Origin of the sequence: Proteus sp. TSJ240517 (assembly GCF_047921575.1) — a bacterium.
GTDB lineage: Bacteria > Pseudomonadota > Gammaproteobacteria > Enterobacterales > Enterobacteriaceae > Proteus.
The window spans coordinates 57,672-115,342 of the sequence record NZ_JBLRMH010000012.1; the positions used below are offsets into that span (position 1 = coordinate 57,672).

Here is a 57,671-nt window from a genome sequence, read left to right on the forward strand (position 1 = left end):
GTGGGTGGAATAAGTCCATTAGGTCAGAAAAAACGCCTACCAACAGTGATTGATGAACAAGCACTCGAATTTGACACTATCTTTGTTTCTGGTGGTAAACGTGGCTTAGATATTGAATTATCAGCAAAAGATTTAGGCACTGTATTAGGTGCTCAATTTGCACTTATTCGTAAAGAGTCATAATCCTTAATGATTTTTTATTTTAAGGCTCATCCTCAAAATAAGAAATTAACGTGATTTAGACCCCAAACAAAAGGCGACATTAGATGTCGCCTTTTGTCTATATAAGCGTTATTGGTAAGATTTATTTTTTGTAAACAATTTCGCCTTTAGGTTCGAAATCATCAGCTTTCAATGGAGAGTGTGATTCGATATAACCTTTTAATACTTCAGCATCAACGAAACCCGTATTTACATAACCTGGGTGTGTATCAATTTTCGGATAACCATCACCACCAATACCGTTAAAGTTCAGTGTCGCCATACGGTAAGATTTTGTTTTATCTAATGGTTTACCTGCAATTTTAACATCGCTAACTTTACAGTCTGCATCTACGGTTAAGCTAACATTGTAGAATTGTGCATAAGCACCAGAGTCTACTTTCATACATGCAACAGCTGATAAATAAGGTTCGACTTCTTCACCTTTAAAATCAACATAAACCAGTTCGTTCGCGAATGGTTGAACTTTCAGAACATCTTTGTAAGTGATATCACCAGACTCAATAGAATCACGAACACCACCACCGCTCATAATGGCAAAGTCTGCATTCGCACGTTCAGCTTGAGCTGATAATAATAGACGTGCCATATTGGTTTGAACAAAGCGAACTTTACTACGATCACCTTCTAATTTACCAACAACCTCACCCACTTTAACATTCAGTTGCTCGCCACCTTTTTCTTGGTAAGGTGTCAGCAGTTTCATCATTTCAGGGTTATGAGGAATTTCTTTAGTGTAGTAAACGAGTTCAGTTGTGCCGTCGTCTTTCTTCACTTTCTGATTTAAGTTGATTGGGATTAATTGGTAATGTTTTAGCGTGAATACACCATTACGGAATTCGAAATCTGCACGACCAACATATTTGCCCCATTCATGAGCCTGAACAATCCATGTACCATTTTGGTTATCTGGTGCACAAGGTGTTCCTGGTACATAATCCGCTTGTTTGTAGTTTTTATTCTCTTGAGACATACAAACAGGATCTTGTGAGTGACCACCCACAATCATATCAAGGTAACCTTTTGGTAACGCACGCGCCATTTCCACATCACCCGGTGCGTTAGAGCCGTGATTACCATCATCATAGTGACCCATATGAGTTGCTGCGATAATAATGTCTGGTTTTTCCGTTGTACGCAGTTCTTCTACAACTTTTTTAGCTTCATCAGACGGTTTGCGGAATTCAGTATCGGGGAAGTTTGCTGGGTTACCAATACGCACAGTATCATCAGTCGTTAAGCCTAATACTGCAATTTTGACACCTTGCTTATCAAAAATGGTGTAAGGCTTGAATAAACGCTCACCCGTACTTTTTTGATAAATATTTGCAGATAAGAATGGGAATGTTGCCCATTTTTCTTGTTGACGTAAAACCTCTAATGGATTATCGAATTCATGGTTACCCAATGCCATTGCATCATAGCCCACAAGATTCATACCTTTAAAATCAGGCTCTGCATCTTGTAAATCAGATTCTGGTACACCCGTATTGATATCACCACCTGATAACAGCAGTACGCTACCGCCTTTTTTAGCCACTTCATCACGAATATTATCAACAACCGTTTTTTGTGCAGCTAAGCCATATTCACCACGATCGTTATGCCAGAAATGACCATGATGATCATTAGTATGTAGAATAGTTATTTCGTAGGTTTTATCCTTTTCCCATGCCTGAGACATCGCAGGCGCCATCGCTAAAGAAACCGTCAATGCGCATGCTGATAATTTAAAAGATAAGCTCATGGTATATCCCCATGTATATTATTTATTGAGAAGGTTCTGCCATGGTTCTACAGTAGAAAAAGAAGACAGAAGTTAAATACTTTTGCTGTATTTTATGACGTAGGTTATATAATTTTTTTATTATTTCATTGATCCAATAGTTTTTTTGAGACATGAATCAAACTCTATTTCTCACAAAAGCACTCAACTCCAAATAGATGTAAACTAGACCAATAAAAATAGAAACAATTTATTAACAAAATAATGTGGCAGGGAATTAAAATGAGCAATGCCGATCCAACACTTCCCATAGAAGAAACTGACGTTTTACAACGAAAAGCCAATAAGCGTAATACGGTTTTTAGTATTTTAACTGCTATCAGTTTTTCACACCTTCTCAATGATATGATCCAATCATTGATATTAGCTATTTACCCTATGTTGCAATCTGAATTTTCTCTCAGCTTTGTGCAAATAGGGATGATAACGTTGACGTATCAAATTACAGCATCCTTGTTACAGCCTTTTATTGGTCTCTATACTGATAAATATCCTAAGCCTTACTCATTACCTATTGGTATGGGTTTTACGCTAACAGGGCTTATTCTTCTCGCCTTTGCTGATACATTCCCAATGTTATTACTCGCAGCAGGATTAGTCGGTACAGGCTCGTCTGTTTTTCATCCTGAATCATCTCGTGTTGCAAGAATGGCATCAGGTGGAAGACACGGGCTGGCACAATCACTATTCCAAGTGGGAGGCAATTTAGGCAGCTCTTTAGGTCCTCTTTTGGCGGCTTTACTGATTGCTCCTTATGGCAAAGGTAATGTCGGTTGGTTCTCTCTTGCTGCATTACTGGCCATTATAGTGCTATTACAAGTTAGCCGTTGGTATAAAATTCAACAAGAAGCTCAGAAAAAACAACCAATGGTGCTAAACAACAAAGCAATATTGCCACGTAAAGCCCTTTTTGGCTCTTTAGCCATTTTACTTATTCTGATTTTTTCTAAGTATTTTTATCTTGCAAGCATCAGTAGCTACTATACTTTCTATTTAATACATAAATTTGGCGTTTCAGTGCAAAATGCACAAATTCACCTCTTTGTTTTCCTCTTTGCTGTTGCCGCTGGCACCATGATTGGTGGCCCCGTAGGCGATAAAATTGGCAGAAAATACGTTATTTGGGGATCTATTCTTGGTGTTGCGCCTTTTACGCTGATACTCCCTTACGCTAGCCTTTATTGGACTGGCGTACTTACTGTATTCATTGGTGTGATTTTGGCTTCAGCATTTTCTGCTATCTTAGTTTATGCTCAAGAGTTAATTCCGGGTAAAACTGGCATGGTTTCAGGGCTTTTCTTCGGACTTGCTTTTGGGATGGGAGGGATTGGTGCTGCGGTCTTAGGATATGTTGCTGATCAGAAAAGTATTGAATATGTCTATCATATTTGTGCTTATCTCCCACTATTAGGTATTTTCACCATTTTTCTTCCTAATATTGGGGTGGATAAAACTGAATAACTTGTAATTATCCCTGTTATCTAAATGAACTAGTAACAGGGTATTTCTTACTTTAAAAGGTAAGACTGATTAAAATAACATAAAAAAGTGCATTTGCATCAAAAAACTCAATCAACTTGCTATTTTTATAAATAATCGATAATTTTTAGCGAATTTATTGCATGAATACGTTAAACTATCAGCCTGCTATATTACTCGCCCCCCGATACATGTAGTTTTATAAAAAGAAGGAGAATTGATGCCGCATTCAACACCCCTCATTACCACCATTGTTGGTGGGTTAGCACTTGCTTACATTTTAGGCATGATCGCTCAACGGCTAAAAATCTCACCTTTAGTAGGATATCTTGCTGCGGGTGTACTCGCTGGTCCATTTACTCCCGGCTTTGTCGCTGATACATCTCTCGCCCCTGAACTCGCTGAAATTGGCGTTATTCTGCTAATGTTTGGTGTAGGTTTACATTTTTCGTTAAAAGATCTGATGGCAGTAAAAGCCATCGCTATTCCGGGTGCTATTGCTCAAATTGCAGTAGCAACACTATTAGGGTTGGGATTATCAGCATTTTTTGGCTGGGGTTTATTTAGTGGCATCGTGTTTGGTTTGTGTCTTTCAACTGCAAGTACCGTCGTTCTTTTACGAGCACTTGAAGAAAGAGGTCTGATTGATAGCCAACGAGGTCAAATTGCCATTGGTTGGTTGATTGTTGAAGACTTAGCAATGGTATTAGCCCTTGTACTACTCCCAGCTATTGCCAATATGCTGGAAAGCAGCGATCAAACCAATGTTTCTCAACTCATGATCAATTTAGGTATCACAATCGGTAAAGTCGTAGCCTTTATCTTAATCATGATGATTGTTGGTCGTAAGCTTATTCCGTGGATCTTAGCTAAAACCGCGGCAACAGGCTCTCGTGAACTCTTTACGCTGAGTGTATTAGCACTCGCTTTAGGTATCGCTTACGCTGCGGTGACTTTATTTGATGCCTCTTTCGCATTAGGTGCTTTCTTTGCGGGTATGGTGCTTAATGAGTCTGAGTTAAGCCACAGAGCCGCACAAGATACCTTGCCATTGCGTGATGCCTTTGCTGTTCTGTTCTTTGTGTCCGTTGGTATGCTGTTTGATCCAATGGTATTAATTGAACATCCTCTTGGTATCTTAGCAACACTGGCTATCATTATTATTGGTAAATCTGTCGCCGCGTTGGTGCTTGTACGAATGTTTGGGCATTCTCGACGAACAGCCTTAACCATTTCTGTCAGTCTTGCTCAAATTGGTGAGTTTGCCTTTATCCTTGCAGGTCTAGGTGTGGCGCTAAACGTTTTAGAGCCAGATGCACGTAATCTTGTTTTAGCTGGTGCTTTAGTCTCGATTATGCTAAACCCAGTTCTGTTCTCTTTATTAGACCGTTATCTGGCAAAAACAGAAACCAAAGAAGAAGTGGAACAGCTACAACAAGAAGAGCTGGAAGAAGAGATGCCTGTCCCTGTTGATATTTGTGGTCACGCCATTATCGTCGGCTATGGACGTGCAGGAAGCATGCTTGCTGAAAAATTATTAGCTCAATCTATTCCATTAGTGATTATCGAAAATAGTCGTAATAAATTTGCTGAGTTAAAAGAGAAAAGTTTAAACACAGTACTGGGTAATGCATCGACTAAAGAGTCACTTGCTTTAGCCCGTATTGATTGCGCTAAATCTTTATTACTGACGATACCGAATGGTTATGAAGCAGCAGATGTCGCTGAAACGGCAAGAAGTATGAACCCTGATTTAAATATCATTGTTCGCGCCCATTTTGACGATATTATCGTGCGAGCTAACTATGATGAAGAAGCTTCTTTTATCCTTGAAAAAGGCGCAAATCACGTCGTTATCGATGAAGATCAAACAGCATCTGCAATGGCGGATATGCTAATTAAAGAAGTTGAATTTGGTTGCGCTATTGATGATACACCTGAAAATGGTCAACAAATCATTGCACCTAGTGCAGCGCAATAATCAAACACAGGTAATCACTTAAATCCATAGAATTTAAGTCAATAAAAAACCTATCAATAAATGTTGATAGGTTTTTTTATTTCACACTGATAAAACAAGACTTAGAAACAATACAAACTTAGCGTTCCCAATAGGCTTCTTCCAAGCTGTCTTCTTTTTCAGGTAAACCGCGCGTCAAGCGTGGAGAATGCTGGCTTAATACTTGATAACTCACTCGGTTAGCATATTTACATACTTGTGCTAATGATGAGTAAGTTAAATAAGTCCGAGGATGCTTACTTGAATTTGGCACATTAATGCGATGATAGCTATTTGCTGTAATATCATGCAGTAATGCTGATAATGCTGCATCACCCGCACCATTGGTATTCATAATTTTTTCAGGGCCACCCATATAAGGTTCAATATGAGAATAGACTTTCTCTGGCTCTTCACAATCTTTACGACGCATTGCTCGACTAAATTCATAACGATTAAATTCAGCAATAGCACCGGGTAATAAAGGATGTGTGGTTTGGCGCTTAAAGCTGTGTTCTGTATAGCCGCCCATATAAAGCCCAGCAGGTCCCGCAGTACAAAGCACTAAATCAACCCATTCTAAAGCAACATCGGAAGCCAACAGAGGATCTGCATGCCCAGTTAATTCAAAAGCTTCATCTTCATTCATGGCGACAACAGAAACGTGCTCTTTTAAGAAATCACGCCACCATTGTGGATCATCTGCAATAACATATTTTGTGCCAAGTGTGAGAACGACCGGCACATCATATTTTTTCGCATACTCAATCGCTTTCATGGTTGCTAGTGGCATCGGTTCACCTGGTTTACAGCGAACTAAGTAAGCCGTTAACACCAATGCGGAGGCCTCTGCAATCACCTCTTCCGGAATGCTTTCAGGTTTAAGTTGATTCATTTGACCGGGGCTAATAGCAAATGTGCGTTCACCATTTTCCGTGATCAGCGTAAAGCAGCGCCCAATGGCACCATCAACACCTTGGAGGTAATTGAGATCAGTACGGCTAGATGTGTTACATAAATAACGATAAGCATAGCTACCAATCTGAATGTTATTACACATAGTACCTAATAACACAGAGCGGTCGTCAGCCAATACAGAGTAGTTATGTAGCGTATTACCAATAGTGCCACCAGCGAATTCGTGTGTTATCAGATTATTGTCTGTTAATTCACGATAAAGTGCCTCTGCGACATCATCTTCAATAACAAGAGAGTGTCCCTGACTCAAGTTATAACGGTTAATAAACTCTTCATCAACTTTCGCTTCAATATCAACCAATGTTTGGTCAATACCCACGATATAAGCGCGAGAGGATTCACTCTCCGTCATATTGATGATGGGTTGTAATAGAGGATCTCGTAAACTAACGGGAAAATAGTGTTTGGATTTTCGTTTGCCAGGGAATTTCATTGTGAACGATGCTACACAGCTAAAAAAGATGCGCAATGTTAACACAATATTATGGGAGAGGCAGTAGGTGTACGTCAGTACACCTACTTATTTAAAGATATTTTTATGCGGTTTTACGACGGCTTCTTACCATATAGCTCAGTAAAACACCCATAACAGACAGAATGAAACCAACAAAAGCGGCACCCACTAAAATCAGAGCACGTTTAGGTGCATCTTTTTTAGTTGGTTCGTAAGGCTTCAACATATATTTGAATGGTACAAATTGAAGCTCGCCTAATTTCACTTTTTCTAACTGTTGAATATTGTATAAACGGTTTTTCAGATCTGTGCTTACTGTTGTTGGATCAGTAATAGCTTCAGTGATTGCCAGTTTACTGCCTAATGCATCAGAACCCATTGCAATAGAGTAATCAGGATCATCTTTAATCTGCGCACCTTCACTTGAAATCGGTTTTTTCACGCCAGCCGCATTAGCAATTTCTAACGCATATTTTAGACGTTGCACATTCACATTACGTGCATTGGCAATACGCTCTAAATCCATTTCATAGGCTTTTTGCGCAAAACTTAATTTACGTTCAATTTGGTCATCAATTTCATCTTTTACTTCCATACGCACTTTGGTGGAAATAAAACGAATATAACCAGAAAGTAAATCATAAGCCTCTTCTGATGTTGGTGCAGTAAAGCTTAGATTAATTTCTCCACTAAACTCATCTTCACTTTTTTTATCATCTGAAGCTTTTAAATTAATGTCTTTGGTGACAATTGATTCAATAAGTCTACGTTGATCCAACGGCGTTGGATTTTCCATTTTAGCCAACAAATTTTTGTAATAATCCGTACTTATTAAATATTCTTCACGTAAAACACGAGAGTTATAGTTATTGATAAACTTTTGATAAACAGATGAACCATTCACACCAGTATCAACATCCACTAAGCTAAGCTCAGTCAATGTTGCTCTTAATTGCTTCATTTCATCAAGCATTGGCTTGGTAATTGCAGCTTGGCTCGTCCATTTTTGTGGTAAAAAACTTGCAACAGTAAAGCCAACGATAGCAAATAATAACGTGATACCAATAATGACAAATTTTGATTTATAAATAACAGAAAATAATTCAAAAAGATCGATTTCATCGTTCTGTTTTAGATAGAAATCGTCAAAATGTCCTTTATCAACTTCTGAAGATTGTGGTTTTGAAAGCTTACTATTCATTTTCCTGCCTAAATTTAGGTAATGCAGTGTCCGTTTATCAGCACTTTTAGTGGTTCACACTAAAATACTTAAAAAATGAGAAAAGATAAGTTTATATATAACTGAAATATGATCAAATTAATATATCATCAAATCCGATAATTTTATTTATCGAATTCAGTAATTATTTTTTACATACCTCTCTGATCATCGCTTCTAGCAAGTCAATATGCTCAGGATCATCATTTAATGCCGGAATGTATTCATACTGTTTGCCACCACCATGAATAAAGAACTCTCGGTTCTGTTCATTAATTTCTTCTAATGTTTCCAAACAATCAGATGAAAATCCTGGGCACACAACCTGTACATGTTCAATCCCTTCACTTCCCAGTTTTTCCATCGTTTTATCCGTATAAGGCGATAGCCAAGGTTCACGGCCAAAACGTGACTGGAATGTCAACATGACTTGTTCTTTAGGATAACCTAGCTTCTCTTCTAATTGCTCTTTTAATTTTTCTGTTGTGAGGCAACACTCATCGTAATAAATATCACCCGTTTTGATAAAACGCTCAGGTATACCGTGGAAAGAGAGAATTAAACGATTGGGTTTGCCATATTGCTGAAAACTTTTCTCAATAGAGGTGACAAGTGCTTTGATATAAAGCGGATGAGTAGGATAACTACGAATAAAGTGAAGAGAGGGCATTGTACGCATGTCTTTAAAAATTCGACTGACACCATCAAATACCGCAGCAGAAGTAGAGCAAGAGTATTGAGGATAAAGTGGTAACAAAATAATGTTCTCAACACCTTGTTGTAATAGTTTTTCAACCCCTTCATTTAGTGATGGATTGCCATAACACATTCCTAACTCTACAGGGATATTAGGTAATCGCTGAGCAACCGCACGTTGTTGCGCTCGACTATAAACTAAAAGTGGCGATCCCTCATCCATCCAAATCTGTTGATACAATTTAGCCACTTTAGGTGAGCGAAACGGTAATATAGCCCCTTGTAATATTGGTTTCCAAATCAAAGGAGAAACATCAACAACACGAGGATCGCTAAGAAATTGTGCCAAATAACGTCGAACAGCCCCCGTTGTCGGCGCATCAGGTGTGCCTAGATTAACCAAAAGAACACCATACTTAGCATCATTCATACTATGACTCCTTAGAGTTATTTTATTAGGATAACCAAAGAGTAGAAGAATAAAGGAAAATAATAGATTGTGCTTGTCAATTTATTGGATCGCGCTTTTTATCTCATCTTCTTATTTTTAAGATAAAAAAAATCCCGGCTCAACCGGGATTAGTCATCACAATGACGAATTAGCCAAGGATACTTTTCAGTTCAGCGTTAATTTCGCTTACTTTTTGTGTACCATCAACTTTGAAGTATTTCGCATTGTTTGCTTTAGCTTCATTTTGGTAATAAGAAACTAATGGTGCAGTTTGAGTATGGTACTCAACTAAACGTTTACGAACAGTTTCTTCTTGGTCATCTTTACGCGTTGTTAATTCTTCACCCGTCACGTCATCACGATTTTCCACTTTAGGTGGATTAAATTTCACATGATAAACACGACCTGATGGTGCGTGAACACGACGACCAATAATACGATCAACAATGATTTCATCCGGTACAGCGAATTCCAGTACGAAATCCACGTTAATACCCGCTTCTTTCATTGCATCAGCTTGTGGAATTGTTCTTGGGAACCCATCCAACAAGAAACCATTACGGCAATCGTCTTGTTTGATGCGCTCTTTAACTAACGCAATAACTAATTCATCAGTCACTAACTGACCATTGTCCATCAGTGCTTTTGCTTTCAGTCCTAGTTCTGTACCTGCACTTACTGCCGCACGTAACATATCACCAGTTGAAATCTGTGGGATACCATAGTTTTCTTTAATGAATTGAGCCTGAGTGCCTTTACCAGCGCCTGGAGCGCCTAGCAGAATGATACGCATCGCGTAAATCCCCTTGCATTTAATTTTTTATATTTAAACTCGAAAACGCATTACCATACCATTTTGTGAGGTCATCGCTCAAGAAATCACGGTAGCGATTGCATTTTATTTTTTATCGAAAAAGAAAAAACCACGCTCTCTTTTCAGATAAACGTGGTTTAAATGTTTGAAAACGAAAACAGTTACGCTTTTTGAACTAAAAGTTGATTCACTAAGCGAATAAACTGGTTTGGATCCTCTAAAGAGCCTCTTTCAGCAAATAGAGCCTGATCCAGCAATAAATTTACCCAATCCGCAAACAACGCTTCATCGGTTAACTCGGCAGTTTGTTTCACTAATGGGTGATTTGGGTTCAGCTCAAAGTTATATTTCACTTCTGGTACTGCTTGTCCTGCTGCTGCAAACAACTTGGCCATTTGTGTTGTCATTTCATCAGCACTGGTTGTCACAATTGCCGGAGTATCTGTTAAACGATGTGTTAATTTCACATCTTTAACTTTATCCCCTAGCAAGGTTTTAATGCGTTCAACAAAAGGTGCTAATTGTTTATCTGTTTCTTCTTGCTCAGCCTGCTTCTCTTCATCAGCAAGTTTATCAAGAGATTCATCTGCTTTACTGACAGACTGGAATGATTTGCCATCAAACTCAGTCAGGTAATTCATCATCCACTCATCAATACGATCAGATAACAGCAGTACTTCGATACCTTTTTTGCGGAACAGCTCTAAATGAGGGCTATTTTTCGCAGCGGCATAGCTATCAGCAGTGATGTAATAGATTTTTTCTTGGCCTTCGACCATACGGTTAACGTAATCTTTCAGTGAAACTGTTTGAGCATCGCTGTCATTATGCGTTGATGCAAAACGCAGTAATTTAGCAATAGTTTCAATGTTAGATGAGTCTTCTGCGGGGCCTTCTTTTAAGACTAAACCAAACTCTTTCCAGAATGCTTGATACTCTTCAGGCTTGTTTTCTGCCAATTTTTGCAACATCTGTAATGCACGCTTAGTTAATGCACTGCGTAAATTACGTGTAACAGAGCTATCTTGTAAAATTTCACGAGAAACGTTTAACGGTAAATCATTAGAATCCACTAACCCACGGATAAAACGTAGGTAATTAGGCATAAACTGCTCAGCTTCATCCATAATAAAGACACGCTGAACATAGAGTTTTAAACCATGGCGTTGTTCACGATTCCATAAATCCCAAGGCGCTTTTGAAGGCACATATAATAAGCTTGTATATTCTTGCTTACCTTCTACACGGTTATGTGCCCAGCTTAATGGATCTGCGAAATCATGAGAGATATGTTTATAAAACTCTTTATACTCTTCATCACTCACTTCAGCTTTGTTTCGAGTCCACAGTGCTTGCGCTTTATTAATTTTTTCCCATGTTACAGTGCCGTCTTCTTCATTTTTCGTTTCAATTTCAACAGGCAGAGAAATATGGTCGGAATATTTACTAATAATGCTACGCAAGCGCCAATCATCTAAATACTCATCTTCACCTTCACGTAAATGAAGCGTAATTTCAGTACCACGATCAGCTTTTTCAATATCAGCAACGGTGTAATCACCTTCACCTTCAGATTCCCAAAAAACACCTTTATCGGCGCTTTCACCAGCAGCCCGAGTGCGTACTGTCACTTTATCTGCAACAATAAACGCAGAATAGAATCCAACACCAAACTGACCAATTAATTGGCTATCTTTAGCTTGATCTTGTCCGATAGATTCTAAGAATGATTTTGTACCTGATTTTGCAATAGTACCGAGATTATCAATGACTTCATCACGAGTCATACCAATACCATTATCACTGATAGTCAGAGTACGAGCTTCTTTATCAGTGGAAATGCGTACATGCAACTCGCCGTTATTTTCATAAAGCGCTGCATCTGATAATGCACGGAAACGCAATTTATCAGCCGCATCTGATGCGTTAGAAATCAATTCGCGAAGGAAAATTTCTTTATTGGAGTAAAGAGAATGGATCATTAATTGAAGAAGTTGTTTAACTTCTGACTGAAATCCTCTTGTTTCCTGACCTTTCATACTCATTTTTACCTCAATTAATCCTAATTTGGCGAAAAAAATCAATATGGATAAAAAGTGGGGATAGTTAAGCAAGTTTCAAGGGTTGAGTAAGAAATTAAGCTAATAAAAGTGATTACGCACCTTATATGATTAAAGTTTGAGCCAAAATAATACTTGTTGGATATTTTTAGTTGTATACTTTATTATACAGCGATATTAACTTGGGTTTATAACTATGAAAGCGTTATTACAGCACTGTTTATTGGGTATTGGCTTACTCTCCCTCTCTTTTTTCTCTTATGCAGATAGACAAATCGTAGACCAAATTGGTCGCACCGTTACCATTCCAGATAAAGTAGAAAGAACGGTAGTTTTACAACATCAAACCCTCAATTTATTAGTTCAGCTTGATGCAACAGATAAAATTGTTGGCGTGATGTCTAATTGGAAGCAACAACTTGGTGATGGATATGCACAATTAGCACCATCGCTAGAGAAAACACCTAAAGTCGGTGATCTCACCAGTTTTGATGCAGAGAGTTTAGTCAAACTGCAACCTCAAGTTGTCTTTGTCACCAATTATGCCCCTAAAGAGATGATTGATAAGATTTCTGCATTGGGTATTCCTGTTGTTGCAATTTCATTGCGTAAAGAGAGTAACGACGATAAATCAAAGCTTAATCCAACATTACAAAACGAAGAACAGGCTTATAACGAAGGGCTAAAAGAAGGTATTTTATTGATTGGTGATATCGTCAATAAATCAGAAAATGCACAAGCATTAGTTAACGATACCTTTAAACAACGTGAGCAGGTTAGCCAGCGCTTACAAGATATTCCTAAATCGCAACGAGTCCGTGCCTATATGGCCAATCCTGATTTAACCACTTATGGCTCAGGAAAATACACGGGACTTATGATGGAACATGCAGGCGCCTTTAATGTTGCCTCATCAACCGTCAAAGGCTATAAACAAGTTTCTTTAGAGCAAGTTATTGCATGGGATCCAGAAGTTATTTTTATTCAAGACAGATACCCTCAAGTTGTTGATGAAATCAAACAAGATGCACGTTGGCAAGTGATTAGTGCGGTTAAAAACAATCGCATTTATTTAATGCCTGAATATGCAAAAGCGTGGGGTTATCCAATGCCAGAAGCCATGGCAATCGGTGAATTGTGGATGGCAAAAAAACTCTATCCTGAAAAATTTAGTGATATCGATATGCAAAAAGCAGCTAATGATTGGTATCAAAAATTCTATCGTACTCAATATCAAGGAAAAGAGTAAGATATAACACCATGATATTTTCCCTTTTTGCAGCAGGTAGCTTAAAAACCACACTACCTGCTTTTATTGAGCATTATAAGCAGAAAACAGGCGAAAAGTGGGCGCTTACATTTGGACCCGCTGGACTTTTGCGTCAACGAATTGAACAAGGGGAAACCTGTCATTTATTTCTTTCTGCTGATGAAAATAATGCTCAACAATTAATCAAGAAAGGCTTTGCACTGCAATATGCCCCTTTTATTGCCAATCAGCTTTGCATTACCGCTCGTCGTAACGGTGTAAATGAAGAAGATAACTGGCTTAGTGTATTATCAAATACCGCATTAAAATTAGCGATATCCACACCAAAAGCAGATCCATCAGGGGATTACAGTTGGCAACTTTTTAATAATATTGCACAAATTAATCCAGAGTTAAGTCAGGCATTAAAAATGCGAGCACTTTCTTTGGTTGGAGGTAAGCATTCACTTACTATCCCTCAAGGTAGAATGGCTGCTCATTACTTAATTACAACACATCAAGCTGATGCCTTTATTGGCTACCAGCACTATCAAGCACAACTCAGTCAATTTCCTGAATTAAAGATATTCGATATTCCAAAGCCTTTTAATGTTACCGCGCACTATTGTGCAACACTTATTCATTCTCAGGCTTATAGTTTATATCAGGAGATATTATCTCCTTATGCTAAAGCGTATTTTATTAAAGCTGGATTTTTACCGCTAAGTTAGGTTCCCTTCTTAGCGGTAAGTAATCTTATGTTACATCGCTATTTTTGGGCGTCATTGACAATGATAGCGTTAGCACCTGCTTTTGCTTCATCTAATGCGTGTTTTATCGTATCAGCGTGAGCAAGTACAACACCTAAACGGCGAGAACCCGCAATTTCAGGCTTGGCGAAAAGGCGAATTTGACGATCCGCCTTCAATGCTTTTTCAATACCAGAATACACAATATTCGTACTATAAAGCTCAGGTAAAATAACCGCTGATGCACAAGGGCCTAATTGGCGAATTCCACCAATGGGATAGCCTAAAAAAGCACGAACATGAAGCGCAAACTCTGATAAATCTTGAGAAATTAGTGTCACCAATCCAGTATCATGAGGGCGAGGTGAGACTTCATTAAAAAATACCTCATCACCTTGAACAAACAACTCAACACCAAATAAACCATAGCCCCCTAAGTTCTCAACCACTTTACTCGCAATATGCTGTGCTTTAGCAAGCGCGATGTCACTCATCTTTTGAGGTTGCCATGATTCACGGTAATCCCCTTTTTCTTGTCGATGACCAATAGGGGCACAAAAATGGGTACCATCAACAGCGTGAATAGTCAGTAACGTGATCTCAAAATCAAACGGGATCATTTTTTCAACGATAACGCGTCCTTTTCCTGCTCTCCCGCCCTCTTGCGAGTAAGTCCAAGCTTGAGCTAAATCGTTTTCATTACGAATAACACTTTGCCCTTTTCCAGATGAACTCATGACAGGTTTTACAATACAAGGGAAGCCTATTTCTAGAGCAGCTTTTTTAAAGCTCACTTCATCATCAACAAATTGATAGTTCGATGTAGGTAAATGCAGTGTTTCCGAGGCTAAACGACGAATACCTTCTCTATCCATAGTTAGCTTTACAGCACGGGCACAAGGAACAACTTTTTGCCCCGCTTGTTCTAATTCAACCAGTAACGTTGTTGCAATAGCCTCAATTTCAGGAACGATAAAATCAGGTCGCTCTTGTTCAATAACTTGCTTTAACGCATCGCTATCCAACATATTTACAACATAATGACGATGAGCAATATGCATAGCTGGAGCATTGATATAGCGATCAACGGCAATCACTTCAATTCCCAAGCGTTGGCATTCTATCGCGACTTCTTTGCCTAATTCACCGGCACCTAATAACATCACTTTTGTTGCACTTGCTGTAAGAGCCGTACCCAGCACTGTCATTTTTTATCCTCACCATTAATAAAAATCACAATCACGCAAACGATTGCCTTTCATATAGCATAGCGGATTTAGCTTGATAGAAAAATAGCCAGACAAAAAAATAATCAGACAGATAAATAAAACAATTACATTGTTTGGCTACGCTTTCCTTTTTGAATTTTTAGATAATTAAGGCGTTTTCGGATAAGTGCTAAGATACAGCATAAAAGTCCTAACCAAATCAGTGAGAAACTCACGCCTTTTACTTCATCAAAAGCTTCGTGGAATAAGAAAACAGCCAGTAAAAATTGAATGGTAGGTTCAATGTATTGCGCTAATCCTATCACGGTTAACGTGGTTCGTTTGACTGCAGCAGTAAAGAATAATAACGGCAAGATAGTCACTGGTGCTGTTAAGATATAATAAAAACGAGTCAAATTATCAGCCGAAGGTAATGCACTTTTATCGGTAACAACCAACCAAATCGTAGCGCCTATTGCTAATGGCATTAACCAAAGAGTTTCCATAAATAAAGACGTGATCACATCAAAACGAATAAACTTACGAATTAATCCATATACAGCAAATGCACCGCCCATCATTATAGCCAATACAGGTAATTCACCGTACATCCACAATTGATAGCCCACACCAGCACAAATTAAAGCAACAGCCCATTTTTCTGCTGAATTAAGCTTTTCTTTAAGAAATATGACTCCTAATAAAATTGAGAAAAGCGGATTAATAAAATACCCCAAGCTCGCTTCTAATACTTGTTGATGTGTTAATGCATAGGTAAATGTACACCAAGAAACGGCCATAGCCATTGAGCTAAATAGACACATAAAAATAGAGCGCTTATCTTGTAAAACAGCGCGCCATCGTGTCCTATTTTTAATAAAGAGTCGTACGAGTAATAAAAGAGGGATAGACCAGATCAAACGCTGAGCCAACATTTCTAACGGCTGCGCTCCCGGTAACAGCCGATAAAACAGAGGAGTAATTCCCCAAAGAATATAAGAAAAAATGGCTAATACCGCGCCCGATTGAGCCCACATTTAATGTTCCATCAATAAAAGTCGATAAGATTTAATATCATACGCTTAAAACCGACAGAACAATATGATCAGCATCGCTGATTGATTGATTAAACATCAGTACAACAGCATAGATGAGATAAAAAAATCTCCACAAATAACCACTCCGAGAAAAGTCGTTATAAATGGAGAATAGGAAAATCCATTAAGGGAAAACCGTGGTAAAAACCACAACCAGAAAAAATGGGTAAGTTGTTAGAAAATCTCCCTAACATGTAAAGGCGGTTGCTGCTGAACAAAATCATGTAATTTTTTACGACTTGGTGCCGCGGCTATTGCCCCCTTTTTAGTGGTGGCTAAAGCGCCACAAGCAGCTGCTTGCGTCACTATTTTTGATAGATATGGTTCATCTTCAGCAAAACCATATTCAGCAAGCGCAGCTAACAAGCCTGACATAAAGGCATCGCCAGCACCGGTTGTATCAATACATTCAACGATAAAGGCACTAAATGCGACTTGGGTATTTGGCGTTAAAACTAAACAACCTTTAGAGCCTTGGGTGATCACTTTTAAACGAGCGGGATAATCTTCTAATTTTTTAAGTGCATTATTCAATGTCACTTCTTGTGTCATCCACGTAAGCTCATCTTCGGATAATTTTAATATGTCTGCTTTATGCGCATAATTATCAATAACTTCGCGCATTTCTTCATGATCACGCCACATTTGAGGTCGTAAATTAATATCAAAACTCAGTAGTGAACCGCTTTCTTTAATATTTTTGATTGCACAATCTAAGGTCGAGCGACAAATGGGATTCACTAATGCTAAAGAGCAAAAATGCAAAATATCTTTTTCAAACGCAGGTAAAGATTTTTCTGTTAAAAATTGATCCGCAGACTCAGCAACTAAAAAAGTAAAATCACGCTCACCATTTTCTTGTAAAGAGACAAGAACAGTACTGGTACGATGAAACTCATCAAATTCCATTGCACGAGTATCAACGCCCAGATCAAACAATGTTTTTTGCATAAAATGGCCGAACGCATCTTCACCTACACGTCCAATAAAACCACTTTGTTGACCAAGCTTAGCAACGCCAGCAGCAACATTGACTGGCGCGCCACCAGCACATGCTTCATATTGCATGTTTTGCAATGGGATCAAGTCAACAACAGCGTCACCTAAAGACCAGACTTTCATAATCTCTCCTGAAGATAAGCAATTATTTTTCTTAACTATATTCTGTTTTTATGACTATTCATAACGAATAAGTAAAGATATTGCTCGTAAATCCACACTGATAACGTTAACATAATGAGATAAGATGATAAAGTCAATCTCATGCATCGTATTTTTTTCACTCTAAATGTTATCGTTAACAACAGGAGTAATAGTGTGATTACATCTGTTCTTTACCCTTCTGTGATCTTAAAAACACACTAATAACTCTAAAATATAATAAGGATAATGATATGAAACACCGCTTAGAACAATCAACAAAAGCCCTAAATACCTTGATTGAAAAACGAGGCAATAAATTTTATCCCCAGTTTCATTTGGCAGCGCCTGCGGGTTGGTTAAATGATCCTAATGGTCTTATTTATCATGATGGTTTATATCACGCCTTTTATCAGCACCATCCTTATTCTCAAGATTGGGGACCAATGCATTGGGGACATGCCACAAGTACCGATATGATCCACTGGCAACATCAACCTATTGCGTTAGCACCAGGAGATGACTACGACAAAAGTGGTTGCTTCTCAGGATCAGCAATTAGCCATGAAGGTAAACTCTATCTTTTCTATACCGGACACAATTGGTTAGCCGCCGAAGGGGATGATAATCAAATCTATGAAGCGCAATGTGTTGCTATCAGTGAAGATGGCATTCATTTTGAGAAAAAAGGGATCGTTTTAGAACCCCCTAAAGGTTATATGCATTTTCGTGATCCTAAAGTCTGGTATCAAGACGGTAAATGGTGGATGGTTGTTGGTGCTCGTGATGAAAAAGATCAAGGACAAGTCCTACTTTTCTCTAGCGAAACCTTATTTGAGGAAGGTCAACAGTGGAACAACGATTACACTGTTTTAGGAAAAACGGATGATAAAAATGTCTATATGTGGGAGTGCCCTGATTTCTTCCCTATTAGCCAAGAAAACGAATTTGCAATCGTCTTCTCACCACAAGGAAAACGAGCCGAAGGCTATCAATATCGCAATCTCTTTCAATCAGGGGCATTAATTGGCCAGTGGTCGCCAAATCAACCTTTTAAACCACAAGGTCACTTTATTGAACTTGATAATGGCCATGACTATTATGCGCCACAATCATTTACGACACCTGATGGTCGTCGTATTTCAATGGGATGGATGGATATGTGGAATTCGCCAATGCCTTCAAAATCTGAATTTTGGTCTGGCTGTTTTACACTCCCTCGTGAAATCACGTTTGATAAATCCAAAAATCGCTTACGCATGATCCCCGTTAAAGAAGTCGAATCATTGCGCCAAGAAAAACAGACTATCCAGCCATTAACACTCAGTAATCAATCTATCGAGCTAATAAATAATACTGCCGCTATCGAACTCGACTTAACGTTATCTTTAGACAGTCATGCTGAAAAATTTGGCTTATGGCTAGGTGAAGGGCTTGAGCTATTTGTTGATAATCAATCACATCGTTTAGTTCTTAACCGCCATTATCCTCAGCACAATATGAGTGGAGCTAGAAGTATTCCATTACCTGAAGGTTGTGAATTGAATTTACGTATTTTTATTGATCGTTCATCAATTGAAGTCTTTGTAAATAAAGGCGAATTCACCTTTAGCAGCCGATATTATGCTCAACAAGATACTCAAACTTTACGTCTTTTTGCCATGAATGGCGATGCAACACTGATTAATGGTCAATATTGGCTGCTAAATAGTATTTACTGATATTGAGAAGGTAAGTAAGACGTGAGTCTTTAAATAGACTCACGTTCAACTAATTGACAAGGTACGTGTACGGTATCTCTATGGTTTCGTTCTTGAATAATATGCAACGTCGCCTCTTTACCTAATTCATAATGAGGCAGTTGTACCGTTGTTAATGGTGGATAAAACAATTCTCCCGTACCAATCATATTATCGTATCCCAAAACAGCCACTTGCTCTGGAATACGTAACCCCATAGAAAGTAAAACTTGGTAAGCGAGAAAAGCGATACGGTCATTACCACAAATGAGAATATCAAAGTCAGCCTTTTGATGAACACAATGCTTTTTCAATATTTCAATCACATCACGGTAGTGTTCATCTCCAAACATCATCGTATATTGTTGTAGATCCGCCAATGGTAGCCCAGCCTCTTGCCAAGCATCTTCAACGGCTTTACGACGAATAGGACCTGCAACAGACTCTTCAGGTATATAAAAGCACAAAGGACGGCGATACCCTTTCTCGATGACTTTTTTCATCCCAAAATACTGTCCATGATAATCATCGGGAATATAAGTTGGAAAAGCGTGCGTTTTATCTAAACAGTTTGCTAACACTAAATTCTTATCGAGCAACTTTTCATGTACGGTGATTTCACGCAACCCCATCGTGGTATAAATAATACCATCTGGACGTTGAGCCAAAAGTTGCCAAATGGCATTTTCATAACAATCTTGTGCAGTCAAATTAACAACAAATGAACTCCAACCAAATTCTCTTGCGGTTTGTTCTATCGATAAAATCATTTCCACAGAAAACGGTGTCGTTGCGGTATCAATTGCCAGAACACCAATTGATGATACTTTTGTTCCTTGACCACGAATTTTTCGTGCAGAATAATCTGGAACATAGTTAAGTTGATCAATCGCATTTTGGACTTGTTTCAGTGTTTCTGGTTTTAATAACTCAGGGTTATTAATCGCTCTTGAGACTGTCATCAAAGAAACGGATGCAAGTCGAGCTACATCTTTCAGTGACGCCATAGCATTGGCTCGGTTGGTTTATTAAAAAGGGTCAGTAGAAATAAAGTGCTATTTTACAAGAAGTAAAGCCAAAAAGCCACAAAGGGAATTGTATTGTAACTAAATGCGACTATTAATTACTTCATAAAAAAACACCTAAATATATTATTTTTTTACTTATTAAGTGAGTTTAATATAGTTAAAATCACTTACGATAAAAAACTTAGTTACAATTAATAATAGTTATCTCATCCTTTCATTATAGAAATAAATTATTCTTATCTATAAAATACAAATATTGAAACAAAACAAAGTTCTGATATTTTATCTATAATATAATACAGAAGTATTAATCATTTTTAATTTGATATATTCTGAATATGGCTCCGTTGCGTGAATGTTACCCTACATAAAAAACTTATAAATTAGTCAAATTTCGTTACTCATTCACTTTTAGTGTAAGAGCAGAGTAAAACCAGGAGCAACATATGGAATCAATAATCCACTTAATCACTTTTGAAGATGACAGTACAAAAGTTCAACTTAAAGCCGTTCTTTCTTCTTTAGCGGCTAATGTGAAAACCTATTCAAATGAGCAGGCTTTCTTGAAATACTATTTTTCATCAACAAAAGGAGCTCATAAAGAGTGCATCATAATTAATACAAAGAGTAGTGCAGCACCATCAATTGCACTGATTAAAGAACTCAACAAATTGAAAAACATCATCCCTGTTATTATTATTTCTGGGGATAGTTCCATTGAGAGTTGTCGTAACGCATTTAAATCAGGGGCTTTCGAATATTTAACTCGCCCTCTAAATGTGAATGAACTTCTTAATATTGTCTCGGAATCTTTCCTACATTATGAAAGTGAAGTTGAGCAATTCCGAACATATATATCTCTAAAAGATAAATTTGGTAAGTTATCTAATAGAGAAAAAGAGGTTATGGAGATGATCCTTGACGGAAATACGAGCAAAGAAGCGGCAGAAAAACTTTCGTTATCGCCTCGTACAGTTGAAGTGCATCGTTCAAATATGTATACGAAATTGAAAATAAGATCACTACCACAATTAGTTCAATAGTATGATTTCTTTAAGAAATATGACTTAAGAGCAAACTGATTTACAATGTGATTTCTATTTATCAATGGGTTGTATTATCTTACTATATAACGATATGACCTGTTTAATTTTCATTATATTTTATTAATGAGAGAAAGCTGTACTTCTAAAAATATTCTATTTTGGATGAATTACACCTAATATGGGAATAATTAATACGCTAGACACCATTCTACGATAGAAAGGGCGGCAACTTATTTTGATGCCACCCTTTCATTAGTGTTCGTTTAATTTCAATTTAAAACATTTGTATATTTTATTTTCATAATCGCTATTATTAATAACTATTATCATTGTTTTTTATTAGTAATAGCAATATAAGAATAAATGAAGTCCTTCATTTGATATAAATCATTTTTTACTTATTATAAAGATGAGTATTCTCATTTCTAATTTCTCATTTCCTTTATTCTTATTTTACGAAGAAAATTATTAATGAGTAAAAAATAATACAAAAGAAATTCCCGTCTCTTTTTTTTATGCCCATTTAAAGACTGGTTATGCGTTTTGATTTTCGATTTAAACAAAAAATTCCTTATAAGAAAATTCTAATCGAAGTGTTTTAATTGTGATTATTTAAACAGTAAAATAAGAAATAATAATAAGTATTTCCTTTTATACTCCCTTTTACTTAAGAAATTTATTCTCTTTATAGTTTAATTAATGTAATACATCATTTACCATTTCTACTTAATAACAATCAAATAAAGAGCATCATTAAATGATCACATTGTGTAAGTATAATGCACTAGCCCTAAATAAGTATTAACACCTAGAAAAACAAATGATTATTAATAATTTATTTATAGTCTTAATAAGAGCAAAAAAAGAAGGAATTAATCTGCATAAAAAAATATAAGATAAACTTATACGTTTATTCTTATTTTCACTTTGAGTAAATGCCCTTATGCTATACCCTCCTAACTCGCTTTTTACAAAGAAAAATGAACACTCAAGATAAAAACCGTCGCCCGATAAAAGCAAGACAAACAAACTGGGCTACAAAGTGCAGCCGCTACTTACAACAAAAAGGGGCAACGCCTAACGGCATTTCCGTGTTTAGTGTCATATTTGCATTACTTGCAGGCTTATCACTCTTTTGTGCCCTCTTCTACACATCTGGACTATTACGCTCAATTTTACTGCTCCTTGGCGCTATCATGATCCAAGGTCGCCTCATTTGTAATTTACTAGATGGTATGGTTGCCGTCGAAGGAGGCATGAAAAGTCCAGTAGGTGCTGTTTATAATGAATTACCAGACAGAATTGCTGATACTTTAATTATTTTGGGTGTCGGTTATGGGCTATCTTCTGACTTTTCTATGGCCATTACGTTGAGCTGGGTGTGCGCTTTTTTTGCAGTAATGACCGCTTATGTTCGTGTATTAGGTGGCGCTTGTGGACTAGATCAACAATTTACAGGCCCCATGGCAAAACAACACCGAATGGCGTTATTAACCTCTGTTGCTGTTATTGCTGCATTTATTCCTAATCTTTGGGGAATATGGCTCTTTTTGATTTCATTATGGATTATTATTTTAGGTTCAATGCTGACCACAATTTTCAGAACCCGTCGAATTTTACGGGATTTAGCACAAGGTGTCTGATTAATGAAAAATGGAAAACTTGCTTTAGATGCAAAAGTGGTATCATCCGTTTTAGTCTCTATTTGTCGATTCCTAACAGGTATTCGCGCTAAACAAACTTCTCCTATTGCAAAAGATATTCCTTGTATTTATTACGCTAACCATTCTAGTCATCTTGATGGCTTAGTTATTTGGTCTTGTCTTTCACCCAATATTCGCCCTTATGTTCATCCCGTTGCCGCTGAAGATTATTGGAACAAAAACCGCTTACGCCGTTATTTATCTCATCGTATCTTTAGAGCTATTCTTATTCCTCGTCATGCCGCCAAAATGAATTTTCCACAAGAGGAAAATTCTTGCGGAGAAAGCGCAGAGCAACTTGCTAATGACGCTGCATCATCAGCACCAAATAAAGCCAATGCACTTGCTCTGATGCAAGAAATTTTAGACCAAGGGGATTCTTTAATTATTTTTCCTGAAGGTACTCGAGGTAATGGCGAATCTATTCAAGATTTTAAAACAGGTCTTTGGCATCTTTCTCGTAAAAATCCGAATGTTCAATTAGTCCCTATTTATCTGGAAAACTTAAACAGAGTTCTTCCCAAAGGCTCTCGCTTAGTTGTTCCTGTTATTTGCAGTGCAATTTTTGGTGCCCCTATTGAAGCCACTCATGAACATGAAAGTAAACAAGAGTTTCTAGTAAGAGCAAAAAGTGCGTTAGAGGAGCTACACAATGGAACGTATTAATAACGAAGTCCTCTGGATCTTTATCGGACTCTTCTCTTTCTTAATTATCGCCAGCATTATTGGTGCTATTTTAGCAGCAGTAAAAGGCCCTACATCCACCATCACCAATCTTAATTCAAGGATCAATGCGTGGTGGGTGATGTGTATTATTGCAGGTGTTGCAATAGGGATTGGAGCAATAGGTTCTGTCGTCCTATTTGCTATTATCTCATGGCTTGCATTACGTGAACTTATTACCTTAACACCCACACATCGTGGCGACCATGAAGCGCTGTTCTGGTGTTTCTTCGTTATATTGCCTATCCAATACATTCTTGTTGGTGTGCAATGGTACAACTTAATGGCAGTATTTATTCCCGTTTACGCCTTTCTATTAATACCAACACGTATGGCACTTTCAGGTGACACTCGCCACTTCTTAGAACGTATGGCAAAAGTGCAATGGAGCGTAATGATAGCAATTTATTGCCTAAGTTATGCACCCGCACTTTTAATGTTGCCAATTGAAGGTTTCGAAGGCCGTAATATCAATTTACTGCTCTTTTTAATGATAGTGGTGCAAGTTTCTGACGTACTTCAATATGTGTTTGGTAAATTATTTGGCAAACATCCTATCGTGCCTAAATTAAGTCCAAATAAAACAGTGGAAGGCTTTTTTGGTGGCATTATCTCTGCCAGCCTTATTGGCATGATGTTGTGGTGGGCAACGCCTTTCTCATGGTGGGCTGCATTTTTACTCTCTTTAGTAATCACATTGGCAGGTTTTGCCGGTGGTTTATGTATGTCTGCAATCAAAAGAGATAGCGGAGTAAAAGATTTTGGCACGATGATCGAAGGTCATGGTGGCATGATGGATAGAATGGATTCGCTCTGTTTTGCAGCCCCTATTTTCTTCCACGTTATTCGCTATTTTTACGTTTAGTTTTACTCTGTTTAATCAAAAGCAAACTAACCTATATAAACTAAAATGCCGATATTAAAACTATCGGCATTTTTATATTCCCTGTTTTACTTATGCTAATTTAATATCATAAATTAACTATCATTATATAAATTAAACATTTGTTTTAATTTTGGATTAAAAGTCAATATATTATATTTTACATATAAATCAAATAATTAAATAAAATTATTGCGCATAAAGAGGTCTGCTTTCTCTACTTTTTTATTTATAGTGATAGCTTAGAAAGCTGCTATCTTTTACCCTAACGCTCCTTTTCTTTCTAGATTATTTATCATTATGATCACTTGGCTACTCCTTGCTTTTTCTTTATTACTTTTGGGTTTTAATCGCACTCTTGCACTTATTACACTTGCATTTACGGCAGTTAGCGCATTTATAACTGGCGTTATTACATGGCAAACTTTGCCCATTATTTTTGGTATTCTGCTATTAGCATTTGCTTATTCACGTTATAAAACACAACCACTGCTACGCGGGTTCATCATTCTTGCACTTATCATCATTGCCAGCGGGTTAGCCTTTCACCTTATTCCTGGTTTTAACAATTTACGTTACCTTTCACACACCGCTATAGGGATAAAAAGCGCCCCTTTTTCATTTTATTTCAATGCTGACAAAGCATTATTACCTTTTATTTTTCTGATCTTTATTCCTACGCTTTTTGTCTGCACTCCATTAAAAGAAGCAAATAAATTACAGTGGGCAATGCTAATTATTGCCATTCCTGCACTGTTATTAATCGCCGTAAAACTAGGGGGATTAGCAATTGAATTGCATTTACCATCGTGGTTACCTGCATTTATTCTCGCGAACCTCTTTTTTGTCTCACTCGCTGAAGAAGCATTATTTAGAGGTGTTATTCAGCAAACATTATCACGCTATCTTCCCCCTTATATTGCACTATTAATAGCAGCCACTATCTTTGGTTTAGCACATTTCGCAGGCGGAGTATTGTTAGTTGTTTTTGCTTCACTCGCGGGGATTATTTATGGGTTAGCTTGGATGTGGAGTGGTCGGCTCTGGGTTTCAACGCTATTTCACTTTGCACTTAATCTGACTCACCTGCTCTTTTTTACTTACCCATTTAAAATAGCCTGATTGATTTTTTTTCTTATCGGCTCGACGGATTTTTTATCCTAACTTTCACCACCTTTTACTGATATCTTAACTTCATCAGTAAAAGGATGTGTGAAACGTGAAAGCACTCACACAAATAGAATACAGATATTCTTATTGCGCCCATTATCCGATGAAATTTTTGTTAGTATGCTTTATCGCTTATCTATAAATAATCAAAACTTCATTCGGTACACAATAACAAGCTCAAAATAATAACATCCATTAATACGATAAGAAGTTGCCTCACTTTACGGTATAGACCTTAGAAAAAATAGGTAAGCTTTGCTCTGTTTTCTTTTTTTTAGTTCAGCATTATCTGCTGAAAATTTGCCTCTTTCGCCATCAGGACAAAAATATGTTAGATCAAGAAATGATCCGCACTTTTATACAGGTCGCCGACTGCCAAAGTTTTACCAAAGCAGCCGATATGCTTCATAAAACATCAGCGGCAATTAGTTACCGTATAAAAACATTAGAAGAAAATATTGGTACCCAACTTTTTAATCGCACCACAAGAACCGTTACACTCACACCGGCAGGCGAATATCTATTAGAAAAATGTCGTCAATGGATTGTATGGCTAGAATCAATGCCTATAGAACTTCAACAAATGAACGCAGGTGTCGAACATCAGGTCAATATTGTGATTAATAATCTTCTTTATGATCGCACCGCTGTTGCCAGTATGTTGGCTTGTCTTCATCAACGTTTTCCTTCTACCCAATTTCATATTACTCGCCAAGTCTATATGGGTGTTTGGGATGCACTTATTAATGAAGATTACCATTTTGCTATCGGTGTTACGGGTAATGAATCCCTTAAGAATAATATTAACATTTGTGCGATGGGCGAAATTCAATGGCAATTTGTTGTCGCGCCGAATCATCCTTTAGCCAATATCAGTGGTGTATTAAGTGATGATCAAATGCGTATGTATTCTGCTGTAAACGTCGAAGATACGTCTCGCCATCTTTCTAAACGTACTGCATGGCGCTTATCGGGTCAGCACGAGATCCGTGTACCTGATTTACACACAAAATTAGCCTGTCATTTAAAAGGCGTGGGAATAGGATTTTTGCCATTAAGTTTATGCAAACCACTTATTGATAGCGGACAGTTAATTGCGAAAGAAGTAAAAAATCGTCGTCATAACTCTCCTCTTTCATTGGCATGGTGTGAAGATAAAAAAGGCGCAGTAGTCAGTTATTTAGTGGAGTTGTTTAAGCAAAATCACCCGAGTGTGCAATCGTTTTACGATCCTTTAAATTAAAAAGGCAAACCGAAGTTTGCCCTTTTACTGTATATTCAGTGACTATCTGAATAGCGTACTATGCTTTTGCTTCTTCATTATTGTTGTTGCTTTCTTTAATAAAGAGGCTTGCCACAATACCGATACAAATCAGAATAGCTGCAAAGTAGAAACCTGAGTCCATGCTACCTGTTTTGTCTGATAGGAAACCAGTTAATGTTGGTGCAAAAACAGAACCCAGCATACCGATACAGTTATAAACACCAAATGATGTACCTAGTGCATGTCGCGGTGAGTTATCAGCAACCACAGCAACAAGTACTGGGTTTGTGCTGATTTTACCGACAATGCCGTAAAGGATCAGCGCGCCAATTAACACAGGCATTGATTCTGACATTGGCACAGCAAGAATAGCGACTAATGACAGCGGTAACATGATCAATAATACAGGTTTACGGCGACCAATTTTATCTGAAACCCAGCTAAAAATAAGTGAACCAGGAATAGCAAACCACGGCATTAATGATGCGATAGTTGAAATTTGTGTCCCAGTAATTCCACGCTCAGTTTCTAAGTAATACGGTAACCACGTTACTAAGACAAAGAAGCCATAGATTGAACAGAAGATGGTGACATACGCAAGGTTGATATTGCGATTACCAAATAAATCTTTAAATGTCAGTTTAACTTTTTGTTTTGGTGCGCCATTTTCTGCCGCAGGTTGTGCTTTTGGCTTATCTTTGATGATCCATAACATAACCAAACCAATAATAATAATTGGCACACCAATGATATAGAACGGAGCACGCCAGCTCATTCCCATCTCACCAACAGAAATACTTGAGATGTAGTAACCAATAGACAAACCAAATGCCATACCACTATTGATAATCGCACTACCTAATGTAATACGATGTTTTGGTATCGCTTCTGAGGATAGACCATACTGAGGGCCATAATAGAAACCTTGGAATATCCCCACCATGACCCATGCAAACATAAAGGTCACGTAAGTTGGCATCATACCCGCAATAATGGTGAATCCACCGAAGAGAACAACACCTGTTACTAATACTTTTTTCTTACCTAAATAGTCACCAATCATGCCTGATGGAATATTTAGTGCAGTATATCCGATAAAGAAAATACTCATGATGGAGCCAAGTTGAGCTTTAGACAGATCAAACTCAGCACCAATATTTACCATTAAAGGGCCAACAATAGCACGGCTACCATACAGCGCAATCCAACCAAAGAAGAAGATAATGGTCAGTTTAACCCAATAAGGGACTTTGCCTTTCTCATTCACTTGTGCATCGTTCATAATGACGCTCCTGAAAGCATTTTTATTAAGACTGATAAATTAAAGTGCCAGACTGACCTTCAATAACTTGTTGAATATTTTGTAATGCACCAATATGAGCTTGTTGCCCTGTTGCATTAACAAAATCACTCACTGCCATGATTTTTGGTCCCATTGCGCCATCAGCGACAGCCATTGGTGCAAGTTCTTCTGGTGTTGCTTCACGAATTGCAGCTTGTTCTGGTGTACCCCAATTTTTATAAATAGCATCTGCCTCTGTTAAAATAACAAAGTGCTCTGCATTTAATTCACGAGAAATTAAAGCCGCCGTTAAATCTTTATCAATAACAGCTTCACTACCAATAAATTCATTATTTGAATTGTTGACTGGAATACCGCCACCGCCACCACAAATAACAATATGACCTTTATCTAATAAAAGTCTTACTGCTTCGATATCAATAATCTTTTTCGGTGTTGGTGATGGCACAACACGACGATAATATTTACCGTCTTGTTTAAATGTCCATTGATACTTCGCAATTAACTCTTCTTTAGCAGCTTCATCATAAATAGGGCCAATAAATTTACTTGGATCGTTAAATGCTTCATCATTAATATCAACGGAAACTCGAGTCATTACCGTTGTAATAGCTTGTTCAGGATGATTTTGATTAATTTTCTGCATCATCATATAACCAATCATACCTTGGCTTTCTGCGACTAAGATATCCAATGGATATGCAGGAACATCTTGATATGCAAGGTTTTGAAGTGCAAGCAATCCAACTTGAGGCCCATTACCGTGTACTAATACAACACGATACTCTTTAGCTAATTTATTAATTGTCTCTGACATCAATTCAATATTTTTATATTGATTTTCAGCAGACAAAACTTCCCCGCGTTGCAATAATGCATTTCCGCCTAAAGCAATAACAATTGTTTTCATAATTATCCGTATCCGAATGTTTATATAAATTCTTTTATTAAAAAATATTAATCAATATGCTGTTGTTGTTTTTTAGTTTGGTAACCAATCCATAAGCCCAGTAATGTATCTGCACCAGAATGATGACCAATAGAGAGTATTTCCAACATATCCTTAAAAATAATCTCTTTATTCTTTATTTTTTTACCTAGTTGAATGAGATAGGTAGAAAATATTCCCTGTGTGGCATATTCCAAATAATGCTTACTGACAATGGTGGTCAATTCAGATAAAGGCGGTGTGTTATTAAAAAAATTATTAAGTTTATTTTCTGGCTCTGCTAAATAATGTGCAAATAGCATCCCCACCAGCATATCATCTGAACTTGGCGTTAATCCGGGGCCTTTTCCTGTAAAAATAGCCCAGTTAACCGCATTGCCTAATAGCTGGTTATGAAATAGCTTAGTTAGTAATCTAATTTCACTGAGTTGCGCGATTTGACGGTAATTTTTCAATGAGCCGTATAACCCCGTTGCAATCGAGGGAGATAACAGAGAAAAAAAACTTTCTAACCAACGTAAATCTAAATTCGCTTTATCTTGTAAGCGCAAATTCTCACTTTGACCTGCGATCAATGTGAGTTTATTTGCGAGTGTCACTTGATGATTTTTAAGACTCATCACAATCGAGGGATGGCACTGTTTGGCAAAATAATCAAAATCATCTTGTTTTAGTAACCATCCCATCGGGCTTAATCCTTTTCCTTCACGATGAAAAGTCATTAAGCGTTGTTGAGGGCAAATGAAATTCAAAGCATGGTCATAAATGCCCACACATTTAATCTCACCTTCAAAGTCAGTGATATGCTGGCTGGTTTGAAGTGCTTGAATTTGCATAATGCCCCCTTTATTGCTGCACTTTGTCGTTAAAAAACGAGATTAAGCGTCGATGCCTAGCTCTTCAGCAAGTGCAACAATTGCTTTTTCAAAGCAACCTAAAGGTGCGCGTACAGTACCAGCACCAATCTGACCAACACCCGGCTCTTTATGTGCAATCCCTGTGTTAATCAGTGGCGTGATCCCAGTTTCAACAACGCGACGAGCATCTAAACCTAAACATGCACCTTGGAAATCCCAAGTTGGAATTTGCAACATCATGTTGCGTGCAAGATAGATCTCAGCCATTTCTTCAGTCACTTCACGCGCCGCATCCATACCACCTGATGCCCCAACAAAGCGTGTTACACCAGGAGCTGCAACCATTGCTGCGCCACCAATACCGAAGGTTTCAGTGATTGCACTATCACCGATATCTGGATTCGCATCTGCTTGACTAAAGCCTGAGAAGAACAGACCTTGTGGTGTATTTACTGGAGCGGTAAACCATTGGTCACCCATTCCGCTGATTTTGATACCAAAGTTGCTGCCATTACGTGTCATTACAGTGACGATAGTACCTTGCTTGATTTGAGCACCCGCATCCATCGCAGCCTTACAGTAAGCCATTGCTAAGTTCAGGAAGAATTGGTCTGTAATGCTCAGGAATTTAGTTACTTTTGTGATTTCAGCTTCTTCGAAATCTAAAGTGCCTAGTACTGGTGCAAGCTGGCGCAGTAACAGTGCAGATGCGGCGATGTTACGTTGGTGGAATTCATCACCCATCGTAATTGCTTGTCCCATAATTGCCGTCAGATCGATACCGTTTTCAAACGTTGCAATCGCTGCTTTTAATACTGGCGCCAAGCTATTTTGCATCCAATGTAAACGCTCTTGCACATCTGGACCGTAAGCACCAAAGCGCATCACTTTACCGATACCTTCGTTCATGTTGCAGTAAGCGTAGTTACCATGAATGTGGTTTTTGATAACCAGCATTGGCATATGAGCAGAAGTAATACCGCCCATTGGGCCTACTGCATTCACGTTATGGCAAGGAATAAACTCAATTTCACCTGCTTCTAACATTGCCAATGCTTGTTCTTCAGTTTCTGCCCAACCTTCAAATAAAGAAGCACCAATACATGCACCGCGAACAGGACCACTCATTTCCCCCCAAGTTACTGGTGGACCTGCGTGAAGTAATTTTTTACCTGTCTCTAAAGCAGGAACAACTTCTTTTGCTAAGCTAACATCACACCAGTGAGGACGGGCTTCACGGATACGTTCGATAACTGCTTCATTCGCTTGTTCGATAGTTGAGTACATATCTGCAATTCCTTATTTCAATTTCTTTAATATTTCAGCCAGTTTTTTATTGCCACCTGCGACAGGTGCCCACTGATAATGAACAACGGGGGTGCCACTTGATTGCAGATCGTCTGCAAAGCTACGTAATCCTGCGTTGATCACAGAGATCCCGTTAAGCAGTGGCGACACTTCAGCATGTGCTTCTGCTGGATGAGGCTGGATTAATTCTTTGGCTAATAAAACGGCTTCTGGCAACGTATCCATCACAATAATGCCCGCTTCTTTTAGCTGTTTTTGCTGTTCGCTACGGTTTTGTGGATCGTCTTCAGTACCCGTGATAGTTGCGATAGTGATCAGTGGATTTGCTTCGCCACGTTTCTCATTCAGTTTTTTGATTTCCTGAATTAACGCGCCAGCTGGATCTTGAGTTGCGCCATAACCAATAACAAAATCAACCAGTAACACGCCCGCTTCAGTTTTATTACTTAGCTCACTGATAAATTTGTTACGTGTAGATGGGTCAATCATTGGGTGTGGTTTACCCTGTGTATAGAAGTCATCACCCATATCGATAATTTTGTGACCATCAGCATCTAGCATCGTGCCTTGTTTATGCTCGTTATCGACTTCAACATTGAGTTTTTCAGATAACAACATGGCGCACTCAGCCGCTAACGTACCACCGGCATAAAGACCAATGATTTTCTTACCTGCTACTTTTGGTAATTCCGCGGCAATATCTTCAACACGAGCTAATTCAGCCGCAATACGTGCAGTTTCATCTAAAGTGCGAGTGAAATAGATATTGTCGTCTTGGAATTTCTCAGGTTTTGTTCCTAAGAATTGAGCCACAATCGGTTTGTTATGGCGTTTCATTTCAGCAATGATTTTTTGGCGAACAGCTGGCGCTGGTGGCTTAGAAACAAAAGCAATAACTCGAGTATTAGGATCAGCAGCCAGCATATTGATAGCTGTTATTGCACTGATGCCACCAATTTGCTCAGTTAAATCACGCCCACCTAAACCAATGGAGTGAGAAATACCTTGGCGCTGTAAAACAATCTGTGAGGTGATTTCTTGAATACCAGTACCTGATGCGCCCACAATACCTATTGAACCTTTAGGTGCAATGTTAGCGAAAGCAAGAGGAGCACCTGCAATATTCGCAGTACCACAGTCAGGCCCCATCACAATCAGACCTTTTGCAGCTGCTTTTTCTTTTAATGCTTTTTCATCTGCGATAGAAACGTTGTCAGAGAACAGCATAACGTTACAGCCATCTTCTAAACCGGTATCAGCTAATTCAGCCGCATATTCCCCCGCAATAGAGATAAGTAACATATTGGCATTCGTGCTTTTTTGTTTAGCGGTACGCCAGCTACGCACTGTCGTTAATTTGTTACCACCTTTTTGACCACTGGCTATCTCTGCCAGTGCTTCCTCTAATGCCGTAGAAATCATATCGATAATGGAAGGATCGTCTGATTCCGCTTTAATCGAAACACAAATGTCATTCGGTGTGGCTTCGTTAAACATGTCGTGCCAGAAACCGGTGACATCGAGAAGAGATTTATTCGCTGGTGTTCCCATCATGACGGAAATTTCTTCCACCTCTGGGGCTTCACTTAATTTTCGGGAAATAATCATCAGGCTTACTGAATCCTGAAAGCTCCCTTTTTTAATAAAAGCATGGATCATTATGATATCCTTAACGCATTTAATATATGTAACAGCACATATCTATTTGCATTTCGTTTTTTTGATAATAAGAAGCCTATTTGCTTAAGTTATTAAGCAATATAAATAAATGTCTGATTTATTAATTTCTAATCTCTGTATATAAACATACTGAAGAAATATCGAAATGTAGAGTGACAGAAGTCACACTTACTTATTGTAAAAAATTTTTATTTAATCGAACGATATTTATTAAATAAATTATGATGAGGAAAGCTTATTAATTTAAGGATAAAACCTAAAACTTCATAGAGGAATTTAACGAATAAGAAACAATCAATGGAATACAAACTTCAAATAAAACAAAGACAACCAATTATCAAGTTACAATTTTATAACATACAACAATAAATAATTATTATCAATAAATAAAAAAGGCTATTTTCCTTTGTTAAATTTTTAAGTTAATCTTTATTTTCAATTGTATTTAATTTTATAAAAAACAAAAAAGCCTTTTATTTAATAAGGCTTTTAAAATAGAAAGAATATTTAATATATAACTTAAGTTACTGCTTAATAGCTTCAACTTGAATTTTTAATGTCATATTATCCGCCATTCCTTCTTTGACTAAAAAGTCTACGCCCCAATCTGAACGTTTAATGGTTGTTTCAAAATCTCCCCCACAAACAGGTGCATTAAATACAGGGCTTTCATAACAATTAAATTTAGTTGCTGTTAAATGAATTGGCAGTGTTTTCCCTTTCATTGTTAATAACCCATCAATAGATGTAGGCTTATTATTAGAAAAATGCCATTGTGTTGAAGAAAACTGAATTGTTGGGTATTTATCTGCATCTAAAATATCGGCACTTTTCACATGATTATCAAATGCCTTTAATCCCGTATTTAATGTTTTAACTGGAATAGAAACATTTATTTTTCCTATATTCTTTTCTGGTGAATAAGTTAAATCCCCTTCAATCTCATAAAAACCACCACTATTGGTCGAAGTGCCAAAGTGATCAATATAAAACATAGCCTTAGTGTGTGTTGGCTCAAGTTTATATTCATTTGCTTGCACTGTCGGCACAAGTAATAATGAGGATAATACGGCAGGTAAAATAAATTTCATTATTGATTCCTAATATATTTTTATAAAATAATGCCCATAAAGAAAAAGCTTTATAGGCATTTTTAAACAAAGAGAATAAAAATTACAAAGAGAATTTAAAATTAATTAACGCTGAGAATCTAAAACTTCGTTATTTTGTAATACGTCTTGAGCTTTGCTATAACTTTCAATTAATAACTGATAAGCAGGGAAAATCTGAGTATACGCTTGCGCCCATTCAGCGGCATCAGCACGATTCCATGTTTTTTGAATTTCAGAAGCAACCGCTGCGGTGTCCATCGGTACTACACCCGCTTGAACAATACGAGCTAAGGTAATTTCTTCAGCCATTTTACTGTAAGTACCTGATGCATCAATCACTGCAAAGACTTGATAACCTTCAGCAACCGCACTAATTGCAGGGAATGCCATACAAACACTCGTAATAGTACCCGCGATAATTAATTGCTTTTTACCTGTTGCTTTAACAGCTTCAACAAACTCAGGATTATCCCAAGCGTTAATTTCACCTTTACGTGCAATATATTTTGCATGAGGTGCATTTTGATGAATTTCAGGAATTAATGGACCATTAGGGCCTTGTGGTACAGAAGCAGTTGTAATAACAGGCATATTAGCTAATGTTGCCATTTTCGCTAATACTGAAGCGCGTGCTCGTAATTCAGTCATTGGCATATCACCTACGGTTTGAAATAAACCACTTTGGTGATCAATTAATAACATAACAGCATCTTCTGGATTAATTACAGGGCGTTGACCATTAAAATTTGCTGGAGTGCTCATTTGTTTATTCCTTTTAATTAATAAAGTTGATTATTAACATGATTGAAGAAAAATATTAGAGAAAAATATTAGGGAAAAATATTTTTATATCGTTTCTCTTCTGCTGTAATAAACAATAGTCAATTCATTAAAAGCTCGGTAGTAGCAATTCTGATAAACACTATTCTAAAAATAGAACACTGAAACATTTTATTATTGTTCTATTTTTAGGATGATGAAATCTAATTTTGATACTACTTAAATATATTAGTCGTTCTAAAATAGCACCTATAGACATTTTATAGGAACATTTTATGAAAAAGATCATAGGTATTTATAAAGCACCTCGTCAACATTGGGTTGGTGATGGTTTTCATGTTCGCTCACTCTTTAGTTATGGTAATCATGGTAAATATTTAAACCCATTTTTACTTTTAGATAGAGCTGGCCCTACTGATTTTCCTGCATCTCAAGGACATAATCGTGGTGTCGGTGAACACCCTCACCGCGGATTTGAAACGGTCACTATCGTTTATAAAGGTGAAGTTGCACACCATGATTCCACTGGAGAAGGTGGCGTAATCGGTCCAGGTGATGTGCAGTGGATGACCGCTGCTTCAGGTATTTTACATCAAGAATATCATTCTGATGCATTTACTAAAGAAGGCGGTGTGTTAGATATGGTGCAGTTGTGGGTTAACCTTCCATCTGAGGCTAAATCAGCACCTGCTGGCTATCAGTTATTAAAAGAAAGCGCGATCCCTGTACTTCCTTTGGCAGATAACGCGGGTCAATTGCGCGTTATTGCTGGGAATTATCATGACACAGATGGCGCAGCAAAAACCTTTTCACCTGTAGATGTGTGGGATCTCCAATTAAAAAGCACAAAATCAGTGACGCTGCCGACCAAGAAAGATCGCTATGTTGGCTTAGTCGTTCTACACGGTAGTGTTTATCTTGATAATCAGACCCAATTACAAACAGGTGATTTGATTATTTTAGATAATGAAGGTGGTACTGTTAATCTTGAAGCGATTGAAGATGATGCTATCGTCTTATATCTCAGTGGTGAGCCTATTAATGAGCCTGTTGTAGGTTATGGTCCTTTTGTGATGAATAGCGAAGCACAAATCAGACAGGCCATTGATGATTTTAACCAAGGTAAATTTGGTCGTATTCCTAATGAGTAACACTTTTTTAAATACGGTATAAAGCAATAAACATTCAAACGGCTCCCTTTAATATTCGGAGCCGTTTTTATATTGTTCTACTCTTTCAATGGCGACATATTATCAGCAAGGTATTCCAGCAACACCTGAATAGCAGGTAATAACCCTTTTCTTGACGGATAAACTGCATGAATAACATCTTTAGGAAAACGCCAATTTGGCAACACTTCAATTAGCGTGCCGTCTTGTAATTCTTTTTCAACCACACTCAGTGGTAATCGCGCTATTCCTAATCCTTTTAATGTTGCTTTATAAAGCGTAATAACATCTGTTGTCGCTAATTTCGGCGTTACGTGTTGTGTGGAAACCGTACCATTTTCATGAGTCAACGTAAGTGTGTATTGTTGTGAGTGTTCGCTATTTGCCAAAATAGGATAATCTGCAAGTTGTTCTGGTGAATCAGGAAGCTCTTGCCCTTCAAATAACAGGGGACTGGCAACTAGAACACGTCGAGAATAGCCTAGAATTTTCATTGTTAAACCTGAATCATCTAGCGGTAATGCTCTTACTCGTAAAGCTAAATCAAGGCCTTCACTAATTACATCAACAGGTCGATTAATGGCTAAGATCTGAATATTAATATCTGGATATTTTTCCATAAAATCGACTAAAATATCTTGAATATAAATTTGTAATAATGCGACAGGACACGAGAGTTTAATGGTGCCATGTGGGTGCCCTTGTACCGAATAAATAATTTCTTCCGCTATTTCAGCTTCTGCAACCACATTTTTACACTGCTGATAAAATGTCTGCCCGATTTTAGTGACATGAAATTGACGTGTAGAACGATAAATCAAAGAGACATTGAGTTTCTGTTCCAAATCAGCGATACGACGACTTAGTTTAGATTTAGGTATACCTAATGTTTCTGCCGCTTGAGAAAAACCGCCAAACTCAACGACTTTCACAAAATAGTAGAGATCATTTAAATCGTACTTCATTGTGTATCACCTATTAGGTTATTTTCAATATTTAGCTGAATTGTTTCAGATCTCGATATTATGGCAAAAAATAATTGTAAATATTATTTACCATTATTCAGCTATTGTTAATGACATTATAATCACATAGGTTAATAAAATAAAGGCGACCGAGAATAGTAACACAATCCGTTATAATCTTATTAATTTAATATTATAAATGTGATATGAGATAAAATTACATACCATAATTATATTTTATTTCCACCTATCATTGAATTTAGTTTTTATTATTAATGTTTAGTTATAATAATAAAAATAAAAAACAACAATAAAAACATAAAGATAAATAATCACCCTGTATTTCAATAACATTAAGTTACATAAAATCTCTTATTTTAAAATTAAGTTAATAAATAATTTTATTTTTATGACATCAATCAATGAATATTTAATAATATGTTAATAAGATCATCTTCAATAAAAATACTTATTAGCTTTACTTTTTACTTCCGATTATTTATTTAACCTGCAACCTAATGGAATAACCTGATGAATAAATTAACTCCATTACGACCGATACCTACATTAATCGCCGTTTCTATTACCCTTATTATCTGGTTTCTTGTTCCTGTACCACAGGGGGTTGATCCCAATGCTTGGCATTTATTAGCACTCTTTGTCGGTACTATCGCCGCCATTATTGGTAAAGCACTTCCTATCGGTGCTGTATCTATTATTGCTATCGCATTAGTCGCTGTTACAGGTGTCACTAATCCTAATTCAACCAAAGCCGCTATCGGTGATGCATTAAGTGGATTTTCCAATGATCTTATCTGGTTAATTGGTATTTCCATTATGGTATCAATGAGTCTAAATAAAACGGGACTCGGCGCTAGAATTGGTTATTATTTTATTTCACTTTTTGGTAAAAGAACCATTGGAATAGCCTATTCATTAGCAATTGCAGAAACAATCTTAGCTCCTGTAACACCAAGTAATACCGCACGAGGGGGTGGGATTATTCACCCCATTATGCGATCAATTTCAGATAGTTTTAACTCTAAAGCGGAAGATGGTACAAGTGGTAAAATAGGCCGTTACCTCTCTTTAGTGAACTACAATATAAATCCTATTACTTCCGCTATGTTTATTACGGCAACAGCTCCTAACCCGCTAATTGTCAGTTTAATTATTAGTGAAACAGATCCTACACATGAGCTTAGTTGGTCTATGTGGGCAATTGCGGCTTTTGTGCCAGCTATCGTTTCATTAATTTTAATGCCTATTGTTATTTATCTACTGTATAAGCCTGAAATAACCCGCACTCCAAATGCACCTCATTTTGCCAAAGAGCGTTTAGCGCAATTAGGCCCTATTTCATTACCTGAAAAAATAACTCTTGCCGTCTTCGCCTTGTTATTAATCATGTGGGCTGGTGTCCCAGCATTATTATTTGGTGATGGATTTAGCGTTAATGCAACAACAGCAGCCTTTATTGGTTTGTCGATTTTATTATGTACTGGCGTTTTAAATTGGGATGATATTTTAAAAAACAAAGGTGCATGGGATACAGTAGTTTGGTTCTCTGCATTAGTAATGATGGCATCCTTCTTAGGAAAATTAGGATTAATTAAATGGTTGTCACTCAGTGTAGGGGCAAGTATTGATAGCATGGGCATTAGTTGGGTCAGTGGCATGATATTACTGGTACTAATTTATGTTTATTCTCATTATTTCTTTGCTAGTACTACTGCTCATATTACCGCAATGTTCGCCGCTTTTTATGCCGCAGGTTTAGCCCTTGGCGCACCACCAATGTTATTAGGGCTTATTTTGGCATTCTCATCTTCATTAATGATGTCACTCACTCATTACGGCACAGGCACCGCCCCCATTATTTTCGGTTCTGGCTACGCCACATTAGGTGAATGGTGGAAAACGGGATTTGTGATGAGTGTGGTTAACCTTATCGTTTGGATAACCCTTGGTAGCATGTGGTGGAAGGTGTTGGGATATTGGTAGGATTTAATGGTTTGATTTCAATAAATCAGAGCAAAGTTTCCCTTGCTCTGATTTAATATCGGAGTGACTTATTTTAAATTTCAGATTTAAATTCTAGCCTTAAATAATAAATACGTTTAAAACAGGATGATTAAATTGAAAACCACTTCTTATTAATCTTAATCAGCGACATTCTTATCTGGCATATAAGATCCAATATTATAGGCTTCTAATTTTGGCGCTTTATCAGAATTAAGATCAAAATTAAATATCGTTATTGTGCCTGGTGTTGCGGGTAATAAAAACTCAGGTGACAAATTTAAAAATACTTTGCAGGCTGCACGAATAACACCACTATGCACAACCGCTAATAAATCACTGTCTTCTTTGTGTACCCATTCCTTTAATGCCGCACCAATACGATCACAAAAATCAAACCAATTTTCACCTTTAGGTGGCGTATATGTTCCTGCTCGCCAATTTTTGTATTTATCTGCATGATGTCTTATGAGTTCTGGTTTTCGCTGTCCTGTCCATTCCCCCATATTTAACTCACGTAATAACGGCTCTTTAACCGCTTCGGGATGACCGACAATTTCTGCGGTTTGTACTGTTCGCCCTAAATCTGACGTAATAATCCTAGCGGGTGATAACAATTTAATACTCTCTTTTATCGCCATTGCTTGATTAATGCCTTTTGGTGATAAACAAGAATTAGCATGTCCTTGTAAGCGTGATTCCATATTCCATAAGGTTTCACCGTGTCTTAATAAAATTAGTCTCATTATTATTCCTTAATTTAATGGCTTAAAGACCATATCCAAGAATTTGGAACCAAGTGAATATCGCAATAGAAATTACCGATGCACCAACAAAACAGGTAATTAATCCATATTTCATTTGGTCTAAAACACTAAAGTAACCACTTGAAAAATAGATGGTATTTACTTTTGAATGTGGCGGTAATGTAATGGTATATGTGAGTGTAAATGACGCGGCTAATGCTAATGTTACCGGATCCATGCCTAATGTTTTGGCAAGCGCAATAATGGCTGGAATTAATATGGTCGTTTTCACGGTTTTACTCGTAAAAATTAAATGGCTATACATACAGATAAAGACAACAACAACATAGACCATCGTCGTACTCATATTTTCGAGTCCGAGCCCATAAACCATTTTACCAATTAACCATTGCGCACCTTGTGTGGATTCTAAAGTATTACCTGCCGCATAAGCACCTGCTGCAAATATCATAAGATCCCATTTAATATTGGCTTCATTCCACGTTAATAAGCCAATACGAGGCATCAGACAGAGAATGGCAGCAATAACAGCAGTCATATAAACGCTAATTTTGAAGCCAAACATATCTTGGTGATAACTTTCGGTTGCCCATAAGAACACTGCCATTAAAAAGATATACATGGCTTTTTTCTCATTCTTAGTTAATGCACCAAGTTGAGAACGTTCTTTTTTTAATTTCTCTAGCGAACCTTCAAAATCCACTTCCCCCTTAAAAGAGAATAATTTTAATCCAATAAAAAAGGAGATAGTCATACCAACAATAGCTAATGGGAAAGAAGCAATTAACCAATCCATATAACCAATAGAACCACCGGCTTGTGAATTGATAAATCCAACTGCAATAATATTAGCCGCAGTTCCCGTCATTACACCGGATGTTGCCAAAGCATCAGCTTGTACGCCTTGCAACATCATTAATTTCCCGTAATTACTTTTTCCAGGAATTGCCTTATGTATCTCTAATAAGATCATACAAATAGGCACCATTAATGTCGCGCGTGCAGTCGTTGAGGGAACAAAGAAAACTAAGCTGAAGTTAATTAAAATAAGGACAAATAACGCTTTTTTGGGTGTTTGCCCAAATTTGGTGATCATCCATAGAGCAAAGCGTCTGGCAATATTCGATTTGATCATGGCGGACGTTAAAACAAATGCTGAAACCATCAACCAAATAACGTCATAACCTAATGTACCGAAAACCACTTTCTCTTTTGCAACAGTGCCCGTTATTGGAAGTAAGACAATAACGAGCATTGAGGTTAAATAAATGGGTAAAGATCCACACACCCATAAAATTAACGCGGCACAAAAAATAGCAATGGCTTTTTGCCCTTCAATACTTAATCCATCGGGTGTTGGCATAAAAAATAAAACGAGTAATACCAATAAAGCTAAAGGTATTCCTATTGTTTTTAAGGTTATTTTCTTACCGTTTTGTTTTGGTGATGATGGCGCTGGTTTAGCGATGTCATCTCGCTTCGCAGTCTTTTCCATAACCGATTCCTCTTAATGTGTAGGGTAGGAAGTTCAGTATAGAAATATTGAGGTATAAAGATAATTGTATTAATATATTATAACTATAAAAATAATTTATGGTGCTGAGATGAATTTAAGCCAACTTGATGCTTTTCTACTACTTGCCAACGGTTTTAATGTTACTGAAACCGCAGAGCGTCTATTCTGCACTCAACCAAGTGTCAGTATTAAAATCAGAAAACTAGAAGAAGAATTGCAAACAACGTTGTTTGAAAGGATCAATAATCGGCTTTATTTAACGCCTCAAGGTAAGGTTTATCAGCAGTACGCAACCCAAATTATTAATTTAGTAAAATCCTCTTCTGAGCATATGCGACAATTTGATGATCCCTCTAAAGGTGAAATTAAGTTTGGCGCTAGCCATTTTGTTGGCGTTTACCTATTACCTCAAATTATGGCGCAATTTAGAGAACAGTATCCAGATGTGAAATTAAGTATGGATATTTCAAGCTCAACACAACTTATCCATAAACTTGATACCCAAGAATTAGAATTTTTGATCATGTCAGATCATATCTATTTAGATCCGACGGAATATCATCTTGATACCTTTCTTATCGATCCCTTAGTGCTTATTTGTTCACCTGAACATTGGCTGTCAAAAAAGAAACATTGCAGATTTTCTGATATTGCCTCAGAAGTTTTTCTGATCAAACCAGAGCACTCTGCTACCCGTGATTTTTTATTAGATAGGATCCAAGAAAATAATAAAGAACTCAAAAATGTGATGGAAATAAATAGCTTGGAAGGAATAAAACAGGGGGTTATTCACGGTTTAGGAGTCTCAATTTTATCTCGTCTGTCTATTATGCAAGAATTAAAATCAGGTCTTTTATGTGAAATTGCATTTGATGATATCCAATTTAGCCGAGGCATTCGTTACTTTTATCATAAAGAAAAATATATCTCTCCAGCCACTAAGAATTTTTTATCTGTTTTACAATCTCAAGCTCAAATTTTAACGAAAGATATCAATAAATAAATTTATTGGCTAAATTCTTAGCTCTATTATTTTAAGGATATCGGCGTATCAATACACTCATTCAATCGTTATCATACTCACGTTTATCTCTTTCTATTAACTATTGTTTAAAAGGATTTTATGCGTAGAACACTCTCGTCTTATCACCCTATTCTTTATACTTTGAGAGTGGCACAACGTCGTTTATTTCGCTCTCTTAGTTGGCGATTTTCAAGTCGAAAATACAGCAGAGACGTTCAACCAGAACATCGGCTTTCACACCGTTATCTAAAACACACATCTAAATTAATTAGTCGCCGTGGCGAAAGTGATATCCAATTACAATACAATAAGATAACGAATCTTAAATTAGTTGAAAAAGCATTAGATGGTGTAGTGATAAAATCGGGAGAGTATTTCTCTTTTTGCTATTTAATTGGTAAACCTAGCTATAAAAGAGGTTTTATTGATGGCATGCAACTCTCCTATGGTGAAGCAAGAAAAGGTGTAGGCGGTGGAATTTGTCAAGCCAGTAATTTAATACATTGGTTAGCACTACATTCTGAATTAAAAGTGATTGAAAAAGCCAATCACAGTTTTGATCCCTTTCCTGATGAAGGACGAGTCCTCCCTTTTGGCTCAGGAGCCGCTATTTTTTATAACTATGTAGATTTAATCTTATATAATCCAACGTCTTATGATTATCAAATTAGATTACATGTCGCTGAACATCAGTTAGAAGGCGAACTCCTTTGTAGCGAAGCAAGGGAATATCGTTATCATATTTATGAGAAATCTTCTTCTTTTATCAAAAAGGGAGAGCATGTGTATCGTTGTAATGAAATTTGGCGAGATATTTACACTAAAAACAATGTGGGCGCTTTTCCTCAATTAATTAAATCAGAATTATTGTATAAAAATCGTGTTGTCATAAAATATGATATTCCAGACTCAGAATTGAATTAATTCATTTAGATAAATATTTGTTGCCCACATTTTATATTCTAAAAAAGAGTATCATATTGAAACTCGTTACTTATAAAAATAAAAATCTCACCCTCTCTTTGTAATAGAGAGGTTTTTGGTGTAAAACTAAAAAACAATATTTTGTAAATATAGCTTAATTATTATTCATCTATTATTCGTCATTTAGGGATCACTATGAAATACCAAGATGTTACGAAATCACCCTGTGAGAATGCTTATTTTTTAGTTTTTAACCTCACCCACTCATCTGAAAACCGCGATACTCTGATCGATTTTTGTAATAATTTTTCTGGTTTGATACGTAGTATGAGGACACGTTTTCCTGAATTGGAAACAAGTTGTGTAATGGGATTCGGTGCAAATGCGTGGACTACATTATTTCCCAATCAGCCAAAACCCAAAGAGCTAAATACCTTTAAAGAAATTAAAGGTGACACTTATACTGCGGTTTCTACTCCAGGCGATCTCTTTTTCCATATTCGAGCCCTCAAAGTTTCAGCCTGCTACGAATTAGCGTCTATCATCAGCCAAAAGCTAAAGAATATTGTTACGCCTGTTGATGAAGTTCATGGGTTTAGATATTTTGACGGCCGTTCTATTATTGGTTTTGTCGATGGAACTGAAAACCCAGAGTATGAAGATGAGCGTGCTTCTTATGCCGTTATTGGCGATGAAGATCCTGAATTTAAAGGTGGCAGTTACGCCTTTGTACAAAAATATATTCACGATATGGAAGCATGGGAAAAACAGCCCCTTATCGAACAAGAAAAAGTCATTGGTAGACACAAATTCAATGATGTGGAGTTAACCGATGAAGAAAAAGAACCCGGTTCACATAATGTTGTAACCAATATTCAAGATGAGAACGGCGAAGATTTAAAAATTGTCAGAGCCAATATGCCTTTTTCCAATCCATCTAGAAATGAATATGGTACTTACTTTATTGGTTATGCGCGTTATTTTTCAACAACTAACCGTATGTTAGAAAATATGTTTGCAGGCACACCTGAAGGCCATACCGATAAATTACTTAAATTCAGTACCCCTGTAACAGGTACATTATTCTTTGTTCCATCACCTGAATTTCTAGATGATCTAGCGTAATTTATTACAAGTAGATATATAGGCTTGTTACTTATATATCTACTTTTTTATTATGGTTTTTTCTCTGGATCAATTATAAACCGAAAACATTAACGTAAAATTCTTTGCCGTCATCGGTGCTTTCAATGGTATAAGTAATCGGAATTGAATTTTTGCCGCCTTTACCTTCAAAAGAAAGTTCCGCAGCACATGAGTAAGTATCTCTTTTCTCATCATGTTCACGAGTACGCACGCTTTCTACTTTGATCTTTATTTGATCGATCACAGCAGCCATTTTTTGATCACGAAGTTCATCTTTTGTAATATCAATGACTAAGTCTTTTGCTTCTGAGCTGTCACAAGTCGGTGTTCCACCACCACATCCCACTAAAGGTAATGCTAATGCGCTTAATAAAGCTAATTTTAGAATTCTAGTTTTCATGTTGATTATTTCTTCCTTGCTCACAAGATAAAATAAATTTTTCAATATTTTACCTAATAATTATCTCGCAACAATATAGTGAGTTAATAGTCAGAATAAGATAACGATAGAAATTAATATTTTAGTGTTAAGATAATCATTAAGTAAAACCTACAAACTTTAACGCCAATATTAATGTGCTTCGATTTCTTGTTTGTTAATCACACCAATAATATCAACACGAATATTTCGTGTATCCGCTCTTCCTTTATCATCTACTGCGCGAATACGATAGCGACTACTCTCTTTGGGATACCACTCTATTGAGCGCTGATTTTGTACTATTCCCTAGATAAGCATCATCAACAAACCAATAAATAATATTGCTGTCATTATCTGTTGTTGCATTAAATACAATTGATGTGTTTGGTGCTGAAGTACGTCTTAAAGTATAAGTGGTATTACGTAATGGCGATAATATACGAGGCGGCATTCCTGTAACTATTTATGTTTATTTCAAGAAAATCCAGCAATTCATAATATTTATTATTAATAAAAATATGACTGGCTTGTTTTTGCCTTATTATCCATAAGATACCTTATTACTCTTACATACTCTTAATTTTTTCACACGCTTTAAAAATCGAAAAACACGAGTAAACTATTTTTATGCGAGTTATACCGCAAAAGGGATGATTTTCTTATGTTATGCACTTAAATATCTTGTTTTGCTTTGATGACCCGCGTATTTATATTTTATGTTTAAAAAAGCGTATATCTTTCCTCACTATTGCGTTAAAACATTATCTCCATCAATACTTACTATCGGATAATTAAAGAGTTTTCAGAAAAAGTGTGGATTGTCATTGAGGGTTAATCAACGATATTATAGTGATTAAAATTATTTCGCTTTCGGTCTAAAAAGATATTTGTATCATTAAAACAACTGACTGAAACCTTGTGATATGATCGTGCAAAGCTTGTGAAATAGAACGAAATGCAGTGTAACAACAGATTTTCACAAATAACTCAAAATTCAATACGTTAAGACAGACAACAACATGACTGACATTCAACATTTAGACTCCCACACACCAATGATGCAGCAGTATCTTAAGCTTAAAGCAGAGCATCCTGAAATCTTACTGTTTTATCGTATGGGTGACTTTTATGAACTGTTTTTTGATGATGCTAAAAAAGCCTCTCGCTTATTAGATATTTCATTAACAAAACGAGGTCAGTCTGCGGGCCAACCTATTCCTATGGCTGGTGTTCCTCATCACGCCGTTGAGAACTATCTCGCTAAATTGGTGCAATTAGGCGAGTCTGTCGCCATTTGTGAACAAATTGGTGATCCTGCAACAAGTAAAGGTCCTGTTGAGCGCAAAGTTATTCGTATTGTTACGCCAGGTACAGTGACTGATGAAGCCTTACTTGAAGAGCGTCAAGACAACCTTTTAGCCGCAATTTGGCAAGACAAAAATGGTGCTTTTGGCTATGCAACGTTAGATATCACATCAGGTCGTTTTCGTGTTACTGAAATGCCAGATAGTGAAAGCATGATTGCCGAATTACAACGCACCCACCCAGCCGAATTGCTCTATCCAGAAACCTTTGAGTCAATGGCTCTTATTGAGCGCCAGCAAGGTCTACGCCGTCGCCCTATTTGGGAATTTGAACCAGAAACAGCAAAACAACAACTGAATCTGCAATTTGGTACTCGTGATTTAACAGGTTTTGGTGTTGAAAATGCACATTTAGCACTCTGCGCCGCTGGGTGCTTATTACAATATGTGAAAGATACACAGCGCACTGCACTCCCTCATATCCGTAGCATCACGATGGAACGCCCTCAAGATTCAATTATTTTAGATGCCGCAACTCGTCGTAATCTCGAATTAACACAAAATCTAGCAGGGGGCACTGATAACACATTGGCATCTGTACTCGACCTTTGCGTTACCCCGATGGGCAGTCGTATGCTAAAACGTTGGATACATTCGCCATTACGCCAACGTGAACAACTTATCAAACGCCAAGATGCAATTAGTGCATTACAACCGCTCTATTTTGAATTACAGCCTTTTTTACGCCAAGTCGGTGATTTAGAACGCGTATTAGCCCGTTTAGCGTTACGATCAGCACGTCCTCGTGATCTCTCCCGTATGCGTCATGCATTTCAGCAATATCACGATATTCATCAAGTGCTTGAACAAGCCGATATGCCTTACATTAAAGAATTACAAAAGCGCATTAGCCAGTTTGATGAATTATGTGAATTACTTGAACATGCCATTGTTGAAACACCACCTGTATTAGTACGTGACGGAGGTGTTATTGCCTCTGGTTATAATGCCGAATTAGACGAATGGCGCGCATTAGCCGATGGCGCAAGTGATTACCTTGATAAACTTGAAATTCGTGAACGTGAGAAATGGGGTATTGATACACTTAAAGTTGGCTTTAATGGTGTACATGGCTATTACATTCAAGTCAGTCGTGGGCAAAGCAATTTAGTGCCTATGCACTATGTTCGTCGTCAAACGTTGAAAAATGCTGAACGTTATATCATTCCTGAATTAAAAGAGTATGAAGACAAGGTATTAACCTCTAAAGGTAAGGCATTAGCTATCGAAAAAATGCTTTATGAAGAGATTTTTGAAAAGCTATTACCTCACCTTGCAGCATTACAAAGTAGTGCTGAGGCTTTAGCTGAAACAGATGTTCTCTCTAACCTTGCAGAACGTGCTGAATCATTAAATTATACTCGCCCAGAATTGAGTGAGAAAACAGGTATTCTGATCACTGGGGGACGTCACCCTGTTGTTGAACAAGTCCTTAGCGAACCTTTTATTTCAAATCCATTACAATTATCCCCTCAACGTCGCTTACTGATAATTACAGGCCCTAATATGGGAGGGAAAAGTACTTATATGCGCCAAGCTGCATTAATTACTTTACTTGCTTATATTGGTAGCTTTGTCCCTGCTGAAAAAGCTTTAATTGGTCCAGTCGATCGTATCTTTACGCGTGTGGGTGCTTCTGATGATCTTGCTTCAGGTCGCTCTACCTTTATGGTTGAAATGACCGAAACAGCTAATATTTTGCATAATGCGACTGAAAACAGCTTGGTCTTAATGGATGAGATCGGTCGAGGTACATCCACTTATGATGGGCTATCTCTAGCTTGGGCCTGTGCTGAAAACTTAGCAAATCGAATTAAGGCAATGACACTCTTTGCAACCCACTATTTTGAATTAACCACACTGCCTGAAAAACTTGAAGGTACTGCAAACATTCACTTAGACGCAGTTGAGCATGGTGACACAATTGCCTTTATGCACAGTGTGCAAGAAGGTGCGGCAAGTAAAAGCTATGGTTTAGCTGTTGCTGCATTGGCGGGTGTTCCAAAAGAAGTTATCCGTCGAGCTAAGCAAAAATTAAAAGAGCTTGAAATGCTATCAGGCAACTCCGGCTCTGGTCATGTTGAAACATCACAGCTGATGTTATTAACAGAAGCGGAACCTTCAGAGATTGAATTAGCGTTGGATAAAATCGATCCTGATGCCCTAACACCACGACAAGCATTAGAACAACTTTATCGTTTAAAAGAGATGGCAAAATAGGCCATAAACAGTACAACATACTGATAATAAAAAAAGCTCTGTTTGATTTCACAGAGCTTTTTTATGGTTTTTTTTATAATTTATCAAACAGAGATAGTCAGAGATAAATACAACTCTACTTAATAAAAGCATGGCTATATTTCAGTCGTTCACCCAATAATAGTAAAGTATCTTCGTCGCCGTAATTATCAAACAAACGAATAAATGAAGATAAAGCAGGATTAAACATCATATCGTCATTAATTTTCTCATAAGAAGTATAATTTTTTGTTTTTAATGAGAAAACTAGCGTAGTTTGATCATCGTTACGACCTTTATTTAAAATCAAATCATCATTACTTATCATCAAATCATTTAGATATTTATAACCACTTTCATAGAAAGTTTTTAAATTTCCATCAGTTTGACGTTGAACCACAGAATAGAGATCACGAGAAGCATGTTGAGCAATAAAATAGATATCACCTTTATCATTTTGAGCAACCTCTTTAACACGCAAAGGAAGCCAGCGTGTTTTTGTTACTTCTTTATTCACTAAATTTAGCGTGATTTCTAACGTGTTTGTTGTGTAATGATGATTGTAAAAAATAACCAGAGAATCACCTGAAAGGGCATAATGAAATTGTGTAAACTCACCGAAATCCTCAGCGTAATACTGCTTCACCCGATCTTCTGTATTAACTGAATATTCCCAGCTTTCACCTTCATCTAAACTTGTCAGTATCGTCTTATTATCAACTAATACTAATTGTGATGTTGTTTGTGAAAACAGTAATTTTCCACCGATAAGCGCTAAAGGGAAGCGATAATAGCCAGCGTTAGTCTCTTGCCAAGGCATTAAATCTGCGACTGTAAACTTTGCTAAATCTATATTTTGACGCCCCTGTTCTGTAAATAATACACACTTATCAAGAACGCAATAAGCGTTATAAAAGCTACCTTGGCCTTGTGATACAAAGCGTGTGCCTTCTTTGTCAGAAAAGTACAGCGTATATTTTCTCTGATTATCTTGGCGGTGAAGTCGACCATAAATATCTACGTCATATCGCCCACTATCAGATTCAGTCTTAATTAATATCCCACTAGCAGCATAAAAAACCTTACGCCAATCATAACGAGAATAAGGATATGAAGATAACTCAGAGGCGTTTTCATTTTTCCATTGCCACTTAGAGGCAAAACCATGAAAAAGCACACCATAACAGAGCAGTAAGCTTAAAATAAATAAGCTTGTGATGATGATAAAAGGCTTACGGAAAAAAGGATTCATTGACGCAGCTCCGTAATATACAGCGGTCGCTTGTTCTCAACACATTGTTGCTGAAGTAAAAAATGGGTTTGATAACTACTATTACCTTTTTCTGAAAACAAAATATAAAGGTTTGAAAACAATGCAATTAAAAAGGCAAAGCCACTCATGATTAAACCATAGATAATACCCATTCCTAAAAAAGCATCACCAATAGAATACCAATCCCATTTATCCCAATAATTTCCATTATCATAAACATCGGAAATAGATAAACCAGCAACCATTGAGAACACAAAAATACTGACTAATGCGGTTATTAACAGCGATAAACAATATGTGCGCTGATGCCCAATATACATTTGTCCTGAAATTGAATAAGCGCCATTATCTGTATGATTATAAACCCCTAAGATAACAGGCTCTGAGTTCTTATCTTCAGCTTGCCAAAAGAACAATTCAACATCATCGCCATCAGCAAGAAACAAATTATGATCAGAATAAAATAAGCGCTCTCTATAACTTAATACAAAAGGATGTTTATTAATCAGACAGGATATTTGCATTATTACAGTCTCGCTATTGCGGGAATGTATTTGAAGTCTATTAATACTATGAATTTGTATTATTCCTCTAACTCGCTGTACTTTACTTTGCTTTATTTGAGGAAACGACTTTTTACTCAAGGTAAATGAAGGTAATGGTGCTGATTTTATTCCAGTAATAATGAGTTGCTCGCCATCTGGAGCTATCAATGCTTGCTTGGCGATGACTTTATCCAACGCCTTTATTCTCTTTCTATGTTTGGGGCTGGTGCGCTGAAAATAGCGATAAACTTTTTCTCCGATATAACTGATCCCAGCCATGACAGCACCAAATGAAATAATCATTGTGATAATGATAAAGAAATTAGGCTCTAAATAAATTAACGAGAAATAACTCCACCAGCCTCCAATCACGGTCAGAAAAAATGCAATCAATAACCATTTTTTCTGTTTTGCTGTTAGCGTGAATTTTCGTTCAGGCTCCAATCTTCCTTTTGTATCATGATAAATCCATTGCACCCAGAAACTGCCATCTTTCAGTAATTCTGCACAGATTTTAAGCTCATCACCTTGTTTTAATCGTTTAAGAAAATCTTGAGAGTTAGCAAAATCAGCTTCATTAAGATAAAAGTTTTTACCTGATGCTATTAATCTCACCATTCCCTTTGGAGAGATTTTACTTTGGCTAAAATCGCAACGCTCTAGTTTAACGTTTAAAAAATAATCTTTCATATCTTCCTTTATTACTTTCATCAGGCTGACGAGGTACAAGACTGCGCTCTTGTTTTATCGTTTTGAATCGTATAATACAAGATAAAGAAAAGCCGATTAGCAAACCCACTAATCGGCTTTGGTAATAACAATATGTCAATTAAAGCTATAAACAGAAATTGGGTGGCTAACTATGCTTTGAAAAGTGCTTCAATACATAATCCCTGACTTTGTAGAATGTCTTTTAGTCGACGTAGTCCTTCAACTTGAATTTGACGAACCCTTTCTCTTGTCAGACCAATCTCTCTACCAACATCTTCTAAAGTTTCTGCTTCATAGCCTAATAACCCGAAACGACGTGCTAATACTTCACGTTGCTTAGGATTCAATTCAAATAACCACTTTATGATATTTTCCTTGAGGTTATTATTTTGAATTGTTGCTTCCGGCCCTTCTTCATTTTCGTCAGAGATAATATCAAGTAATGCTTTATCTGAATCACCCCCAATAGGGGTATCAACAGAAGTAATACGTTCGTTTAAACGCAGCATTTTACTCACATCTTCAACTGGTTTATCCAATGTTTGTGCAATTTCTTCAACACTAGGCTCATGATCGAGTTTATGTGCTAATTCTCTTGCCGTTCTTAAATAAACATTCAGCTCTTTAACGATATGAATGGGAAGGCGGATAGTGCGGGTCTGGTTCATAATGGCACGTTCAATTGTTTGACGTATCCACCATGTCGCATAAGTTGAAAAACGAAAACCTTTTTCAGGATCGAATTTTTCAACAGCACGAATAAGACCTAAATTCCCTTCTTCAATAAGATCAAGAAGAGCAAGTCCTCGGTTTGTATAACGACGAGAAATCTTAACAACTAAACGTAGGTTACTTTCTATCATTCGTTGTCTTGAAGGAATATCACCACGTAGCGCTCTACGGGCAAAGAAAACCTCTTCTTCAGCGGTCAGCAACGGAGAATAACCAATTTCTCCTAAATAAAGCTGAGTTGCATCGAGCGCACGCTGGTTGACTCCTTCAATAAGTTCAATTTCGTCTTGAGCATCAGACTCATTTTCTGCCTCTTTTGCAGCAACTTCATCGAACTCTTCCATGTTCTCTTCAATTTCATCTGTATATAACTCGTCTACTCTTAGCGTACTTTGGCTCATCAGCTGCTCCTACCCTTGATAATTTAGGTAAACGACTCATGATTAAAGTCTGTTTACCAGTTTATCGCTGTGTCACGACACAACGGGTTTACTGATTTTCCCTTGTAACGAATTACAAAATAAAAGATAACATAATCTATTTTACTGTTAATTTTATTCTTTCTTTATTCAATATATAACTTAACTATTGAGTGCAGGTTATTAACAGTTTTTTTATTATATTTTACGTACATTTATCTATACGTAAAATTACTCTATTTGATGCGCTATTTGTGACTACTTACATCTAAAAAAACAAATAAAAACCCATAATAATAAAATAATATCCAATAATTTTTATTACGTACTATTATTAAAAAGATAATCTAATAAAGGAAATATCCACCTAAACAAGGGGTTATTTTATAGTCCATCTTTTAATAACAACGAATCTTTATTCATTTTTTATATAACAATTTTTAGCATACGCATTCATTGGTTGAGAATCAACCGTCTAATTTAACGTTATCTATAATTTTATATTGATCTCTCATTTTTAATAATCTTTTAATAAGCACTTATACTTAGATAAAATTTATTTTGTTTCAATATTTTAATTAATTACAGATAAGAAAAAGCCCTCTCCTTTTTGTAAAGGAGAGGGCTTAACTTTAGGATTATTCACTATGCGAGTAAAAAATCACTTATTTATTTCTTGGGTAAATAACTCATTGGATTGAGTGATTTTTCTTTATAGCGGATCTCAAAGTGTAGTCGGACAGAACTGGTTCCAGAGCTACCCATTGTGGCAATTTGCTGACCCGCATTCACATTTTGCTGTTCACGCACCAAAATGGTGTCGTTATGTGCATACGCACTGAGGTATTCGTCATTATGCTTAATGATAACGAGGTTACCGTAGCCGCGTAATGCGCTACCTGCATAAACCACTTTACCCGCAGCAGTGGCAACTATTGGTGAACCTTTTGTACCACCGATATCAATACCTTTATTGCCGCCAGGCGCACTTGAGTAACTTTCAATAATATTACCTTGCGCAGGCCAAATCCACTTACCAGAAGCTGCCGTTGGTGCTGGTGTTGCAGCAGTTGTAGTATTTGTATTCGTTGTTGGTGGCGGTGTCGTTGTTTTTGGTGGTGTTGTTGCCGGTTTAGTAATCAATGGTCCCATAGCACCATTGTTTGTTGGTTTAGTGTGTGCCGTTTGAACACCAGCGCTACTTGATTGATTAATAACCGATGTATTGACATTGGTATTAGTACCCGTGTTGACCTGACGGTTACCAATATTCAACACCTGCCCTACGTTTAAGCTATAAGGTTCTGAGATGTTATTCATTGATGCTAGTTCTTTTACATCACTATCAGTTATCCAAGCGATATAGAACATAGTATCACCGCGTTTTACGGTGTACGTATTACCGTTGTAGTTTCCTTTTGGAATACTGTCGTAGTTACGGTTATACACAATGCGTCCAGAACCATCAGTGTTTACATTTTGAGCCGCAACTGACGTTTGAGAGCGAGGCTGGCTTTGAGACTGAACCACGCCTCCATTAGTCGAAGCGGAGTTCACCTTAATAGAAGGAGGAGGTGACGATTGTAAGGGGGTAGTTCTTTCAATAGGTGTCGCATTACTGCTAGTCATCACAGGTGCTGTTGATACCGTATTATTTGAAGAGCTATCATTTACAGAGGTAATTGGCGCAGGACGATAAGGTGTATCTGCACAGCCTGTTAATGCAAATCCAATTACCGAACACATGATTGCCCAGCGGACATGCTTAATTGGGCTTTCTGAATTCATACTTCCTTCTCCCTTTAAAAAGGCATTAGCATCTAGCAATTTGTCGAGTTAAACAAAAAGACTGCAATTTTTTGAAAATGTTTCATTTATTAGTGCAGATTACGACAAGCTATTAAAAAGCAGTAATAAAAAACGGTCAGATTTATCTGGAAGTTATGCTAACTCACCTGCGATTAAAGGAACAAATCTAACAGTTTCTATAGATTGATAGTGAAAATCATTACCTAAACGTCGGATAAACTTCAGTATTTGTTGTTGTTCACCAACAGGTATGATCATCCTGCCACCATCGGCTAACTGCATCAATAACTGTTGTGGTACTTCTGTTGCACACGCTGTCACTATTATGGCATTAAAAGGAGCTTTTGATGACCAACCTTCCCATCCATCACCATGACGTGTCGAGATATTATGTAAATCAAGATGTTTAAAGCGCCGTTTAGCTTGCCATTGCAATATCTTTATACGCTCAACGGAACTAACATGATGAACTAAATTTGCTAATACTGCAGTTTGATATCCCGAACCTGTACCAATTTCTAATACAGAATCGGTACTTTGTAATTCCAGTAGCGTTGTCATTTTGGCAACAATATAAGGCTGTGAAATAGTTTGCCCATTGCCAATAGGCAAAGCCGTATTTTCATAAGCCTTATGAGAAAGCGCTTCATCAATAAAAAGCTCTCTTGGTACTTTACTCATTGCTTCCAACAGGCTCTCATCCTTGATGCCATGCTGTTTTAACATTGTCAGTAAGTCTTTCATTGACCGACTTAACATGTTTTTTTGACCTCTGCTTTATTTAACCAATTTTGTAGTAAATCAAGTGCTTTATAGGCTGTTAAATCGACATGTAATGGGGTTATCGATACATAACCTTCGTCAACAGCAGCAAAATCTGTATCAGGGCCTACATCATTTTTTTCACCTGGAGGCCCAATCCAATAAAGACTATTTCCTCGAGGATCAGTATGTGTATAAACATGTTGTGAAGCATGACGACTACCACAACGTGTAATACGAAAACCTTTTACTTCATCAAGAGGAATATCAGGTACGTTAATATTGAGAATATTTCCCGCTCTTAACGGTACTTGTTGTAACATTGCCAAAACTTCACAAGTCACTTGAGCGGCGGTCTCAAAGTGCGTTTCACCATCAAGTGAAACAGCAATGGCAGGTAAACCTAAAAAACGCCCTTCTGTTGCCGCTGCAACAGTACCTGAATAAATAACATCATCACCCAAATTAGGACCATGATTAATACCAGAAACCACAATATCAGGGCGAGGACGTACTAAATGGTTTACACCAAGATAAACGCAATCTGTCGGTGTTCCCTCAACAATCGCAATATCCCCATTCTCAAGCTCTTGCTTACGTAGAGGTCTGTCAATTGTTAAAGAATTAGATGCAGCACTACGATTACGATCAGGTGCAACAATTTGTACATCATAACGCTGGCGCAATGCTTTAGCGAGAGTCTGTATCCCCTTCGCCATCACACCATCGTCATTACTCACCAATATTTTCAGCATCATCATTCCCTAATAAAATTAATTCACGTACAACGCTAGTTGCAAAGCTTCCTGCGGGTAAAAAAAATGACAGAGAAACAGTGGTGTCGTCTACCCAATTCCATGACATATTTTCTGGTAATACATTGATAGCACGTCTTGTATTATCAACGCGTTCTTGTCGAGCTAGTGACCAGAAGGCTTCATATTCTGCCAGATTTTCAGTTTCAAAATCCAATGCTTGTGATTGTGTACCTAAATCACCTTTACCCGGCAAAGGTGCCGTAATATGAACATCATGCTCTTCATAACGAGTTTGTGTTTGAGCCAATTCTGCTTCATCAACAACAAACCAGCTACCTCTTCCATGAAGCTGCATTGCATCACCGAGTATCACTTTTGAATATAAATCATATTCCAATCTTGTGCTGACAATATGATTAAACATCGCACTACGAGCTGCTGAGAGATAAAAGCCACGTTTTCCTCGTTCTTTTACGCGGATTTCGTCCGTTGCCCAACGCATGGCTTGTCGTAAATTATCACCATTACGACCGAATCGTTGAGCACCAAAGTAGTTAGGAATACCTTTTGCTTTTATTTGCGCTAATCGAGTATCAACAAAATCGCGATCAGAAATTTCTCGTAACACCAATGTAAAGTGATTACCTTTTAGCGTTCCTATACGTAATTTACGTTGTTGGCGAGTCGTTTCTAGAATTTCACAACCTTCTAAAACAAGCTGACTAAAATCGGGCATCTCTTTACCCGGCATTCGCAGACAAAACCATTGTTCAGTCACTGCATTTCTATCTTTTAGACCAGCGTAGCTGGCATCACGAGGATGGATACCAACAAATTTTGCTAATTTTTCAGCAACAAAAGCCGTATTACAACCTGTTTTTCTGATTTTCACCATGACATGCTCGCCTTCCCCATCAAGGGTGAAGCCAAGATCTTCACAGACAATAAAATCTTCAGGGATTGACTTTAATAAACCTGTTGCTTGTGGTTTTCCATGTAACCAATGGAGTTCGGGTAAATCACTCATTCAGGTAATGACTCTTTCATTAGTAAAACAACGGCTTCACAGGCAATACCTTCTTTTCTACCGACAAATCCAAGCTTTTCTGTTGTGGTCGCTTTCACATTGATATCATCAACATGGCAATGAAGATCTTCTGCGATATTGACGCGCATTTGTGGTGTATGAGGTAGCATTTTTGGAGCCTGAGCAATGATCGTGACATCTAAATTACCAATTCGGTAACCTTTTGCTCTTACGCGTGAGAAGGCTTCACGAAGGAGTACACGGCTATCTGCACCTTTGTATGCAGGGTCGGTATCAGGAAACAATGTGCCAATGTCACCCATTGCCACTGCGCCTAAAATAGCATCTGTAACTGCATGTAATACTACATCGCCGTCAGAGTGAGCTAACAGCCCTTGTTCATAAGGAACTCTGACACCGCCAATAATAATAGGGCCTTCACCGCCAAATTTATGTACGTCGTAACCGTGTCCAATTCTCATTTTATTATGTGTTCCTTATACTGGTGATTTGGCGTGAGAGGAAAAACTCTGCAAGCGCTAAATCTTCTGGCTGAGTAACTTTAATATTATCTGCACGACCTTTAACTAATAAAGGTTCATATCCAGCAAACTCCATCGCTGAGGCTTCATCAGTGATCGTTGCTTTTTGTGAGAGTGCATTTTCTATATTTTGTTTTAATAACAATGCAGGAAAGAATTGTGGCGTTAAAGCATGCCATAGGGTTGTTCTTTCTACTGTTTGTTCAATATGGTTATCTTGTTGATGACTACGTTTCATTGTATCGCGAACAGGTGTCGCAAGAATGCCACCACAAAATTGTGGATCCATAACGTTTTCATCAATGAGTTTAATAAGATGGTCAAGATCGCCAAAATGCAGGCAAGGTCTTGCTGCATCATGAACTAACGCCCATGTATTTTCAGAAAAATG

49 protein-coding genes (2 of these 49 cut by a window edge) are annotated in these 57,671 nt (G+C 37.3%); 18 read left to right on the forward strand and 31 right to left on the reverse strand.

The window, feature by feature from the left end; translation table 11 throughout:
• Positions 1 to 183 carry the final stretch of a Cys-tRNA(Pro)/Cys-tRNA(Cys) deacylase YbaK gene (ybaK, locus tag ACNARN_RS17625; RefSeq protein WP_198620850.1) on the forward strand. It extends 297 nt beyond the left edge of the window, so 183 of the gene's 480 nt are visible here — the last part of the coding sequence; its start codon lies beyond the left edge, outside the window; its stop codon occupies positions 181 to 183.
• A gap of 121 nt (positions 184 to 304) precedes the next feature.
• Here the strand turns inward: ybaK and ushA are convergent, their stop codons facing one another.
• On the reverse strand, positions 305 to 1,969 hold the full coding sequence (ushA, locus tag ACNARN_RS17630; RefSeq protein WP_109371359.1) for a bifunctional UDP-sugar hydrolase/5'-nucleotidase UshA: 1,665 nt from the start codon (positions 1,967 to 1,969) through the stop codon (positions 305 to 307).
• A 261-nt stretch (positions 1,970 to 2,230) separates the two neighbouring features.
• On the opposite strand from ushA, the gene ACNARN_RS17635 reads away from it, so the two are divergent.
• Together ACNARN_RS17635 and ybaL are read left to right on the forward strand one after the other, a co-directional pair.
• Positions 2,231 to 3,469: an MFS transporter gene (locus ACNARN_RS17635; protein WP_198632695.1), complete on the forward strand. Its 1,239-nt coding sequence runs from the start codon at positions 2,231 to 2,233 to the stop codon at positions 3,467 to 3,469.
• 238 nt (positions 3,470 to 3,707) lie between these two features.
• Positions 3,708 to 5,468: a YbaL family putative K(+) efflux transporter gene (gene ybaL, locus ACNARN_RS17640; protein WP_198625892.1), complete on the forward strand. Its 1,761-nt coding sequence runs from the start codon at positions 3,708 to 3,710 to the stop codon at positions 5,466 to 5,468.
• Positions 5,469 to 5,586: 118 nt separating this feature from the next.
• Here ybaL and ACNARN_RS17645 read toward each other — a convergent pair whose 3' ends face one another.
• The 5 genes from ACNARN_RS17645 to htpG form a co-directional block, all read right to left on the reverse strand.
• Positions 5,587 to 6,897 (reverse strand): inosine/guanosine kinase, encoded by a 1,311-nt coding sequence (locus ACNARN_RS17645; protein WP_194951070.1) that lies wholly within the window; start codon positions 6,895 to 6,897, stop codon positions 5,587 to 5,589.
• A 103-nt stretch (positions 6,898 to 7,000) separates the two neighbouring features.
• The gene (gene wzz(fepE), locus ACNARN_RS17650) at positions 7,001 to 8,119 is read right to left on the reverse strand and encodes an LPS O-antigen length regulator Wzz(fepE) (protein ID WP_198620853.1); all 1,119 of its coding nucleotides are present in this window, start codon (positions 8,117 to 8,119) and stop codon (positions 7,001 to 7,003) included.
• A 163-nt stretch (positions 8,120 to 8,282) separates the two neighbouring features.
• Positions 8,283 to 9,263 (reverse strand): ferrochelatase, encoded by a 981-nt coding sequence (gene hemH, locus ACNARN_RS17655; RefSeq protein ID WP_109371367.1) that lies wholly within the window; start codon positions 9,261 to 9,263, stop codon positions 8,283 to 8,285.
• A 169-nt stretch (positions 9,264 to 9,432) separates the two neighbouring features.
• Positions 9,433 to 10,077 (reverse strand): adenylate kinase, encoded by a 645-nt coding sequence (gene adk / locus ACNARN_RS17660; protein WP_109371369.1) that lies wholly within the window; start codon positions 10,075 to 10,077, stop codon positions 9,433 to 9,435.
• A 182-nt stretch (positions 10,078 to 10,259) separates the two neighbouring features.
• Entirely contained in the window at positions 10,260 to 12,143 is a 1,884-nt protein-coding gene (htpG, locus tag ACNARN_RS17665; protein ID WP_416304779.1) for a molecular chaperone HtpG, read from the reverse strand.
• A 211-nt stretch (positions 12,144 to 12,354) separates the two neighbouring features.
• Here htpG and ACNARN_RS17670 point away from each other — a divergent pair, with 211 nt between their 5' ends.
• Together ACNARN_RS17670 and ACNARN_RS17675 are read left to right on the forward strand one after the other, a co-directional pair.
• Positions 12,355 to 13,407, forward strand: coding sequence for an ABC transporter substrate-binding protein (locus ACNARN_RS17670; RefSeq protein WP_232797520.1), 1,053 nt, complete (start codon positions 12,355 to 12,357; stop codon positions 13,405 to 13,407).
• Positions 13,408 to 13,418: 11 nt separating this feature from the next.
• Entirely contained in the window at positions 13,419 to 14,138 is a 720-nt protein-coding gene (locus ACNARN_RS17675; protein WP_198620854.1) for a substrate-binding domain-containing protein, read from the forward strand.
• A 38-nt stretch (positions 14,139 to 14,176) separates the two neighbouring features.
• On the opposite strand, the gene purT is transcribed toward ACNARN_RS17675, so the two are convergent.
• From purT to ACNARN_RS17690, 3 genes are all read right to left on the reverse strand, one after another.
• The gene (gene purT / locus ACNARN_RS17680) at positions 14,177 to 15,364 is read right to left on the reverse strand and encodes a formate-dependent phosphoribosylglycinamide formyltransferase (RefSeq protein ID WP_198625896.1); all 1,188 of its coding nucleotides are present in this window, start codon (positions 15,362 to 15,364) and stop codon (positions 14,177 to 14,179) included.
• A 125-nt stretch (positions 15,365 to 15,489) separates the two neighbouring features.
• Complete coding sequence (rarD, locus tag ACNARN_RS17685; RefSeq protein WP_109371375.1) at positions 15,490 to 16,401, reverse strand: EamA family transporter RarD; 912 nt, start codon at positions 16,399 to 16,401, stop codon at positions 15,490 to 15,492.
• 234 nt (positions 16,402 to 16,635) lie between these two features.
• Positions 16,636 to 17,583 carry an aminoimidazole riboside kinase gene (locus ACNARN_RS17690; RefSeq protein WP_109371377.1) on the reverse strand — a complete coding sequence of 316 codons (948 nt, stop codon included), beginning with the start codon at positions 17,581 to 17,583 and terminating at the stop codon, positions 16,636 to 16,638.
• 272 nt (positions 17,584 to 17,855) lie between these two features.
• Between ACNARN_RS17690 and ACNARN_RS17695 the strand changes: the two genes are divergently transcribed.
• Positions 17,856 to 19,322: a glycoside hydrolase family 32 protein gene (locus tag ACNARN_RS17695; protein WP_416304780.1), complete on the forward strand. Its 1,467-nt coding sequence runs from the start codon at positions 17,856 to 17,858 to the stop codon at positions 19,320 to 19,322.
• A 29-nt stretch (positions 19,323 to 19,351) separates the two neighbouring features.
• Here ACNARN_RS17695 and ACNARN_RS17700 read toward each other — a convergent pair whose 3' ends face one another.
• Positions 19,352 to 20,347 (reverse strand): LacI family DNA-binding transcriptional regulator, encoded by a 996-nt coding sequence (locus ACNARN_RS17700; protein ID WP_196533975.1) that lies wholly within the window; start codon positions 20,345 to 20,347, stop codon positions 19,352 to 19,354.
• A gap of 467 nt (positions 20,348 to 20,814) precedes the next feature.
• On the opposite strand from ACNARN_RS17700, the gene ACNARN_RS17705 reads away from it, so the two are divergent.
• The 6 genes from ACNARN_RS17705 (at position 20,815) to allS (ending at position 27,136) form a co-directional block, all read left to right on the forward strand.
• Positions 20,815 to 21,411, forward strand: a complete 597-nt coding sequence (locus ACNARN_RS17705) for a response regulator transcription factor (protein WP_416304781.1) — start codon at positions 20,815 to 20,817, stop codon at positions 21,409 to 21,411.
• 983 nt (positions 21,412 to 22,394) lie between these two features.
• Positions 22,395 to 23,057: a CDP-alcohol phosphatidyltransferase family protein gene (locus ACNARN_RS17710; protein ID WP_198625900.1), complete on the forward strand. Its 663-nt coding sequence runs from the start codon at positions 22,395 to 22,397 to the stop codon at positions 23,055 to 23,057.
• A gap of 3 nt (positions 23,058 to 23,060) precedes the next feature.
• Positions 23,061 to 23,783, forward strand: a complete 723-nt coding sequence (locus ACNARN_RS17715; protein ID WP_198620859.1) for a lysophospholipid acyltransferase family protein — start codon at positions 23,061 to 23,063, stop codon at positions 23,781 to 23,783.
• Positions 23,770 to 24,705, forward strand: a complete 936-nt coding sequence (locus ACNARN_RS17720) for a phosphatidate cytidylyltransferase (RefSeq protein ID WP_198620860.1) — start codon at positions 23,770 to 23,772, stop codon at positions 24,703 to 24,705. The genes ACNARN_RS17715 and ACNARN_RS17720 overlap by 14 nt, the downstream gene beginning before the upstream one ends.
• A 318-nt stretch (positions 24,706 to 25,023) precedes the next feature.
• Positions 25,024 to 25,845, forward strand: a complete 822-nt coding sequence (locus tag ACNARN_RS17725) for a CPBP family intramembrane glutamic endopeptidase (RefSeq protein ID WP_198620861.1) — start codon at positions 25,024 to 25,026, stop codon at positions 25,843 to 25,845.
• Positions 25,846 to 26,221: 376 nt separating this feature from the next.
• The gene (gene allS, locus ACNARN_RS17730) at positions 26,222 to 27,136 is read left to right on the forward strand and encodes an HTH-type transcriptional activator AllS (protein WP_198620862.1); all 915 of its coding nucleotides are present in this window, start codon (positions 26,222 to 26,224) and stop codon (positions 27,134 to 27,136) included.
• Between the two features lie 58 nt (positions 27,137 to 27,194).
• Here allS and ACNARN_RS17735 read toward each other — a convergent pair whose 3' ends face one another.
• From ACNARN_RS17735 to ACNARN_RS17765, 7 genes are all read right to left on the reverse strand, one after another.
• Positions 27,195 to 28,439, reverse strand: a complete 1,245-nt coding sequence (locus ACNARN_RS17735) for an MFS transporter (RefSeq protein WP_196533970.1) — start codon at positions 28,437 to 28,439, stop codon at positions 27,195 to 27,197.
• A gap of 25 nt (positions 28,440 to 28,464) precedes the next feature.
• Positions 28,465 to 29,370 carry a carbamate kinase gene (locus ACNARN_RS17740; protein WP_160230627.1) on the reverse strand — a complete coding sequence of 302 codons (906 nt, stop codon included), beginning with the start codon at positions 29,368 to 29,370 and terminating at the stop codon, positions 28,465 to 28,467.
• Between the two features lie 47 nt (positions 29,371 to 29,417).
• Positions 29,418 to 30,245: a DUF2877 domain-containing protein gene (locus ACNARN_RS17745; RefSeq protein WP_198620863.1), complete on the reverse strand. Its 828-nt coding sequence runs from the start codon at positions 30,243 to 30,245 to the stop codon at positions 29,418 to 29,420.
• A 42-nt stretch (positions 30,246 to 30,287) separates the two neighbouring features.
• Complete coding sequence (locus ACNARN_RS17750) at positions 30,288 to 31,553, reverse strand: DUF1116 domain-containing protein (RefSeq protein ID WP_100160111.1); 1,266 nt, start codon at positions 31,551 to 31,553, stop codon at positions 30,288 to 30,290.
• 12 nt (positions 31,554 to 31,565) lie between these two features.
• Positions 31,566 to 33,233 carry an acyl-CoA synthetase FdrA gene (locus ACNARN_RS17755; RefSeq protein ID WP_198625903.1) on the reverse strand — a complete coding sequence of 556 codons (1,668 nt, stop codon included), beginning with the start codon at positions 33,231 to 33,233 and terminating at the stop codon, positions 31,566 to 31,568.
• A gap of 545 nt (positions 33,234 to 33,778) precedes the next feature.
• Entirely contained in the window at positions 33,779 to 34,348 is a 570-nt protein-coding gene (locus ACNARN_RS17760) for a YceI family protein (RefSeq protein ID WP_409279655.1), read from the reverse strand.
• A 102-nt stretch (positions 34,349 to 34,450) separates the two neighbouring features.
• Complete coding sequence (locus tag ACNARN_RS17765; RefSeq protein ID WP_416304782.1) at positions 34,451 to 35,128, reverse strand: hydrolase; 678 nt, start codon at positions 35,126 to 35,128, stop codon at positions 34,451 to 34,453.
• Between the two features lie 293 nt (positions 35,129 to 35,421).
• Between ACNARN_RS17765 and ACNARN_RS17770 the strand changes: the two genes are divergently transcribed.
• A complete protein-coding gene (locus ACNARN_RS17770) occupies positions 35,422 to 36,297 on the forward strand; it encodes a pirin family protein (RefSeq protein ID WP_416304783.1) in 876 nt (291 codons plus the stop codon).
• Between the two features lie 77 nt (positions 36,298 to 36,374).
• Here the strand turns inward: ACNARN_RS17770 and ACNARN_RS17775 are convergent, their stop codons facing one another.
• The gene (locus tag ACNARN_RS17775; protein ID WP_198620866.1) at positions 36,375 to 37,280 is read right to left on the reverse strand and encodes a LysR substrate-binding domain-containing protein; all 906 of its coding nucleotides are present in this window, start codon (positions 37,278 to 37,280) and stop codon (positions 36,375 to 36,377) included.
• Between the two features lie 531 nt (positions 37,281 to 37,811).
• Here ACNARN_RS17775 and ACNARN_RS17780 point away from each other — a divergent pair.
• Positions 37,812 to 39,284, forward strand: a complete 1,473-nt coding sequence (locus ACNARN_RS17780; protein ID WP_196533964.1) for an anion permease — start codon at positions 37,812 to 37,814, stop codon at positions 39,282 to 39,284.
• 158 nt (positions 39,285 to 39,442) lie between these two features.
• Here the strand turns inward: ACNARN_RS17780 and ACNARN_RS17785 are convergent, their stop codons facing one another.
• Both ACNARN_RS17785 and ACNARN_RS17790 read right to left on the reverse strand, forming a co-directional pair.
• A complete protein-coding gene (locus tag ACNARN_RS17785) occupies positions 39,443 to 40,048 on the reverse strand; it encodes a histidine phosphatase family protein (RefSeq protein ID WP_109371414.1) in 606 nt (201 codons plus the stop codon).
• Positions 40,049 to 40,070: 22 nt separating this feature from the next.
• Positions 40,071 to 41,564 (reverse strand): SLC13 family permease, encoded by a 1,494-nt coding sequence (locus ACNARN_RS17790; protein WP_196533963.1) that lies wholly within the window; start codon positions 41,562 to 41,564, stop codon positions 40,071 to 40,073.
• Between the two features lie 109 nt (positions 41,565 to 41,673).
• On the opposite strand from ACNARN_RS17790, the gene ACNARN_RS17795 reads away from it, so the two are divergent.
• From ACNARN_RS17795 to ACNARN_RS17805, 3 genes are all read left to right on the forward strand, one after another.
• The gene (locus ACNARN_RS17795) at positions 41,674 to 42,588 is read left to right on the forward strand and encodes a LysR family transcriptional regulator (RefSeq protein WP_198620868.1); all 915 of its coding nucleotides are present in this window, start codon (positions 41,674 to 41,676) and stop codon (positions 42,586 to 42,588) included.
• 120 nt (positions 42,589 to 42,708) lie between these two features.
• Entirely contained in the window at positions 42,709 to 43,533 is an 825-nt protein-coding gene (locus ACNARN_RS17800) for a VanW family protein (protein WP_416304784.1), read from the forward strand.
• A 195-nt stretch (positions 43,534 to 43,728) separates the two neighbouring features.
• Positions 43,729 to 44,658 (forward strand): Dyp-type peroxidase, encoded by a 930-nt coding sequence (locus tag ACNARN_RS17805; RefSeq protein ID WP_109371420.1) that lies wholly within the window; start codon positions 43,729 to 43,731, stop codon positions 44,656 to 44,658.
• Between the two features lie 73 nt (positions 44,659 to 44,731).
• Here the strand turns inward: ACNARN_RS17805 and ACNARN_RS17810 are convergent, their stop codons facing one another.
• Both ACNARN_RS17810 and ACNARN_RS17815 read right to left on the reverse strand, forming a co-directional pair.
• Positions 44,732 to 45,079, reverse strand: coding sequence for a hypothetical protein (locus ACNARN_RS17810; RefSeq protein ID WP_198625906.1), 348 nt, complete (start codon positions 45,077 to 45,079; stop codon positions 44,732 to 44,734).
• A gap of 277 nt (positions 45,080 to 45,356) precedes the next feature.
• Positions 45,357 to 45,551 (reverse strand): hypothetical protein, encoded by a 195-nt coding sequence (locus ACNARN_RS17815; protein WP_198620870.1) that lies wholly within the window; start codon positions 45,549 to 45,551, stop codon positions 45,357 to 45,359.
• Positions 45,552 to 46,119: 568 nt separating this feature from the next.
• Between ACNARN_RS17815 and mutS the strand changes: the two genes are divergently transcribed.
• Positions 46,120 to 48,684, forward strand: coding sequence for a DNA mismatch repair protein MutS (gene mutS, locus ACNARN_RS17820; protein WP_198620871.1), 2,565 nt, complete (start codon positions 46,120 to 46,122; stop codon positions 48,682 to 48,684).
• A gap of 115 nt (positions 48,685 to 48,799) precedes the next feature.
• Here mutS and ACNARN_RS17825 read toward each other — a convergent pair whose 3' ends face one another.
• From ACNARN_RS17825 to ispD, 9 genes are all read right to left on the reverse strand, one after another.
• Positions 48,800 to 49,954 carry a hypothetical protein gene (locus tag ACNARN_RS17825; protein ID WP_416304785.1) on the reverse strand — a complete coding sequence of 385 codons (1,155 nt, stop codon included), beginning with the start codon at positions 49,952 to 49,954 and terminating at the stop codon, positions 48,800 to 48,802.
• Complete coding sequence (locus ACNARN_RS17830) at positions 49,951 to 51,210, reverse strand: hypothetical protein (protein WP_349443381.1); 1,260 nt, start codon at positions 51,208 to 51,210, stop codon at positions 49,951 to 49,953. Before ACNARN_RS17830 ends, ACNARN_RS17825 begins: the two co-directional genes overlap by 4 nt.
• 170 nt (positions 51,211 to 51,380) lie before the next feature.
• Positions 51,381 to 52,364, reverse strand: a complete 984-nt coding sequence (rpoS, locus tag ACNARN_RS17835; protein ID WP_023582671.1) for an RNA polymerase sigma factor RpoS — start codon at positions 52,362 to 52,364, stop codon at positions 51,381 to 51,383.
• Between the two features lie 687 nt (positions 52,365 to 53,051).
• A complete protein-coding gene (nlpD, locus tag ACNARN_RS17840; RefSeq protein ID WP_198620874.1) occupies positions 53,052 to 54,170 on the reverse strand; it encodes a murein hydrolase activator NlpD in 1,119 nt (372 codons plus the stop codon).
• A 153-nt stretch (positions 54,171 to 54,323) separates the two neighbouring features.
• Entirely contained in the window at positions 54,324 to 54,950 is a 627-nt protein-coding gene (locus tag ACNARN_RS17845) for a protein-L-isoaspartate(D-aspartate) O-methyltransferase (RefSeq protein WP_075673789.1), read from the reverse strand.
• Positions 54,944 to 55,708 carry a 5'/3'-nucleotidase SurE gene (surE, locus tag ACNARN_RS17850; RefSeq protein ID WP_088494730.1) on the reverse strand — a complete coding sequence of 255 codons (765 nt, stop codon included), beginning with the start codon at positions 55,706 to 55,708 and terminating at the stop codon, positions 54,944 to 54,946. Before surE ends, ACNARN_RS17845 begins: the two co-directional genes overlap by 7 nt.
• Positions 55,686 to 56,738: a tRNA pseudouridine(13) synthase TruD gene (truD, locus tag ACNARN_RS17855; protein ID WP_416304786.1), complete on the reverse strand. Its 1,053-nt coding sequence runs from the start codon at positions 56,736 to 56,738 to the stop codon at positions 55,686 to 55,688. The genes surE and truD overlap by 23 nt, the downstream gene beginning before the upstream one ends.
• Positions 56,735 to 57,220: a 2-C-methyl-D-erythritol 2,4-cyclodiphosphate synthase gene (gene ispF, locus ACNARN_RS17860; RefSeq protein ID WP_023582677.1), complete on the reverse strand. Its 486-nt coding sequence runs from the start codon at positions 57,218 to 57,220 to the stop codon at positions 56,735 to 56,737. Before ispF ends, truD begins: the two co-directional genes overlap by 4 nt.
• A gap of 4 nt (positions 57,221 to 57,224) precedes the next feature.
• A protein-coding gene (gene ispD, locus ACNARN_RS17865; protein ID WP_196533954.1) for a 2-C-methyl-D-erythritol 4-phosphate cytidylyltransferase crosses the window boundary here: on the reverse strand, positions 57,225 to 57,671 show its 3' portion. 300 nt of this gene lie beyond the right edge of the window; 447 of the gene's 747 nt are visible here — the last part of the coding sequence; its start codon lies beyond the right edge, outside the window; its stop codon occupies positions 57,225 to 57,227.

What these genes read in the sequence shown, in the direction of transcription:
- ACNARN_RS17785 (WP_109371414.1), bottom strand. Translation starts at nt 40,048, where the DNA reads ATGAGACTAATTTTATTAAGACACGGTGAAACCTTATGGAATATGGAA.
- ACNARN_RS17635 (WP_198632695.1), top strand. Translation starts at nt 2,231, where the DNA reads ATGAGCAATGCCGATCCAACACTTCCCATAGAAGAAACTGACGTTTTA.
- ACNARN_RS17765 (WP_416304782.1), bottom strand. Translation starts at nt 35,128, where the DNA reads ATGAGCACTCCAGCAAATTTTAATGGTCAACGCCCTGTAATTAATCCA.
- ACNARN_RS17705 (WP_416304781.1), top strand. Translation starts at nt 20,815, where the DNA reads ATGGAATCAATAATCCACTTAATCACTTTTGAAGATGACAGTACAAAA.
- ybaL (WP_198625892.1), top strand. Translation starts at nt 3,708, where the DNA reads ATGCCGCATTCAACACCCCTCATTACCACCATTGTTGGTGGGTTAGCA.
- truD (WP_416304786.1), bottom strand. Translation starts at nt 56,738, where the DNA reads ATGAGTGATTTACCCGAACTCCATTGGTTACATGGAAAACCACAAGCA.
- nlpD (WP_198620874.1), bottom strand. Translation starts at nt 54,170, where the DNA reads ATGAATTCAGAAAGCCCAATTAAGCATGTCCGCTGGGCAATCATGTGT.
- ACNARN_RS17695 (WP_416304780.1), top strand. Translation starts at nt 17,856, where the DNA reads ATGAAACACCGCTTAGAACAATCAACAAAAGCCCTAAATACCTTGATT.
- ACNARN_RS17800 (WP_416304784.1), top strand. Translation starts at nt 42,709, where the DNA reads ATGCGTAGAACACTCTCGTCTTATCACCCTATTCTTTATACTTTGAGA.
- ACNARN_RS17830 (WP_349443381.1), bottom strand. Translation starts at nt 51,210, where the DNA reads ATGAAAGATTATTTTTTAAACGTTAAACTAGAGCGTTGCGATTTTAGC.
- ACNARN_RS17780 (WP_196533964.1), top strand. Translation starts at nt 37,812, where the DNA reads ATGAATAAATTAACTCCATTACGACCGATACCTACATTAATCGCCGTT.
- ACNARN_RS17795 (WP_198620868.1), top strand. Translation starts at nt 41,674, where the DNA reads ATGAATTTAAGCCAACTTGATGCTTTTCTACTACTTGCCAACGGTTTT.
- ACNARN_RS17675 (WP_198620854.1), top strand. Translation starts at nt 13,419, where the DNA reads ATGATATTTTCCCTTTTTGCAGCAGGTAGCTTAAAAACCACACTACCT.
- ACNARN_RS17805 (WP_109371420.1), top strand. Translation starts at nt 43,729, where the DNA reads ATGAAATACCAAGATGTTACGAAATCACCCTGTGAGAATGCTTATTTT.
- ACNARN_RS17790 (WP_196533963.1), bottom strand. Translation starts at nt 41,564, where the DNA reads ATGGAAAAGACTGCGAAGCGAGATGACATCGCTAAACCAGCGCCATCA.
- surE (WP_088494730.1), bottom strand. Translation starts at nt 55,708, where the DNA reads ATGCTGAAAATATTGGTGAGTAATGACGATGGTGTGATGGCGAAGGGG.
- ACNARN_RS17715 (WP_198620859.1), top strand. Translation starts at nt 23,061, where the DNA reads ATGAAAAATGGAAAACTTGCTTTAGATGCAAAAGTGGTATCATCCGTT.
- ACNARN_RS17815 (WP_198620870.1), bottom strand. Translation starts at nt 45,551, where the DNA reads ATGCCGCCTCGTATATTATCGCCATTACGTAATACCACTTATACTTTA.
- ispF (WP_023582677.1), bottom strand. Translation starts at nt 57,220, where the DNA reads ATGAGAATTGGACACGGTTACGACGTACATAAATTTGGCGGTGAAGGC.
- purT (WP_198625896.1), bottom strand. Translation starts at nt 15,364, where the DNA reads ATGACAGTGCTGGGTACGGCTCTTACAGCAAGTGCAACAAAAGTGATG.
- mutS (WP_198620871.1), top strand. Translation starts at nt 46,120, where the DNA reads ATGACTGACATTCAACATTTAGACTCCCACACACCAATGATGCAGCAG.
- hemH (WP_109371367.1), bottom strand. Translation starts at nt 9,263, where the DNA reads ATGAATGATGCTAAGTATGGTGTTCTTTTGGTTAATCTAGGCACACCT.
- ACNARN_RS17720 (WP_198620860.1), top strand. Translation starts at nt 23,770, where the DNA reads ATGGAACGTATTAATAACGAAGTCCTCTGGATCTTTATCGGACTCTTC.
- ACNARN_RS17725 (WP_198620861.1), top strand. Translation starts at nt 25,024, where the DNA reads ATGATCACTTGGCTACTCCTTGCTTTTTCTTTATTACTTTTGGGTTTT.
- allS (WP_198620862.1), top strand. Translation starts at nt 26,222, where the DNA reads ATGTTAGATCAAGAAATGATCCGCACTTTTATACAGGTCGCCGACTGC.
- ushA (WP_109371359.1), bottom strand. Translation starts at nt 1,969, where the DNA reads ATGAGCTTATCTTTTAAATTATCAGCATGCGCATTGACGGTTTCTTTA.
- ACNARN_RS17740 (WP_160230627.1), bottom strand. Translation starts at nt 29,370, where the DNA reads ATGAAAACAATTGTTATTGCTTTAGGCGGAAATGCATTATTGCAACGC.
- ACNARN_RS17710 (WP_198625900.1), top strand. Translation starts at nt 22,395, where the DNA reads ATGAACACTCAAGATAAAAACCGTCGCCCGATAAAAGCAAGACAAACA.
- rarD (WP_109371375.1), bottom strand. Translation starts at nt 16,401, where the DNA reads ATGTGGGCTCAATCGGGCGCGGTATTAGCCATTTTTTCTTATATTCTT.
- ACNARN_RS17775 (WP_198620866.1), bottom strand. Translation starts at nt 37,280, where the DNA reads ATGAAGTACGATTTAAATGATCTCTACTATTTTGTGAAAGTCGTTGAG.
- ACNARN_RS17825 (WP_416304785.1), bottom strand. Translation starts at nt 49,954, where the DNA reads ATGAATCCTTTTTTCCGTAAGCCTTTTATCATCATCACAAGCTTATTT.
- ACNARN_RS17645 (WP_194951070.1), bottom strand. Translation starts at nt 6,897, where the DNA reads ATGAAATTCCCTGGCAAACGAAAATCCAAACACTATTTTCCCGTTAGT.
- adk (WP_109371369.1), bottom strand. Translation starts at nt 10,077, where the DNA reads ATGCGTATCATTCTGCTAGGCGCTCCAGGCGCTGGTAAAGGCACTCAG.
- ACNARN_RS17735 (WP_196533970.1), bottom strand. Translation starts at nt 28,439, where the DNA reads ATGAACGATGCACAAGTGAATGAGAAAGGCAAAGTCCCTTATTGGGTT.
- ACNARN_RS17745 (WP_198620863.1), bottom strand. Translation starts at nt 30,245, where the DNA reads ATGCAAATTCAAGCACTTCAAACCAGCCAGCATATCACTGACTTTGAA.
- ACNARN_RS17770 (WP_416304783.1), top strand. Translation starts at nt 35,422, where the DNA reads ATGAAAAAGATCATAGGTATTTATAAAGCACCTCGTCAACATTGGGTT.
- rpoS (WP_023582671.1), bottom strand. Translation starts at nt 52,364, where the DNA reads ATGAGCCAAAGTACGCTAAGAGTAGACGAGTTATATACAGATGAAATT.
- ACNARN_RS17750 (WP_100160111.1), bottom strand. Translation starts at nt 31,553, where the DNA reads ATGTACTCAACTATCGAACAAGCGAATGAAGCAGTTATCGAACGTATC.
- ACNARN_RS17670 (WP_232797520.1), top strand. Translation starts at nt 12,355, where the DNA reads ATGAAAGCGTTATTACAGCACTGTTTATTGGGTATTGGCTTACTCTCC.
- ACNARN_RS17755 (WP_198625903.1), bottom strand. Translation starts at nt 33,233, where the DNA reads ATGATCCATGCTTTTATTAAAAAAGGGAGCTTTCAGGATTCAGTAAGC.
- ACNARN_RS17690 (WP_109371377.1), bottom strand. Translation starts at nt 17,583, where the DNA reads ATGAAAGTCTGGTCTTTAGGTGACGCTGTTGTTGACTTGATCCCATTG.
- ACNARN_RS17700 (WP_196533975.1), bottom strand. Translation starts at nt 20,347, where the DNA reads ATGGCGTCACTGAAAGATGTAGCTCGACTTGCATCCGTTTCTTTGATG.
- ACNARN_RS17810 (WP_198625906.1), bottom strand. Translation starts at nt 45,079, where the DNA reads ATGAAAACTAGAATTCTAAAATTAGCTTTATTAAGCGCATTAGCATTA.
- ACNARN_RS17845 (WP_075673789.1), bottom strand. Translation starts at nt 54,950, where the DNA reads ATGTTAAGTCGGTCAATGAAAGACTTACTGACAATGTTAAAACAGCAT.
- htpG (WP_416304779.1), bottom strand. Translation starts at nt 12,143, where the DNA reads ATGAGTATGAAAGGTCAGGAAACAAGAGGATTTCAGTCAGAAGTTAAA.